This is a genomic window from Lactobacillus sp. W8172 (assembly GCF_016102055.1).
In the GTDB taxonomy this organism is placed as follows: domain Bacteria; phylum Bacillota; class Bacilli; order Lactobacillales; family Lactobacillaceae; genus Lactobacillus; species Lactobacillus apis_A.
Window position 1 is genome coordinate 1 of the sequence record NZ_JACFPG010000004.1, and the last position, 57,671, is coordinate 57,671.

Consider the following 57,671-nt stretch of genomic DNA (forward strand, 5'->3'; position numbering starts at 1 on the left):
CTTTTTTAATATTCCGGCTTAGCTCAGTTGGTAGAGCGCTTGACTGTTAATCAAGATGTCGTCAGTTCGAGTCTGACAGCCGGAGCAAAGTACAAGAAAAGAGGATCTTTATCGATCCTCTTTTTTGTTGTATTCATATTTATCGGATATTTGGCTGAATGTTCTTTTCCATGAACTTCGCAATCAGTTTTTTGACGCCCTCTTTTTGTTTAATCCCTTTCTTTACTGCAATAAAGTACTTAACGGTAATAATGTTTTTATTTAAGGGTAAAAGATTAATTGGTGTTTGGTTCATACGCTTGATTATACTTGCGGCTGAAATAGTCAAGCCAACTCCTTTAATGGCTAAGTTGGTTGCGGTTAGAATACTATTAGTTTCTAATACGATATTTGGTTTAACATGAAATTTTTGAAATACACCATTAACTTGGTGACGAATAGCGGAATTTGAAGAACTGACAACAAAAGGTTCCTTGATAATTGTTTTGATATCATATTCATCTGGTTCAAGGATAAAGCGCCCTTTTTTAAAGTACTTTGATTTAGGTGAAATAATGATGTAGTAGTTTTCTCCACCATTAACATAAAAGTCCAGCCCACTGCTTAGTGATTCGGGTGTTTGACCAATATAGCAATCTACTTGTTCAGCTAGAAGCTGAGCTTCACTTTTTCTAGGATAAGTCTCCGTTAATTGAATTTTGATGTTAGGATTTTGGGCAAGAAATTCAGGTAAGAGTTCAGGCAGTAAAAAGGTGCCGAGGCTTTCCAGTATTCCTATTCGAACAATTTCTTTGTTAGGATAGGTATAAGGCGTTAGTTTATCTTCTAGCTTTTGGTTATTAGTAATAGCTGTTTCAAGGTACTTATAATAAATTACGCCAGCCTTGGTTAAAGTATAGGGTACAACGTCTCTATTTAGTATTTTAGTGCCCAGCTTGCGCTCAATCCGTTTAATTAGTTGCGTCAAATAAGGCTGAGAAATATAGAGCTCACGTGCTGCACGTGTAAAATTACTTTCCTTTAATAAAACGTCAAGATAATGGATTAAAATTTCTGGATCTTTCATATTCTTCCTCCGATAACATTTTTATTATAGCTTACTTGCTATAAAAGTATTTCAACTAAAAATGGAAAACTAGTAAAATTTAGTTATTAAAGATGTAAATAAGGAGGAATCACTCGAAATGAAACCAGGTACATATGCTGTAGAAGCTAAGGGACACGGCTCAAGTTTTATGCCAATGAAGGTTACACTTTCACAAAATCGGATTGAAGAAATAACAGTCGACTCAAGTGGTGAAACAAAAGGTGTAGCAGACGAAGTTTTTAAACGTTTACCAGAACAAATTATCAATAATCAAACTTTAAACGTAGATGCTGTCAGTGGTGCCACAATTTCAAGTCATGGCGTTGTTGATGGCGTCAGTCAAGCAATCAAAGAGGCCGGCGGCGATCCAGAAGAGTGGGCTAATCGTCCTAAGCCTAGTGCAGATGCAGGACAAGATGAGGAATATAATACCGATGTTGTTGTAATTGGTGCTGGTGGTGCTGGTTTAACTGCAGCAGCACGAACAATTCAAAATAATAAAAAAGTTGTTGTGCTTGAAAAGTATCCTCAAATTGGTGGTAATACTACAAGAGCTGGTGGTCCACTTAATGCGGCTGAGCCAGAATGGCAAAATCAATTTAAAGCTCTTTCTGGTGAAAAAGAAAGTCTTGAAAAGCTTGCTCAAACACCTATTGACGAAATTGATCCTGAATATCAGGAAGATTTTAAGAAGCTGCAACAACAAATTAATGAATATGTTGAATCTGGCGCCGACTATTTGTTTGATTCAGTTTTACTACATGAAATTCAAACTTATTTAGGTGGTAAAAGAACAGACTTAAATGGCAATGAAATTCATGGTAACTATGCTTTAGTTACTGAACTTGTTAACAATGTACTTGATTCAGTTAAGTGGCTAACAGATTTAGGTGTTAAATTTGACCGTTCGGACGTAACAATGCCAGTTGGGGCACTATGGCGTCGTGGTCACAAGCCTGTTGAGCCAATGGGTTATGCCTTTATTCATGTTTTAGGTGATTGGATTGAAGACCATGGTGCTACAGTTTTAACTGAAACAAGGGCAACACATTTAATCATTGAAAATGGCAAAGTTACTGGTGTCGTTGCACAAGGCAGTAATGGCAATAAGATCACTATTCATGCGCAGAAGGTTATTTTGACTTCTGGTGGTTTTGGCGCAAATACCAAAATGGTGCAAAAGTACAATACATACTGGGAACACATTGATGATGATATCGCGACAACTAACTCGCCAGCAATTACCGGTGATGGTATCGCCTTAGGTAAAGAAGCAGGTGCAGACTTAGTTGGTATGGGCTTTATTCAATTGATGCCAGTTTCAGATCCTAAGACAGGTGAATTGTTTACTGGAATTCAAACACCACCAGAAAACTTTATTATGGTTAACCAAAAAGGTGAACGTTTTGTGAACGAGTTTGCAGAACGTGATACCCTTGCCAAAGCCGCAATTGCTAATGGAACTCTATTTTACTTAATTGCAGACGATAAAATTAAAAAGACAGCCTACAATACCACAGAAGAATCACTCGAAGCTCAAGTTAAGGCAGGAACTCTTCTAAAAGCTGATACATTAGAAGAATTAGCTGAAAAAGCTGGCATGAATCCAGATACATTAGTTAATACTATTAAGAAATATAATTCATATGTTGATGCCGGAAATGATCCAGAATTTGGTAAAAGTGCATTCAACCTTAAGTGTGAAGTTGCACCATTTTATGCAACACCACGTAAACCAGCAATTCATCACACAATGGGTGGTTTAAAGATTAATCCAAAGGCACAAGTACTTGGTGAAAAAGATCAAGTGATTCCTGGCTTGTATGCGGCCGGTGAAGTTGCCGGTGGATTGCACGCTGGTAACCGTCTTGGCGGTAACTCCTTGGCTGATATTTTTACCTTTGGTCGTATTGCTGCTGATACAGCATGCAGTGAAATTGAAGACACTGATGCCGTAAGTGGTGCGTCACAACATTAATCACATTGTAATTTTTGCATGAACGAAAAATACTAGTTAATCTAAATAGATTAGCTAGTATTTTTTTGTTCTAGACAATGTAGCCTTTTTCTAAACCCAAAAAGATAGTCACAATTAATATGTCGGCACAGCCACCTAAGCTATAGTTCTTTTCCGAACATTACTGGTTTAATTTGTGCTGAGCCCAAAAATTTGTGTTCTGTTTACTTTTTAAAACTTGAACCTAGTAGAAGATTAACCTTCGTAGGTACCAACTTCTTTTAAGTTGCCTAAAACACTTTTACCGTGAGGTGATTGGCCAATTGCAACAGTTAAGTCTTGACCAGCTAAATTGCCGTGGTGTTCACCTTCAGCCCAGTGTGGGTTACCAGTTACATCGTAAACGACGCCGTCAATTGCAACGTATGCTGGATTACCATTTTTACCATCAAATTTTGCCAATGATTCTTTTGTAAATTTCTCCATCAGAAAAACTCCTTTTCTAGAACTAAAATAATTTAGTAAATTACTATATGATAGTCCTTAAAAACAATTAAGTCTATTTCTTTGCTTTGCTATTTTGATAGTCATAGCGCCAACCGGCAATGTCCCATGGGGTAAAAGTTGGGTCCAATTGGCGGTGATAGGCTTCCTCGAAGGCTTTAACTTTTTGTTGATAGTCCTGAGCAAGCATTTTTTTGGAATTTTCATTAGCACTTAATTTAACATCTGGGTAAATTGTTGGTAAAACATGAACAATATACTTAGTTTGATAAAAGTTAGGATGATCTTTTTCTAATTTATCTTTTTCTTGAATTTCAACAAAAGTTGAAACAATTGGGACGTTTTGTTGAGCAGCAAAATAATACGCACCACGTTGAAGTTTACGCGGCTTGCGGTAGTTCCACCACATTTCTTGCTCAGGGAAGATTAAAACCCAATTATTTTTTGCTAACTCATCATGAAGGTGCTTGGGAAATTCAGTACCAATGTAGCTTGGGCTTTTGATCAGTGGAATAGTGCCAACGTAATTCATCAGGTAACTTAAGATGCCAGGAAGTTTAAGGTTGGTGTCCTCGATTGCAATTGCCAGGTGATGGTGAGTTTTATTAGCTAAGTGCTTAATCGGAAGAGAGTCAATCTGATTGAAATGGTTAGCTGTGATAATTGCTCCACCGTCAGGTAGATTATTGAGATTTTCCAGACCGATGAAAGTAGTGTCGGAAGTTAAAACCTTAGTTAAAGTATTGAACAAAAGGTGTCCCAATTTGTCGTTAGTTTTACCTTTAAAAGTGCTTTGTTCAGCCCAAAAGTTATTAACTAGATTTTTACGTTCATCCAATGATAAAACCGGATCACCAACTTCTACTTTGGCACTCCAATCACCTTTGGCAACAGCTTTTTCAATGTTCTTAATTACTCTTACTCGATCGTCGCCGATAATCATAAGCTAACTGATCCTCGCTTTTTAACCTGTGCCCAGTTGTTCGGGTCCTTAACTGTTTTGTCTTCCTTAGCCAACATGTGGTCAAGCTTGCCACGGTCTTGCTCGCGCTGCTCTTCAGTGTAATTATCAAGTTCTGCTTTCAACTCAGAATAAAACTTGGTTTCTTTTGCACTGTCCCAGAAGTATTTTTCGTATTGAACATTGGTAAAACGCCATGGTTTAAAGAAGAGGTTGTAGTGAATTAAGCTTGGATTAGCAAGTGGAGCGGTATTTTCGTTTGGCATCGCATCCCATTTAGAATCAAGGTGCAGAATACGCTCGTCGCCCATTTCGTTGAGGTAGTCTTGATCTGGTGCAATACAATCGAAATGGTATGTTTCAAGTAAATCCATAAAGTGCTCAATGAATTTTTCATCACGAAATGCCTTACAATTAAGAACTAGCATTCCAGAATTAATGTATTTTTTAGGATCAAGTGCCAGAACGTCTTTAATGTAAGCGATCATTTTAGGAACAAACTGGATGGATGTATCAGTGCATGCCCCAAAAAGGTGATTGCCTAATTCTGTGTCATATAACTTGCCAATATCATCGTTGACAATGGTATCGCTATCGATATAAATGGCCTTGTCGTATTGTGGAAATAGGTCTGGAATAAAGAGCCGGTAAAAAATGGACATGGTGAAGAAATCAGCTCGTAAATAGTTTTCGCTTCTATTTTGAATAGGCGCAACAATCTCATCATTAATTTTGAAAAATTCGATATGGACGTTGTCTGAACCTAGATCAGTCAAGTCTTGCTTATGTTCAGCAGTAAGATCCTGGCTTAAGAAGTAAACCGTATAGTCCTTTTGATGATCTGCATGTTTTACTAATGAATTTAGTGAAACAGCGGCATATTTAGTGAAGTCATCGCTAATTGCGTAAAAAACTGGAATTGTCATTTATATTTTCTCCATTTTAAAAATTTAGTCTTTATCTTTAACCAAGTTATCTTTGGTGCCAAGGTACTCTGTCAAAATGTCATCGTATTCATGCAATTTCAGCACGTCGTGAACCTGTTCAACTTGCCACGGCTTGACTGTTTGGGTGTGAAAAACGGGCCAAAAGCGGAAACTGGTTGTAAAATGCTGAATTACTGTATCAGGTTGCAATTTGTATTGCTCGTTATAGCGCCGTGGTGCAAGCTTTTTTTCACTTGCAAAACGATTAAGTGCAGTCTGGTCTGGCATTAAAACAGTTCTGGTTTGCAAGAGGTGTCTAATCTTAGCAAACAAGTTGGTTTTTCTAATTTCTGGCAAATTAAGCAGAAGAACTCCTGAGTTAACATAATCAAAAACGCGGTGTTGGTGCAGATTATGGAAAAAGAAACGTCCCCAGTAATCAAGTACGCCAACAAATTCAGTGTCTGTTAGGTCTTGATGGTAAAATTCAGCAAGGCTTTGTCTGACGATTACATCAGCGTCAAGATAGAGAATTTTGTCTGGTAGTTGTGGTATTTCATCTGCATAGAGGCGCAACATTGCATAAGGAGTGAAATGCGTGCTCATGTTTGCTACCAATGGTTCTCTGACAAACAGGCCAGTACAATCCATTAATTTTAAAGTACTATTTGGATTCTGCTTAACTAAGAGTGATTGCAAATAGTCTGCCGCATGCTTACTGAACGGACTGAACTTCTTTTTAAAGCTTTGGGTGTACATTGTCAGAATGTAAATATGGAGTTCTTCTGAACCGCTATTTTTTAATAAAGAAAGAATAGCAATAAGAATGCCATTTTCGGCGTTGTGGTCGCCGCAAAAAAGAATATTCATGTTGAACTCCTTAAACTAAATTTTTGTGATACGTGCAGTATTCGTAGTTACTTTTTTCTGCACGTTTTTGCATCGCAGAAAAGATCTGCTCGTGCAGTTTTTGTTGCTGCGCTTTTTTATCAAGATGAGTATCTGGGTAAAAAGGACCGTCAATAAAAACAGTGATTTTGGGTTTAGAGCCGTGTTTAGGCTTTGAATAGGTCGTTGTCATGCAAAAGCTAGGAGCATTTGCAGCAATCGGGAAGTGCATACTAGTAGAAGAGAATGGCCTGATTTTGGTGTAGTAGGGCCAAACATGAGCTTCGGGGTAAATGACTACGACCTTGCCGGCTTTGATAACAGTTGAAACAGCACGAATCAATTTACCTGATTGTTCAAGGTTCTCACCGATAGGCAGGCCGAAATAAGGCAAAACGAGTTTTCCTAATACTGGGATGCCCCAATTTGCTTGAGCTCCAATTGCGTAATAGCGTTTAGCATCAATAATACTTAGAGGCAAAACCGCATCACCAAACGCTTGGGTGTGGTTGCCATAAAGAAAAAAGCCTTGCCTGCCAGCTTTTGCTAATTTCTCCTTGCCTTCAATACGAGCATTGAGGATTAGGCGGATGTAAACAAAGCTAACTAGATGTGCGAGCGGACGCACAATGACCGACCAGATTTTACCGATGCGAGAAGTAGGAAAAATTGAATAGTCATTAGGCAATTGATAACTCTGATTATGGCTATCGACTAAATCATCAGTTTCGTGTTGGTAGTAGTATGTATGCTTACCCATGAAACCCTTCTTTCAATAACAATATTAAACAATTTTATCATGAAACTTGAAAGAATAAAAAGATGTTAATATTTTTTCCATTTTATAAAAAGTTATCTCTATGTTTAATTAAAATACAACTATCTAATAACTTTTATTATTTAGTAGATGATAAAGACATGTTGCTGAAATTTTAAAATAAATAGTTTGAAAGTAGTAAGTGATTTCTATTTAGTAGACAGAATATAAGTGTATCAAAGTCATAATATGTAATAACAAAAAGCAGGGAACAAATGAAATATACAATCGACGACTTTGCGCATTTGATTGATTATACTAACTTATGTGCTGATGCAACTAATGAAGTACAATCTAAGTTTTGTACGAGGAGTTACAAGGGGAACGAAATTGGCTCCTGTTACCAAATTTAATGATAGAGTTAATGCAGTCATTGATCGTTAACCAGTTGTTCTTACAAATAAAAAGGCATTACTTAAATGAGTAATGCCTTTTATGACTTATTTTGAATTAGTTAGCGTTATAGTAATTCGCCCAATCAGAACTTGTTCCAGCTACTTCGATAAAGACTAAACCAACGGTAGAGCTGGTTCCGCTCCAATTATAGTTTAACCCCAGAGCGCCAAAAGCTTTTTTATCAAATAGACCTAAAATTTTGCTTTCATAATACGGGTCATTTTTTAAGCTATTAAAAATTTCTGTAGCAACATGTTCAGGATTGCGGTCTTTGATATTAAAAACTGCTGGCGCCCCAAGATAATTACCATAGTATTTATAGTTATCTACTGCTTGAACAGCGTTCATTCCATTACTTGCTAAAGTTGGCAGGTAATGGGCTACATCTCCATTGTTAATATCTTCTGAATACAAAAACATATTATCAGTAGAAGAAGATACTTTTGCAATAAATGTATCTAATTCGTGGTTAGATTTGTATGGAGCATATCCGTTGGAACTTCTATAATTTTGAATTTTTTGCCACAAAGCTGTTTGAATTTCTGAAAGCTCACTATCTGAAAAATATACCAATTCACGGCTTTTATTTTTGATATTCGATAGCATGTAGTCAATTTCAGCTTGCGTTGGCCTATCACGTCTGCTTTCAGTATCTTCAAGTTTATTATTGTCCTTATCATTGCTATTCCCTGGTGTAGTAGGTGTAGTTTCTCCAAGAACAATTGCGTCACTTGCACTAATGTACTTATTACCCTTTAGAGCGTAGAATTGACTACCATTAATTAAAGTTTTGCCTTGTACCCGTTCAACTAGACCCTTTTTTAAAATTGTCCCTGTTGCTTTACCGTTTGCGTCGTATAACGGAGCTGCTTTTGTTAACTGAACTAAAAAGGCTGAACTAGCTGGGTTACCACTAGTTTTTAACACATTGGCCTTTTTAATATAGCGTCCTTTACCTACGTTATAGTATTTTTTCCCTTTAATTGTCACTAAGCTATACGCATTAAGAACTCGTCCACTTTTCAGGCTTTTCACACGTTTCCGAACGCCTCGCTTAGTATATACATACGCATTATTTTTAAGCTGTACTTTTGTAGTAGCTGCATTTACTTTTTGCACTAAAACTATCGGGCTACTCTTGCCACTCAAACTAGCAGAGCCAAATCCTAGTAGGGTAATACCTGCAAAGCTGACTAGCATTTTTTTATTTACTTTTTTCATTTTTAACACCTGTTAGATAATAACTTATACACCCATATCCAATATGCTTATAATACCCTGTATAGTTCGGAAGCACAATTGTATCAAGTACCGTGGAGACAGTAATTCATTTGTCATTGATGTCCAACGCTAATTTTTAGACATAAAAAAGTCTTACTTTAACCAAAACAAGTTAAAGTAAGACTTCTTTTTATATAATCTTGATTGATCCTACTGCGCTTTGGACCGTTAAGTAATCTTTGCCCGTACCTTCATGATAAAAATGGTGCAGCTTTCGGTGGCCACGATAATTAATCGAACCCATCACATTTGAGAGATCATACTCCGTTTCTTGATCAGCAGCAGTAGCTTTTAATGAGCCAGCGGCTAGTTCAAAGTGATTGTTTCCGTGTAATTGCTCTATTTTAACCGATCCAGCAGAAAGTGTTGCATTCAAGTTTGTCTTACAGTGTGAAATGCTTAAACTGCCAGCGTTAAGATTGACTTTAGCACGGTCTTTTACGGTAATTTCTGTTAACTGTAATGATCCAGCAGATAAGTATAAGTCAAGTTGTTGCATACTGAAACCAGCTAAGCTAATATCACTTACATTATTTCCAATTTTGACAGAATCAAGTGAAGTCCCATTAGGAATAGTAATAATTAACTTAGGGATGTCTGACAGATGGATATTTTTCTGCTTTCTATTTTCATCTTTTTCTTTAATAAGTAGTGTTTGGTCTTCAACACTAAAACTGATTCGACTTTGATCTTTATCATAAACTGTTGCCTGATAGTCTGTACCTGCATGGATATTAACACTAAAAAGATAAAGGTCAGCCTTAATATTGATGAATGAGGGTAAATCAATATGGTAAGATTTAAAATTGTTATTTTGAGAATTGTTCCCGTGTTTAAACCAGTTGCTCATAAGTGAATACCTCTATTTAATATTAATTTAATTAATCATAGCACTGAAAGTAGTGGTTGAGCAATATAAAAAAGCCTTGTACGAGTATGAAAAACTAGTACAAGACTTTGATTTGGCGAAAAAATGCTCTTAGTTGATTTTTATTTCGCCATCTGAGCAGACTACTTTAAGAAGTGGAGTACCTTTGATGGATTCGCTAAAGTGCTTTCTGTAACTATGGCCATGATAGTTGATATTTTCATCATCATCGTCGTATGAGGCAATTGAAAGAAGGCAACTGGTTTTAGAAATTTGGCTTGCCTGAAAATCACCATCATTTAAGTTAAATAAACAGTCGTCAAGAATTTTTGAGTTGTTGATGTTAGCATCGCCATCATTAAGTGAAGCATTTGTCTTAAGGTGACAATTTGTGACAGTTAGGTCTCCAGAATTTAAGTTAAGGATGCTTTTGGAAAGAGATGAATCGGTAAGCGTCAGGTCACCGTCATCGAGATAGAAGCTAGCATTTTTGACATTAACATGATTAACAGTAGCGTCGCCATATTGAAGCTGTAAATCAATTTTGGTAATTGTCAGATCACGTAGACTAAAGTTGCCTTCTGAACAAGAGCCATCAATATTTTCTAGGGTTTTATTTTTTGGAACAGTGATTGTTATGCGATAACCATCATCATGTGAACCATTGTCAGTGATAATTAATTGATGGTCTGTGACTTCTATCCCGACTTTTTTAGGGTCGTGGCCGACAACCGTGACTTGAAATTTTTCGCCGCGAGCAATTTGTACATCTGGTTGATCGACGTTGAGTTTAATGCTAGAAAAAGGCTTGATCTGAGTGATTTTAGTAGCAGTCTTTACTTTATTGGCACTTTGCTTGCCATGATTGAAGAAATTGTTAGCACGCTCAATCATGGAAGACCTTTTACCTGAACCGACAAGGTCGGCCTCTTGCTCACCATGATTTACCTTGCCAATAATGAGTAAGGCAAGTCCTAATGTAAGAATAGTAATACCTATTATGTGGATTTTTTTCATTATAAAGGGCTCCTTATAAAATTTAATGGATTAAAATACTTCCATCTGTGCTATCAATGCGGCTAGCAGGTTTATTTTCTTAGTGTCTGCACCATGACTGCCGCTAATTGTAATTTGAACTTTTCTCCCGTTGCAATTCTGATATCAGGGCGATAACATTTTAGCTGAATTTGATCAAACTCATTCACGTTAAAAGTGTGACTCTGGTTCCTACTTTGCCGGTGCTGTGGACGAGCTGGTGTAGGCTGAGGTGAATGACTGGTTCCTACTTTGCTTACGCTAAATAAAAATAGCCCAATGATGATAAGTAACCCGCCAATTTTATAAAGTTTCTTCATTTTTAATTCTCTTTATGATTTTTATTGGTCTGAAAATAGTTTTTCTTTAAAACATTTTTCCCTAAATTACGCATTGCTGTTGTACATTTGGCAATAAGAAAATCGACTGACTTGACAAGCCACGGTAAAAGTAAAAGAACAATCCCGATTGCGATCAGTGCTTTCCCTAAATAAAGGCTACCAGCGGCCCAGCTACCCGTGAACAGGAGAGCAATGGCCTTAACTAGGAGAAAACCTTGTTTAAGGAAGAATGTGAAGACGATAACTGCTAAGGTTACTAAAAAAGCTAAACAAACGGCAAGGAAGGCAAAAATCAATAAAATTAGGGGGATACCGATAGGGGCGGCACAAATTCCTAGCAGGATATACCAAATTGCTTTTAAATTTGACCGAGGCGTCGTTGCTTTAACTGAAGCAGAATCGCTATTAGTTGAATAGTCGGCTAGTATTTTAATTGATAACTGTTTTGGTGTGCCTAGTTCTTGTTCAATGGTCGAGCGCCTGACAAAATCGCCATCCAGTAAAAATTCACGATAAAATTCGAGCACGTCTTGACGCTCTTTTTCTGGTAAGCCACTTAGGTCTTGTTCCAGCTCAAAAATATAATCATCAATTACTTTGGTCATTTTGTCCTCCTAACACTTGATCAACATTTGTACTAAAACCCTGCCACTCATCTTGGATTGTTTGGAGTAATTCAATGCCATCATCAGTGATGTGGTAGTAGCGCCTGTTACGCCCTTGGTATGGTTCATCGTAAGTTGTTAAGTAATTATTTTTCTTTAAGCGCCGTAATACCGGATAAATGGTTGACTCGGAGATCTCGAAAACTTTTTGAACGTTTTGTGTCAAAGCGTAGCCATACAAGTCATTTTGCTTTAAAAAAGCTAAAACAGCACCATCCAATAAACGTGTTGGTATTTGGATTGCCATGCTTTGCTCCCTCCTTATATTATATGCTATATAATATTCTAATTTAGTCTTAATTCGTAGGCAAGCATAAATTACCGCAGTACTATAAAAAGACTGAAAACAAAAAGACGACTAAGTCAATTAGTCGTCTGATACTTGTTTGATTCAAAAAGAAAATAAAAAAAGCACCGACTACTTGCAGTGCCATTTCCATTATGGTGGGTGGCCAGGGGCTCGAACCCTGGACCCACGGATTAAGAGTCCGTTGCTCTACCAACTGAGCTAGCCACCCATGTCTTACCGACAGTTAAATATAATAGCAACTATTTCATACTTTGACAAGGGGTTTAGCAAAAATAATTATGAATTTTGCTCTAATTGACCTATTTTTCCGTATGCAATAACTGAGTGTCTTAATTTGCTGAAATGCGTAAGCTAAAAAATTGACTAGCACTTGGCAAAGGTAATAAGATAATGCAGCTGCTAAAAGCAGCAATAAGTCAGGACTATTGCCGCAAACTACACACAAATAAAGGTAAGTATGTAATTAAAAACTAAGTTTAACTATAGCCCAATTACTATTTGGCTGGATATTTGACCGTGTTAAAAGGTGTGGCATAGTCCGTTTATTAGAAAACAAAAAAGCAACAATTCTGTGCAATTGTTGCTTTTTCCTTTATGATGGGTGGCCAGGGGCTCGAACCCTGGACCCACGGATTAAGAGTCCGTTGCTCTACCAACTGAGCTAGCCACCCAAATGCTGTCTTGTACAGCCGACGGGAACTATTATGCTATTAAATTGGTTAAAATGCAAGACTTTTTATTAAGTTTTTGTGACTTTTTTGGCTAATAAGGGAAAAAACAGTATAATGGTAAGCAAAGGAGGCTTTCGATGCCAAAGAAAATTCTCGTTGTCGATGACGAAAAACCAATATCAGATATTATTAAGTTTAATCTGACCAAGGAGGGCTTCGACGTCGACACTGCCTATGATGGAGAAGAAGCCATTAAAAAAGTAGATGAATACGATCCGGATTTAATGATTTTGGATTTAATGCTGCCTAAAAAGGATGGCTTAGATGTTGCACGTGAAGTTCGGCAAACTCATGATTTACCAATTATCATGGTTACGGCCAAAGACACGGAGATCGATAAGGTGCTGGGCTTAGAAATGGGTGCTGATGACTATGTTACCAAACCATTTTCTAACCGCGAACTTGTTGCTCGAGTTAAGGCTAATTTGCGGCGCCGCAATATCGCTGAAAAAGTAGAAAGTACTAATGAAGATACTTCTACTAAAAATATTACAATTGGTAACTTGGTGATTATGCCAGATGCTTATATAGTAGAAAAAGAGGGTAAGAAAATTGAACTTACCCACCGTGAATTCGAGTTACTCTACTATTTAGCTCAGCATATGGACCAAGTAATGACACGTGAGCACTTGTTACAAACAGTTTGGGGCTACGACTATTTTGGTGATGTCCGCACTGTTGATGTAACTGTTCACCGTCTACGTGAAAAAATAGAAGATAACCCAATCCAACCGCAGATTTTAGTGACTCGTCGTGGTGTTGGCTACTATGTAAAACAGCCTACTGAGGAATAATGAAGAAAGCCCGCAGAACTACTTTATGCGCGGCTTTCTTTTTATATTTAGCTTTTATGAATATGAAAAAATTAAAAAATAAGTTTAAACATCTAACGATTTCGATTAATACTACTTTAGCCGCTGTCTTTATGGCGATGATCATTGCTACGATTGAAGTAATTGGTGCCTATTTTACAAGGCAATTGGAACAAAATAGTATTGAAAACTTTCAATCTTCAATTCAGGTGCTGCCAATTGTCAGTAATCAGTTGTCTACGCAGCTGTTAAAAGATGATAAGCACACTGACAGTAAACTTAACCGGATTGTTAGTGATTATAGTAACGGAATTGGTACCATTAGTGAAATTATTGTAGTCGACAATAAAGACATTATTCGTGCTGTTTCTAATATCAATGATAAAAACCGGATAGGGCAGCGTGTAAATAATACTTTGGTCAAACAAGTAACTTCAACTGGCAGGCAAGCAACTAAGGTAGTTAGTGATCACGGTGACTACATGATTCAAGTGACGCCGCTTAATGCGGGGAATGGCTCCGCTAACACTGTTGGCGCAATTTATGTCCGTGCTTCAATGCAGGGCGTCTTTAATGATCTCCGGAATATTTCTTTGATGTTCCTAGTAACATCGTTAATTGCCGCGGTAATGGGCGCTATTTTATCGCTGGTCGTTTCGCATGCGATTACGAAGCCAATCGAAGAAATGCAGAGTCAAGCTCTTAATATCGCTGATGGTGATTATTCGAGCCAGGTTAAAATCTATTCAAATGATGAGTTGGGCCAATTGGGTCAGGCTTTTAATACGTTATCGGTCCGAATTGAACGATCGCAAGAAGAATCCGAAAGTGAGCAGCGACGATTAGATAGCGTTTTGTCCCACATGAGTGATGGCGTGCTAGCAACTGATCGTCACGGCAACGTTAATGTCGTTAACCAAATGGCACTTAGCTTTTTGAACACAACTGAAGCAGAAATTATTAATAAACCTATCGCTTCCGTTCTAGGATTAGATGAAACTTCGCAAGATTTAATTGCCAGTCAAAAAGGTGAGGTTATTACTATTAATAAAGGAACGCGTGACGAGGTAATTCTGCATGCGAGTTTCTCCCTTATTAAGCGAGTAACGGGCTTTGTTTCAGGTAGCGTTTGTGTTTTACACGATATTACGGAACAGCAAAAAAATGAAAATTCACAAAAGCAATTTGTTTCCAATGTTTCGCATGAGTTGCGCACGCCGCTAACTAGTTTACATGCTTACATTGAAACATTAAATGAGGGCGCATGGAAAGATCCTGACATTGCACCGCAATTTTTACAGGTTACCCAAGAAGAAACTGAACGCATGATTCGGATGATTAATGAGCTGCTAAGTCTGTCACGAATGGACCGTGGTGTTTCGAAGATTGACGTGGAATGGGTTAACTTCAATGATTTTGTGGCTCATATTTTAGATCGTTTTGATATGATCGTGAAAACAGATGCAAAAGAAGGTAAGAAAAAATATACCATTAAACGGAAACTGGGCTCACAGGCTCTATGGGTTGAAATTGATACTGATAAATTTGCGCAGGTCATCGATAATATTATGAACAACGCAATTAAGTATTCGCCTGATGGAGGTGTAATTACTGTTAAATTAAGACAGGAGCAACAAAAAATCGTTCTCAGTATCAGTGACCAAGGCCTGGGAATTCCGCGAGAGAATCTAGGTAAAATTTTTGATCGCTTTTATCGGGTTGATAAGGCAAGATCACGTGAGCAAGGCGGAACAGGTCTTGGCCTTGCCATTGCTAAAGAAATTGTTAATGAGCATCATGGTAAAATCTGGGCTAACAGTAGTGAAGGTAAGGGCTCAACTTTCTACATTTCATTGCCATATGAACCAATGAGTGAGGGGGATGATTGGGATGAAGTCTAAATTCAAAATCGGTGATCTATTGTTGTCACTGGGAACGGTCATTGTCTTTGTGCTCTCGATTGTTTTGTGGACCTTCATTATGACAAACGACCAATATTTTAGTCGCATCGATCAGACCAACAGTGTTACACAACATACACATAACCAGCGCGGTCAAGCATTTAACAATTTGTATGTACCAACAAGCTCATATGGCTTTGAAAATGGGCAGCCGTATCGCTTATATGATGCCAAAAAGAACTTGCCATTGGAATTTGCCAAAGAACTAAAAAGCGTTAAATACTGGGGAATTAAAACAATCAGTTCGGATCAAAAGTCTTACGAAAAGATGCTCAATAATTCGGTCTATTTGCAATTAACTTTTCCTAACGAAATTAGCGTTAATTTGTTTACTAAGAGAAAACTAACAAATAAGGATAAAAAGTTTCGACGCGCTTTTGTTTCGGCAAGTAATGATTCCCTTTATCTGGGTAATGATAAAACAACAACGATCTATCGTATTAATTTAGCTAACGCTGATTTTAGTCTTCTGCGTGAATATGCCGATAATATCAAAGGCAAAAAGCCAGTTAAATTCGTGCGCACGAAAGATAGCTACGAAACTTTTTACACAAAACAAGAAAATTGGCGTGTATACAGCTACTTAACGACTAAGCAGACCGACTCTTATTTTGTTTCGCGTTTGCTAGGTACAACAAATGTCACTTCACGGGCTAGCAAAAAGGACTGGACAACTTATTCACTTAACTACTACACGAAGTTACGTGTGCCAAGTGCAGCAAGTGAACGTAATGATTTACTTTATACCCGTTATGAAAAGCAAAAGGAAATGACGGTCAACGATCGCTTGCTAAATAGTATTGAGCTAGTACATAAACTGGGCTTGAGTGAACAGGATTTAAGATATTTTGACTCTTCAAATGAAATTACTTGCTACAGTAACTATATTGAAGGGATGCCAGTTTTTATGGGGCAGCATGATCCGCAAATTAGTACAAAATTGACGCAGGATACTGTAGAAGTTGCTTTTAACAATCTAGATTTGCAAATACCGATTCCGTTCGATGGTCAAACGCGGACACTGGAGCCAACGGATGAAGTTGTTCAGCAACTCGTAAATAACGGCTTAAAGAAAGCGGAAATTCAGCGCGTTATTGTCGCTTTTAGGGTAGAAAAAGACAGCAGCCACGACAACTTGGTTAACTTGATCCCTGTCTACTTCGTCAAAGCTTATGATCAGTGGAAGAGTGTCGAGGAATGGAAGCAGACAGATATCACTAGCTTAGCAAGACAGGAGGCAAAGAAGTAAGATGGACAGAAAAAGAATTGAATGGCTCTTCTTCATTGTTTTCTTATTAATCGATTTGTATCTCGGAATTGAGATTTGGCGTTCACCAATTAGCTTGAGTACCACAGCCGGTAATGCTTCTACTAGTATTCGTGCGGAAATGCGTGCAGATGGGATAGATATTCCAGTTCATCTCTCGCATAAGCAACAATCAGGCTACTATTTAGCTGCTAAAAACCGTGATCATCTTTCACATACAGCAAATAGTTTGCCACAAGTATCGACCCACTACTCTAAGAGCGATAATTCGTTAACGGGTACGCCGAAGACAGCGGTGCTTTTAAATGGTAGCCATAAAAAGATTTTGGAGCAGCTAGAACAATTTAAAAATGATCCGGCTAATGTTCCCTATGGCAAGGACTTTACTTATGATGCCAGCATGTCGGGCGAAGGCGCATATTGTTACATTCAAAAAACCAGCTATGGGCAAATTTATGACAGTGATGCCCAATTAACTATTAACGTCCACAATGGTCAAATCACTAACTATACAATTTCTTATATGGGACCAGTTAGTTCCGTTCGCGAACCGCAGCTGATTATTAGTGCATGGCACGCAGTTAAAGCAATGTATACGGACCGTGAAATTGCCAATAATTCACGTGTAATTCAAGTTAAACTGGGTTATTCCAAGTTAACTGAGGTTCGGGGTAGTACCATTTTGTTGCCAACTTGGTTAATTCTAGTAGAAAACAAAACGACTAAAAATGTCACGGTTAAACGTGTCAATGCGTTTACAGCACAGATTTTACAAAGTGGATCGTATAATGTGCAGAAAAATTAGAAAGGAAAAAGCGTGTGCGCGTTTCTGTTTTAGCTAGCGGCTCAACAGGCAATACCAGTCTGATTGAAACACCGCAGCATAAAGTTTTAATGGATGCAGGTTTGTCAGGAAAAAAGATTGCGTCATTACTGGCAGATGTTGGAGTTGATATCAAAGAAATCGATATGGTTTTTTTGAGTCACGATCATTCAGACCATAGTAAAGGGTTAGGTGTCTTAATGAGACGCTATCCCCAAATTGCTGCTTTTTCTAATAGTGGAACTTGGTCATATTTGACTGAGTCACAAAAAATTGGTCAAATTCCGGTCGAACAAATAAATGTTATTGAGCCGGGGCAAACAAAGACGTTTGGCGACCTTGATGTAACTGCATTTGCAACTAGTCATGATGCCGCTGAACCACAGTATTATGTTTTCACTAGTGGTGGCAAAAGAATGGCTTTTTTAACAGATACGGGTTATGTTTCTAGTAAGGTGAAGGACGTCATTTCCGACGCTGATGCATATATGATGGAATTCAATTACGATGATATGATGCTACGTAATGGACCATATTCTTGGAATTTAAAGCAACGCATTTTATCTGATGTTGGTCACTTATCGAATGAGGATGCTGCCATGGCACTTTTAGATGTTGTTTCAAGCAAGACACAGCGTATTTACATGGCACACCGCAGTCAACATAACAACACGGCCAAGCTAGCATATGATGCTGCTAAGCAGGTTTTAATAAATGGCGATGCTCCTTTGCCGTCCGATGTGCAGCTCATCATGACTGACGCGGATAAACCGACGAATTTAGAACAAATTTAAGGTTATTGAATAACAATTTTCAGTATACTAGATTAAATACTTAAAGGAGATTAAAAAATGGACAATCGAAACCCTAGACATAGACAAAATGGTTTAGTTAAGACGGCTATCGTTGGCGTTGTTGCGGGACTAATTGGTGGTGGAGCTTCATACTTTGCCATTGATCAGATGAATAATGCTAATTTAAATAGCAATGATGCACAAACAAGTATTACTTCTAGTAGTTCAAAGACTTCAAAAAATAGTGCTAAAACAAGTGGCACAATGACTCCTGCATATAATGATGTTAAAGGAGCTGTTGTTTCTGTCATTAACTTAAAGCGCCAATCAAGTAGTAGTAGTAACTCAATTTTTGATATTTTTGGCGATGATCAAGATGACGGTAAAAAAGAGCGTGGCAAGCTCCAAACCTATAGTGAAGGTTCCGGCGTTATTTACATGAAAACGGGGAATAAAGGCTATATCGTCACTAACAACCACGTTGTTTCAGGTAGTGACAAGGTAAAGGTAATGCTGTCTAATGGTAAAACAGTAGACGCGCGAATTGTTGGAACTGACGCAACAACTGACTTGGCAGTTTTAGCAATCGATGCCGGCTACGTCACCCAGACAGCTGAATTTGGTGATTCTAAGACCCTGCAGGCTGGACAAACTGTTATTGCAGTTGGATCACCGCTGGGTAGTGAATACGCCTCAACGGTTACGCAGGGGATCATTTCAGCGCCTGCACGTAGCATTACGACGTCTTCTGCTAACCAACAAACGGTTATCCAAACTGACGCTGCTATCAATCCAGGTAATTCAGGTGGTGCACTAGTTAACTCTGCTGGGCAAGTGATTGGGATTAACTCAATGAAACTTTCTCAATCAAGTGATGGTACTTCAGTTGAAGGAATGGGATTTGCAATTCCTTCTAACGAAGTAGTCAATATTGTTAACCAACTTGTTAAAAAGGGTAAGATCGTTAGACCACAACTTGGCGTTAAGGTCATTGCTTTGCAAGGAATACCTTCAAGTTACCGCAAACACCTCAATATTAAGTCCAATTTAAAGGACGGAATATATGTCGCAACTGTGAACAAGAATAGCTCTGCCGCACATGCAGGAATTAAAATTGGCGATGTAATAATTAAGGTTGACAACAAAACAGTCTCAGATGTCGCATCGTTACACACCATTTTGTATAATCACAAAATTGGTGATGCGGTGACTTTAACCGTTAACCGTGGTGGAAAAGAAATTAATTTACGTGCAAAACTTGAATCTAATTAGTTTTGAGAATATTCATTAATTAAAGATAAGAAAGGCTATATCAAGCGATTTTAATTGCTGGCATAGCTTTTTTATTAACAAAATAATTGCGGAACAAAAAATAGTTCGACTTTTTAGGCTGTCAAGGAAAAACTATTTTGAAATAACTTGTTGATAACTGTGGAAAACTTTGTGGATTGTGCATAAATATGGGGTAGTAGTTGTAAGATCACTGTGCATAACCTGTGACTTGTGTGTAAACAATAACACTAAGTAGTTAAAACAAACAACTGTTCAAACCGGTGCAACAACGATTAGAGCCTAAAGTTTGTGAATAATAATTATCAAAAGGCAAAATGTGGGTAAATTTGACAAACCAGGCCAAATTTTTTTAAGTAGCACTAGGTATCGGTCCCTTTTGCAAGAGGGGCACAAAATATAGAAAAAGTTTATTCACAGGTGTGGAAAAACTAGGTGGAAACAATGCGAATTAGGGGATAAAATAGGAATCATGAATATTAAGATTGTATGCGTAGGCAAATTAAAGGAAAAATATTTCAAGGACGCAATTGCGGAATATCAAAAAAGACTGAGTCGCTTTGCAAAAATAGAAATTGTGCAAGTCCCAGACGAGAAGGCACCTGAGAAGCTCAGTGAGGCACAGCAGGAGCAAGTCAAGGAGCTTGAGGGTGACAGAATTTTAAGCAAAATAAAGGAGCGTGAGTACGTTTATGTAACTGCAATTAAGGGTAAGGAACGTACTAGTGAGGAGTTTGCAAAAGAACTGAGTGACTTGGCTCTCTACGGTCATTCGGACGTAACTTTTGTAATTGGTGGCAGTCTTGGAACAAGTCAGGCTGTGAATAAGCGTGCAGATGATTTGATTAGCTTTGGCAAACTAACTCTGCCACATCAGCTGATGCGTGTTGTGCTGATTGAACAAATTTATCGCGGGTTTATGATTAATAATGGCAGTCCTTATCATAAGTAGTGTTAATTGAGTTGGGGGAAAACTGCCACGTTAAAAGGGAACAAATTATTTTGTTCCCTTTTTATTTGTTTAATTAATAAAGTTCTGCTTTAATGACGGTGAATGAATTTATTCGGTTGAAAGGAGTAAATGATGAAAAAAGCAGTCCAAGTAACAAACGAGCGCTATCGCTTAAATTATCACATTTCAACGCCTGCAGGTTGGTTGAATGATCCAAATGGCTTTTCTTATTTTAAGGGCTACTATCATATTTTTTATCAATATCATCCTTACTCAGCTGAATGGGGACCAATGCACTGGGGACACTGTCGCAGTAAGGACTTAGTGCATTGGGAAGAATTACCAATTGCCCTTTCTCCTGACAGCGAGCCAGACTGTGATGGCTGCTATTCAGGTAGTGCAATTGAAAAAGACGATCGTCTCTTTCTTATTTATACCGGAAATCGCTACTGTGACAATAAGCACGAGCAATTCTGTCAAACGCAAAATGTGGCCTTTAGTGAAGACGGTGTGCATTTTAAAAAGTATGACCATAACCCGGTTATTGAGTCTGCTCCTGTTGATAACTCGGAACACTTTCGTGACCCTAAAGTGTGGCGCCATAACGACAAATTTTATTTGGTAATAGGAAGTCAAAGTAAAGAAGGACTGGGACGAGTCTTGACCTACCAGTCAAATGACTTATACCACTGGCAATATTTAGGGCCAATCGCTGAAGCCATAAATGTTGCTGAAGAAGGTTATATGTGGGAGTGCCCTGACCTCTTTTCTTTAAATGGTAAGGATATTTTGCTTTGCTCACCACAAGGCATCGAGTCAGCCAGTAAAAAGTACTTAAATTGCCACCAAACAGGTTATTTTGTTGGCCAGATGGATTATCAAAATAATCGTTTTGAACATGGCAGCTTTACCGAACTAGATCATGGACATGATTTTTATGCTGCACAAACAATGCGCACGCCAGATAACAGGCAAATTCTATTTGGCTGGATGGACATGTGGCATTCAAACTTTCCCGAGCAGGCAGACGGGTGGTCAGGAGCATTAACTTTGCCGCGTGAACTGAAGTTAAAAGATAATCGCTTGCTGATGACACCGGTGGAAGAACTAATAGCATTGCGGCAGAAAAAAGAAGTGGACCAGAAACTTGCTGTGGAAAATGAACAGATCAATGTTTCTGACGCCCAACATGTAGAACTACTGTTAAACTTTTCATTAGAAAATTGGCAAGGTAAGCAGATAGTATTTACTTTGAAAGAAAGCATGGGCAACATCTTAACGCTAACTTTTAATAGTGCTACAAATGAAGTCGTTATAAAGCGCAGCGATAAAAAGCCAAATGATGCTAAGCGCTTTGGCCAGGTGAATACAAGTGATGAACTTAAACTCCGCATTTTTATCGATACAAGCTCGGTTGAGTTCTTTATAAATGATGGGGAATTAGTCTTTTCAGAACGCTACTATACTGAGCATGAACCAAGGATAGTTTTAACTGCAGATAAGCCAGTTATGACTCAAATAACTGCGTATAATTTAAGCAAATAGTATTAAGCTTATTGGTCTAAAAATTGAATCAACAATATTGATGATTATTTACTAAAGCTTGGTGTCGATACTCAATCGGCATCAGGCCTTTTAGTGTAGCCTTAATTCAGGTGCAATTTCTCAGGGCAGCATGATGGAATATTGTTGCGTTTAAAAAATAAGTAGCCAAGAACTATTTACAAACAGCAGATTCTTCTATAGTATTATTTTTATTTAATAAATATTTAATTTTATTAGGAAGGCAACACGATGACGTTATCAGGACTGATTAAAGTCAATAATAAGCGCGCTCTTTGTGTGATTTTGCTGTACTTCGTATACGCTGTTACTGGAACGCTTGATCTATATATTTATCAATACGCCATCAACAACTTGGGAAGTGGTAACCTAGGCGGCTTTATTTACTGGCAGGTAATTGAACTAATTCCTACTATTTCTGGCTTTTTTATTTTGCCAATCGCTACTTATTTATTTAATAAACAAATTCAAGAATATGTAGATGAAATAAGAACCAAAATGGTTAAGCACTTTTATGTAACCAACAATTTGACTACCGCGGAGATGCAAAACCAGTTACAAAGTAACCTTGATTTACTAACCAGTAAATATGCACTACCTTGGATTGAGATTTTGAGTAATCTATTCATTATTTTAATGTCGGTGGGAGCACTCTTTGACCTTAACTGGATTTTTGCCATAGTGACGGCTTTCTTCATTGTTCTTGACTTATATTTGCCTAAGGTTATGGCAAAGCGAACTGCTAAAGCAAATATGCAAGTCTCCCAACAAAACGGAAAACTTTTGACCGTAATCGGCGATTGGATTGCTGGTTTAAATGAATTGCGACGGTATAATTCGTGGTCAATGCTAAACAGGGAGCTGAGCAAATATTCAGACAAATTAGAGAAGTCTAAGGTGAAACGGACCGAAGTAGAAATGTACTCTAGTGCAATAAATGGTGTTGGCAATACAGTTGGTCAAATCTCAATTGCTTTTCTGGCGGGTGTTTTGTTTTTTGCTGGGTATATCAAAATTGGTGCAGTGCTGTCGTCTACAGCCTTTGCATACAATGTTTTTTCTGCAGTTATGGCCATCACGGCTGCTACAGTCAAAATTAGATCCACGCAGAGCGTCAATCATCAGACTAAGCAATTGACCGAAAAAGTGCAGAGCAAACCCGTTTCAAACAGTTCGATTAATAAAATTGAAATCCACGATTTGGCGCTGAAATATGGGTCAAAAAAGGAGCTTCAATATCCTGACTTTGTTATCAACAAGGGTGAAAAAGTTTTGCTAACGGGTGATAGCGGCACCGGTAAGTCCAGCTTGTTTAAAGCAATTTTAGGTGAAATTAAACCGTATCACGGTGAAATTATTTTTAAAACGGAAGAAGGCAAGCAATTTTCACCTGCTCCAAATGAAATTGGCTATTTAGCACAAGATCCTAAAGTATTTCCTGGTACGATTGCTGACAATATTACGATGTTCAAAAAACAACTTTTAGATCAGGTACCAGACGTTCTTAACAAAGTTCAATTAACGACAGATGTGGCCCGTTTTCCGTTAGGAATCAATACTGAAGTTGACTTAGATCAAGGCAACCTTTCTGGTGGTCAACGGCAAAAAATTATTTTGGCAAGGGAAGAAATCTTTAAAAATGACATTGTTCTGTTAGATGAGGCTACGAGTGCAATTGATAGTGCTGCTACAGAAAAAATCATGCACGAGCTGACTACTTCTGACAAAACGATTGTAGTAATTGCTCATAATTTGAACGATAAAGTTAAGGCAATGTTTGATAAAGAAATTAAATTAGTAAGCAACAAAGAGAAAAAAGATGAACTTTAAAACATTTTATCGGACGAATCGCTTACGGGTGTGGGTAATTGCCTTTTCAAGTCTAATGCAGCCCTTTGTCTTAATTGCTGCTGCTTACCTTAATATGTTGGAAATTAACACTTTACGAGACCATAACAAAAAGGCTTGGCTAATAATCGTGCTTGCCTCATTACTGGGCTACCTGCTCTCCAACTTTTTTGATATGGTGTCCAACTATCTACTAGCTATTCATATTAGGGAATTTAATCAGCAATTAAGGGGCAAGATTCTTAGACATCTTTATGATGAAAAAAGAACGTATCAAGTCGCTGAAGTTGAGAATCAACTGACAAATGATTTGAACATGGTAAATGATCAGTACTTTAACTTGCTACCAACTATCTGTAATTTTCTTGGCTATATTATTTTTTCCGTAATTGCATTGTTGACGATTAATTGGACGCTGTTAGTGATAACCCTACTAACAGTCTTATGCTCAATATTTTTGCCTAAACTAATTGATAAGCCAATTCAAAAGGCAATGGAGAATGTGTCGCTTAAAAATAGTCAATATTTAGATTTGATTGAAAAATGGCTCAGTGGAATTACCGAATTGCAACGTTATGCAGCGGGCGAACACTTAATGAAGGTGATGCATGTAGGTGCAAAAAAGTTGGAGGAGGCAAAACTAAACCAAACTGCGAAACAGCAAGTCTTATCAATTATTACTGGGAGTATTTCACAAATAATGATTTTTGCCTTATTTGTATGGACAGGGGTGCTAATTAAAGGCCATATGGCTCCTTTCGGTGCAATTGCTGTTATCGGTAATTTTAGTACTTATATGTCTATTGGGATTGAATATTTGCCATTTTATTTAGGCTTAATTAAGGGCACTAGTTCATTAAGAGACAAGATTACCGCGGAAACTTTACCTGTACGAGAGCATAGTGAAACTGAAGTTCATGAAAGTCCCTACGCCTTCAGGACAAAGGACTTGGCAGTGAAATTTCAAAATGGTGAAACCCTAAAATTTCCAGATATTGAGGTCAAGTATGGTGAGAAGATTTTACTTACTGGTGATAGTGGAGCGGGTAAATCAACTTTATTTAAATTGATTCTAAACTTTCTTGCGCCTAGCTCAGGACAACTTGAGTTTATGAATCAAGCAGGTGAAATTATTGAGCCTGATCTTACTAAGATCGGTTATATTGCACAGGATCCTATTTTGTTCCCAAGTACTGTTAAAAGTAATATTACAATGTTTAACGATCAGCTGGATGGTCTGGCTGAAATAGTAGGTCAAAATATGGGTCTCACTGATACATCATCTTTTGCACAAGGTCTTAATACTGAAATTAATCTGCAAAAGCTGAATATTTCCGGTGGGCAAAGACAAAAAATCATTTTGGCACGTGCACAGGTCCATGATAGTAATATTTTATTAATTGACGAGGGAACCAGCGCGATTGATCAAACAGCAACACTGGAGATCTTGCAACAACTATTGCAGAAGCCTAATACCGTTGTTTTCATTGCACATAACTTCAATGAACGCATGAATAGCATGTTTGATCGAGAAATTCATTTGAGTAAATAAAAATAGTTCCAAAAAGTATTAACTTGATGGAACTATTTTTTGTTACTTTAAGGTAAGCAGTGCAAGGTTGACTAATATTAAGATGACACCACTCCATAGCCAATCACTGGTTTTAAGTGGCACGGCAACAATCACCGAGCGTTTCGCACCTTCGACGTAGCCATGAGATTCCATTCCTTGCGCCAGATTTTCAGCTGAATTCAGCGCTACCAAGATGGCTTTGAAGTATAAAACAGGTGACCAAAAACTGAGGTAAACTCCGCGCATCATTCCAGCAATGCGAATTTGCTTAACTGCTCGCTTCATTTGGGGGATGATATTTAATGCGGCCAAGACGCCATAAGCAAACTTACTTGGTAAATGAAAATTCTGTTCAAGAGAACGGGCTAATTCTTCTGCAGTTGTTTTGATCGATACGCAACAGATTGTTAGTGTGTAGACATAAATACGGCTAGACAGACTGAGTGCATTTTCGAGGTTAGGCTGCGGGGCAAACCAGTAAAGAGTTGCAAAAATGGTGAATGCTGCAATTAATGGCGTAAGCAGGGTAAACAATAGACTTTTAAATTTGATTTTTTGCGTAAGTAAATAGACAACAGCAAAAATAATTACCAATAAGTTGGTTGTTAAACTAGTTTTAAGCGATAACTCAATTGAAATGATCAGTGCTAAAAGAAATTTGAAACTAGGATTCATCTTTTACCTCACTTATTACTGTACGTTAAATAATGATTACTAAAAACTAAATGGTAGTCACACCAGTCGGCAAGATTAGTCAATTCATGACTGATAATAAGCAACGTTTGGTGCCGCTGTTTCTGACTCTCATGCAACAAATGCATGACTTTTTGTGCCGATTCATGATCTAAGCCACTCAATGGCTCATCAATCAGTAACACTTTTTGGCTAGAAATTAACATTAATAAAATCTGCAACTTCTTTTGTTGACCGCCTGAAAGAGAATAGACAACTTGATCTTTGGTTTGACTTAAGTCGAGATAATCCAGCATCTCGGCTATTTTTCCTGCTGTAAAGTAGCTGTCTTTTGCTTGCTTCAGACTGAGCTTGATTTCGTCTTCAACCGAAACGGCAATAAATTGGTCGGTTGCGGTTTGAAAAATTTGCCCAACTTCCAGTAAGTATTTTCTTGTCGTCTGGTTACGGATTTCACGCTTGTCGTAGGTAATACTTCCTCTGTACGGGAGCATTTTAGTCAGAACATTAAATAATGAAGTCTTGCCAACACCGTTGGCACCGGTAATTAGTGTTGTTTTGCCAGCAATAATGTTTAGATGGTCTTGCTTTAACAGAATACGATTTTGCTCAACTTGAGCATTAGTTAAAACAAAACATGGTGTTTCACTTTCGGGAAGCGCAAAAGTATAAGGGTGATTCTGTTGACTATCATGCAATAGTTCATTTTTATTTGCTTCATCTAGCAGCGTGACATTATCACGTTTAAATTGAAACAAGTAGTCACAAATGTTTTCATAGCCGGACAAAACATGGTCAGTTAAAATAATCGTTTTTCCTTTATCCCTTAAATGCGCCAATTTAGTAATTAAAAATTGACGCGCTTCAGGATCGCAGCTGGCAAACGGCTCATCAAATAAAAACAAATCAACATCCATTGCGACTAAGACAGCTAGTGCAACTCGCTGTTGTTCACCACCCGATAGTGTCGTGATTTTCTGATCCAGTAACTGTTCAATTTGCGTAAACTTGGTTGCATCATTGAGCCGCTCTAGATATTGATCACGACTTAGGTGTAGATTTTCGAGAGCAAAAATTATTTCTTCTCGTGGTGTTGCCATAGTAAACTGCTCACCGGCATTTTGAAACATCATCGCGGAACGTAATCCATCTAGTTCAACTGTTCCGCTAACTTTACCAGCATATTTAGGATAAAGGCCGGCTAAAATTTTTAATAAAGTGGACTTACCACAGCCAGTAGGCCCAATGAGTAGCGAAAATTTGCCGGTTGGAATTTCGAGTGTAATGTTATTAAGTATTTTCTGTTGCTCGTCATATGAAAATGAGAGCTGGTTTGTTCTAATCAATTTTTCTTACCAAGATAAATAAAAAGCCATTGAACAATGATGTTCAACGGCGCAAAATAATTAGTTTCCCTTCGCTGGCATTGTCCAAAGCAGGTTCAATGGGTATGTTCTCAGCCTAACGGCACCCCTTTAGTATATTCATGCTCATTATACAAAAAGAACCTAGTACTTGTCTAGATTGCATCAAGAAGTGAAAAAAGCATACGGGTTTTTGTTAAAAATGATAGCTCAAGTCCAACTTAGGGCTAAAAATTACGATATAATAAAATTATGAAAAAAAGGTACTAATAGGCGGGTGATAACTATGGCAACTGTAAAACAGGAACAGTATTTAACAAGTGTAGTTGATGCAACTACTTCTGATTCCAATGAAATAAGATTGAGTCCAGGCAGTAATGACTTTGACTTATTTACAATTAACCTCGAAAATCATAACGGCGGTGTCCATCGTTATCAAACAACAGGACTAACGATTCTTTATGAAGCTATTGGGACTACAAAAACCAAAATTAATGGTCAGGCGTTCACGATCTCTGCTGGTAATATTATTCTTTTGCAAAAAAAGAGTGAATATGAAGTGGAAAAGCAGGGCAAAAAAGATTTGCTAGTTAAAATAGAACTTAGTCAAAGGTTGTCCGAACAATTTACTTTAAAAAAGAAACAGTACTTTAGTGAGCAAGAAAAAGCTGTAATTGATCACATCAGTAAGCTAATGACAACAAACAGACTATTAAATCTAAACTGTTCAGCAATGTCGCACTCTGTACAAATAATGAAAAAGATTATTGATGAATATCTTAATCAGGATCTTTTTGTTGAAAACATGGTGCTTGCCGAGCTTAGTATCTTATTTGTAGCAGCACTTAGAAACAAGGACTTTGAAAAGGCGCCGACTGCAGCACCTAAATTTGCACAAACAGCCTTGGAACAATACATTGATGAGAACTTTGCCGATGTTACTTTGAATGAAGCAGCCAAACATTTTGGGTTGAATCCGAATTATTTTTCGACCTTGGTTAAGCAGAAGACTGGTAAAAGTTTTGTCGAACACGTCGACGAGAGACGAATGCAAGAGGCGCGCAGCTTACTTGCCCGTCCTGATATTTCAGTCAAGGAAGTTATTACTAGAGTAGGCTATAATGGAAAATCATTCTTTTATAAAAAGTTTGGTGAGTACTATCATGAAACGCCTGTTCAAATGCGGGCTGAACTGTTTAGACAGGCCAATATTAATTTGAAATAAAATGAACAAAAAATGCACCACTATTAAGGGATGCATTTTTTAATAACTAAAATTACATTTTTTCTAACCGCTCAATTCGGTCTTTTGTAGGTGGATGACTATCAAATAAATGCGTAGCACCCCTTTTATGAAGTGGGTTTTCGATGTACATTCCCGCGCTACTTGGATCTGCTTGTTTCATTGGATCAGAACCGTCAATTTTTTTCAAAGCAGATATTAATCCCTGCGGATTACGTGTCAATTCGACTGAGGAAGCATCTGCTAAGTATTCGCGATTACGCGATAATGCCATTTGCGCAAGACTAGCACAAAGTGGTCCCAAAATAAGAACAAAGACAATCGCAACAATTTTAAAAACCATTACAATAGCGTTGTTACTATCATTGTCACTATCACGATCATCATCAATCCACCAGATATAGCGGCTGGCAATACCAGATAAATATGAAATAACGCCTACTAAAACAGCTGCAATGGTTGAAACTAAAATATCATAGTTTCTAATGTGAGAAATTTCGTGTCCTAAAACGCCCTCGAGTTCTTCACGATTCATCATGTCGAGGAGTCCCTGTGTAACTGCCACTGCTGAATGCTCAGGGTCCCGCCCTGTTGCAAAGGCGTTTGGACTAGCATCATTAATAATGAAAACGCGCGGCATCGGGACTTTACCAACAAGAGCCATGTCTTGAACAACATGCCATAACTCGGGATTGTCATCTTCATGAACTTCTTGGGCATGATTTAAGCTCATTACCAAATTAGCTGGATTAGGCAAAACTATTAGCAGGTAGATTGCACAAGCAACAAGGGCAATAATTAGCCCTAAGATTGGATTGTCCGCAAAAAGATAGCCGAATCCAACGCCAGCAAGAGCTAAAATGAGCGTAAACACCACCATGATGCCAGCTGTTTTTCGTTTATTACGAGCAATTTGTTGAAATAACATGAGATTAGTATCTAAAATTTAACCTTAGGAACTTCTTTTTCAGCTTCGGCTGTCTGCAAGTAATCAACTTTTTTGAAGCCGTGGATTCCAGCAACAATATTTGAAGGGAAGGTTAATAGTTTTTGATCGTAAAGAGCAGCAGATGAGTTGTAAAGCTGTCTTGAATAAGCGATTTTGTTTTCAGTGTTAGTTAATTCTTCTTGCAATTTAGCAAAGTTTTGGTTTGCTTTTAAGTCAGGATAGTTTTCTGATAAAGCAAAAATAGTTTTTAAGCTATCTGAAAGTTGATTCGATACCTTTAAAGTTTCAGCGTGATCATCATTAGGAATGTTAGTTAATTGATTACGCAGTTGAACTACCTTTTCAAGCGTCTCACTTTCATGCTTAGCATAACCTTTGGTGGTTTCAACTAAGTTAGGAATTAAGTCGTTACGACGCTTTAGCTGAACATCAATTTGACTCCAAGCTTCGTCAGTATATACTTTGGCTTTTTGCAAGCCATTGTAGATAGCGATATAAATTGCCAATATTAATACGACAATAATTACGGCTATCCAAATTGTTAAGGTAAGATTAGACATTGTTTTTCCTCCTAGAATAATATTAGTTAATTATAACTGATAACTGGGCACTTGAATATAAAAAAAGGCTTTACACAGCGTTTACTGGTAAAACCTAATAAATAATTAACTTTTAAACTATAAGCAGTATCCAACCAATTAAAGTCAAAATAAGCAAACCGGCGAACTGCATCACAATCCATTTTTTGAAAAATTCACCGCGTGAAACTGAGGCATTTTGTGTAAAGGTTTTGAGTACTAGCATGTTAGCCATTGAGCCAATTGGTGAGCCAAAGCCACCGATATTAGAGCCTAGAAACAGCGCCTTGGCGTGAGTGGTAAACTTGCCGACTAAGATAGTTGCAGGTACGTTACTGATGACTTGGCTTGAGAGGATGGAAGTAAAGTAGGTAGAAGTTTCAGAATTCACCGTTGCGTGAATCAAACTAACGACGATTGGAATCTGTTGGATATCACTAATGAAAATAAAAAAGCAGGTAAAAGTTAGTAATAGCGCGTAATCCACTTTTAGTAAAATTTTGGGATTAATTAGTAGAGCCAAGATAATCGCAACAATCATTGGAATTACTACATTGATAACTTTAAAGACACCCAAAAAGAACAGAGCGAAAACTGCGGTAGTGATAACAGTTGGTCGTACACTAATATCAATTTGTTTAATATCTTGAACTGGAATCTTGGTGCGCGGAATAAAGTGAAAGATAATGAATGCAATCACCAAAGCAGAAAGTAGTAATGGCAATGACCAAGAGAAAAACTCAATGGCATTAACAGAGTACTTGCTGACAAGAAAAATGTTGTGTGGATTACCCCATGGCGTAAACGCGGCGCCGATATTTGCGCCCATGCCAATTAACGTAACCGGCAAAATTTGTGGCAAATCGCATCTTTTGGCAATATTTAAATATAGTGGAATCAAGGTAAGAGCAGTTATGTCATTGCCTAAGAACATTCCAGAGATGATTGCTAATAAGGTGAACAAGATATTCAGTTTCTGCATGTTATCAGCAATACTAGTCAATTTATAGGCTAAAACATCAAGAACATGCAAGTAAGCATAGATTTGAATGATAGTTAGCATTGCAGCTACAGAAAAAATTGTATGTAAATTAATGTCTTCGAGACGCGGTCTAGCGAAAAAAAGGCTTATCAGTGTCACCACTGCAGTAATTTGCAAAATGCGGTCACTAAAAACTTTTTTTAAGACGGTCATAAAATGTCCCCTTTCACACATTACAATCATCCAAAGTCAATAAGTCTATTTTGAGCTTTTTTTTCTGTGTTCGCAATATATATTTTTGGCTAGCAAAAAGGCTGCAAGATTAATAAACATAATTTTTGACTTCACAACTTACTATACCCTATACTTAGGGAAACAGACAAAGATTAGGGGGTAATTTTATTATGAGTAATTCAGAAACTGTTAAAGTAAATATCAAACCTGAAGCTGCAGATAAGATTAAGGGCCAAGTTAAAGATGGCCAAGTAGTTTTGTTATCATTGAATGATGGTTCTAATAAGTATTCTGACGTTGGTGGTACATGCACCGTTGGTTCAAGTTTTCAATTTGTGATTTTGGATCAAAAAGACCCTGACTTTTCAATTGAAGTTGAGAACAATGCAGGCCTTGACTTATATACTAGTCCTGCTGAAATGCAATATCTAGGTAACGACTTAGTTGTTGATGAAAAGAATGCGGCAATGAGTCTCGCTGACGATGGCGGCGTGATTGACGGTGCTGTCACAGTTAATGAATATAATAAGTAAAAATAATGGCAACTAATACGCTAAAACTTTTTAATTAAACGCAAAGCAGTCTATGATGTGAAACCTAAAATTAGGACGCTTTATTAGCTGCTAACAGAGGACTAACTTCCGACATGTAATCGGAGTTAGTCCTTTTAGGTTGCTTTTGATTCTTTTCTGATTACATTTTCCAGTTCATTGAGATTTTTAAACTGCTTTTCAAACCCATAAAACATTTCTCGCTTGCTATAATCTCTTTAGACCTTCTAATCCGATAGTGCCGACTGAGTTCAGTCGCATCAACTTTATAATTAGCCAAAACTAATAGATTTCAGTTTTTCCTGGTTTAGCTAATTTAGCCATAGAAATAACCCTCCAAATTTGTCCTAAATTTGGAGGGCCACTTTAAACAATGGTTAATGTCCTTTTTTACTTAGTTAATATTCAAAATTTTGCTTATGCTAAAACATGATACAACAAAATAAACTACCTACTATGTAATTACATACTTGCATCTGTTAAATTAAAAAAATACATAATATACTTGTGACAACAGAATCAAGAGAAAAAGCATCAAGCTAACATAGTAGCCTAACACCTTTACTTATTTCTGTATTGAAAATTTAAAACTAGTTCTCCAATATCTTGTCTTTAAAATAAACTAAAAGTAGCATTACAGCCACTGTAACTATAGCTTCTATCGTCCGTGGAATTTCATCATCTAAGATAGCGATTAATAAAATATGATCAATGACTTGGTTATAAACCAGCGCACTACAACAAATCGTCATAAAAAATTTGACGTTAAGCTTAGTGAATATTTCAATCGCATGTAAGATACACACGGCAACCATTAATACTCCCCCAGCAATGTAAGCAATCGGATAGACGCGGTCTGCTGGCTCCTGTATAGCAACTGGTCCCAATGCACCAACTTCACTAAAAAACCATGCTAAGCCGTTCCAGATACCCCAAAGTTCTAAAACGACAGATAGAATTTTAACTACTCTCAAAGTTTTCTTATTTTTCAAATTTCTCATATTTTCCCTCCAGTTGTTAATAAGTGGATATTTTATGTATTCTTGTTGGTTTAAATGAACCCACGAAATTATCAATTAATCCATGCGGCGTAACAATATGCTGTCCACCATTCTTGTGTTTTTTAAGCGCAGACTTTGTTGCCCCCCACCAATAAGCAAGATAAACATATTTTGAGCAATATGAAGGACTCTTGTGATATAGATTTGAAGTTATCATATAACTTGGATTGTCTTTAAGGTACATGTGACGATATGCATAAGTAGCAGCCTTCTTTGCATATTTTGGATGGTTTTTAGCATGTAATTACATACTTGCACCTGTTAAATTAAAAAAATTCATAATATACTTGTGACCACAGAATCAAGCTAACATAGTAGCCTAACACCTTTACTTATTTCTGTATTGAAAATTTAAAACTAGTTCTCCAATATCTTGTCTTTAAAATAAACTAAAAGTAGCATTGCAGCTACTGTACCTAGAGCTATTATCATCCGTGGAATTTCACCATCTAAGATAGCGATTAATAAAATATGATCAATGATTTGGTTATAAACCAGCGCACTACAACAAATCGTCATAAAAAATTTGACGTTAAGCTTAGTGAATATTTCAATCGCATGTAAAATACACACGGTAACCAATAATACTCCACCAGCAATGTAAGCAATCGGATAGACGCGGTCTGCTGGCTCCTGTATAGCAACTGGTCCCAATGCACCAACTTCACTAAAAAACCATCCTAAGCCGTTCCAGATACCCCAAAGTTCTAAAACGACAGATAGAATTTTAACTACTCTCAAAGTTTTCTTATTTTTCAAATTTCTCATATTTTCCCTTCAGTTGTTAATAAGTGGATATTTTATGTATTCTTGTTGGTTTAAATGAACCCACGAAATTATCAGTTAATCCATGTGGTGTAACAATATGTTGTCCACCATTCTTGTATTTTTTAAGCGCAGACTTTGTTGCCCCCCACCAATAAGCAAGATAAACATATTTTGAGCAATATGAAGGACTCTTGTGATATAGATTTGAAGTTATCATATAACTTGGATTGTCTTTAAGGTACATGTGACGATATGCATAAGTAGCAGCCTTCTTTGCATATTTTGGATGGTTTTTCATACGATAAACTTCCTAGCATGTAATTACATACTTGCAAGACTCTCATCTGTTAAATTGAAAAATATATAATATGCTTGTGACCACAGAATCAAGAGAAAAAGCATCAAGCTACATAGTAGCCTAACACTTTACTTATCTCTGTACTGAAAATTTAAAATTAGTTCTCCAATATCTTGTCTTTAAAATAAACTAAAAGTAGCATTACAGCTACTGTAACTAGAGCATTTATCGTTCTTGGAATTTCATCATCTAAGATAGCGATTAATAAAATATGATCAATGACTTGGTTATAAACCAGCGCACTACAACAAATCGTCATAAAAAATTTGACGTTAAGCTTAGTGAATATTTCAATCGCATGTAATATACACACGGTAACCAATAATACTCCACCAGCAATGTAAGCAATCGGATAGACGCGGTCTGCTGGTTCCTGTATAGCAACTGGTCCCAATGCACCAACTTCACTATAAAACCACCAAAAGCCGTTCCAGATACCCCAAAGTTCTAAAATGACAGATAGAATTTTAACTACTCTCAAAGTTTTCTTATTTTTCAAATTTCTCATATTTTCCCTTCAGTTGTTAATAAGTGGATATTTTATGTATTCTTGTTGGTTTAAATGAACCGACGAACGTATCAGTTAATCCATGCGGCGTAACAATATACTGTCCACCATTCTTGTATTTTTTAAGCGCAGACTTTGTTGCCCCCCACCAATAAGCAAGATAAACATATTTTGAACAATATGAAGGACTCTTGTGGTATAGATTTGTAGTTATCATATAACTTGGATTGTCTTTAAGGTACATGTGACGATATGCATAAATAGCAGCCTTATTCGCATATTTGGGGTGTTTTTTTATACGATAAACTTCAACATACCTAGGGCCTCCAGTATGTCTCTTAAAAAATGTTGCTTTTTTTGTATGAGTAGCATGTTTGGAAATTTTTTTCCCAGGCATTTCCATTATATATTTTGAAGAACTCGCAATAGCAGCGTGTCCAATCGCCGTTGCCTTATCCATAGAATTAGAACCCCACACTACTAATATATCACCTGCTTGCATATTATATGAGGAACTACCTGTTGCACGAAGTAAAGCTGAACTAGTAATTCCACTATCTTCAGGAGAAACTTCATAATTATCTTGAGCAATAAAGGATTGGAATGTTAAAGTTGAATCTTCTTTAACAGCGTTTAAATAAGCAGGGAAGACAGAACTTTTACATAAACTCACAAAATCCTTATAGGACATATTTTCGTCAGTAATAATACCCTTACTTTTACCTGTATTGTAAGCCTTTTTAAATTCATCAGAGCTTCTAGCAGAACTTGCCTTTACATCTACTGCATTAGCAACTTCGGAGTTATATATAATTATTACATCACTATGCATATGATATACAACTTCTAAAAACAATACAAGTGTTATTTTAAGAGAACTTGCTTATTGTTGGTAGTTTCTTTACATATAAAAAACGCATTAACTATGTAATTGTAATTGCTTTGTGACAAAATTCTTGTTTTACAGTTGCTTTTAACACTGTCACCAGATTTTTGATAAGAGGAAAATTCGTGGTATAGAACCTGCTTATCACCCTTGTACGGCACATTCTCAAATCATCTACAGTCAATTTTTACTTAATTTGGTGTTGTTACTGCATTTTTATTAATATATCCAACGGTTGGATTACTCTTAGGACTAATTCAATAGTACTTTTTACCGTTACGAGTAAAAGTCTTGTGGAAATATGTATTGCTAAGCTTTTTATCAGTAATGTTTGTTGAATCAGAGAAATCGTTAGATTCTGTTGCGGTTGTTGGGAATGGCCTTTCTCTTTAATTGGCTGCTCAGTTTGTTCTTGTAGTTGCTGAGCTTGACTTGTTAATGATTCTTTGGCAGATTTACAATAACTGAAATTGCAGAGACAGTTGCAGCTGGCATAGATAAGGCAATAAAAGCGGATAATGTCAGAATCTTTTTCTAAAATTTTGATTTGTTCACTGGGTTCTCCTTACTTTAATGTGAACCCTAAAATTAGGATACTGTATTAGCTAGTAACTTTCGATGTTCAAACGGAGTTTTTAGTTTGATTCTGATTCTTTTCTGATGTAATACTCTATGTAGATTGTCTTTTTGTTTTTGTGAAAAAATAAATGGTAATAAGTTGCTTTTAAAGAAGCATCCTTGCCTGCTTGAGCCTTACGTGGTAAACTAAATGAGATTTTCGAAAATCTGAAAGGAAGTATAGTACTATGCGTAAAGGTGAAAATTACAACACTGGTTGTGAACCAAACCAAAGACCTAAGAACAAGAAAAACGGTAAGAAGCGTGTTGCTCACGTAGCAGCAGTTGTTGCTTTCTTGAACAAGGCCAAAGCAGACGAAAACAAATAGTCTGAAATAAAAACGATAGAGGCGGATCAATTGTGATCCGCTTTTTTTCTTACCATAATTTGGGGTAAAATTGACTTAAGAAGCAATTAGCCAAAAGGAGCAGTGGTAAAGTGAAATTTCAATGCAGTGCATGCGGATTGCGCATCAATTCAAGACACTTTAAACAAGCGGGGTTAATGAATCCACAATTGACCAGCATTTGTGATATCTGTATTCAAAGTGGAAAAGAACCAGCGGACTTTGCCAATATGGCGGTTGCTATCTTTGCCCAAGGACTGCTCTATACTTTTGTTGGCAAAAATGAAACAACGAAAGATGATGAAGAGGCCGCTTTTTTGGTCACCAAAAAAGATCAGCGAAAAAGTTATGAGGCCTTTATCCAAGATTACGATGGAAATGAGTTAGCGCAACAGCAGCTTAAACGAACTGACTTTAATCAAGCAATAATTGACAGTGAAACAGGAAAGAGCGATTTTCTTCCCAAGCTTGAATTAACCTTTGCCGAAAACCTTGAAAAAATGGGCTTGAGTGTTGATTTTAAACTTAATGAAGTCGACTATATTGATCGTGAGCGTATTCGGGCCAAGTACCATTACCGCTGTCAATACTGTGGCCGAAGGGGACGCAGTGTTGATCATAAGGACCCCGTTTCACTTTCACACAATAATGATCTCGATAATTTAATTCTTTCTTGTCAGGAATGTAATCGAATTAAGTCAAATATGCCTTATGAATTGTTTGTTAAGCTGAACAGCCAGATTCCCCAAGTCAACCAGAAGCTGGTAAAGTATGAAAATGCATTGGCAACACTTAAAGGAGAGTTTGAACAAAAAAGACGTGAATTAGCGGCAAAAATGCATCTTAAGGGTGTGATCAATGATCCAGAACTAAATCAGATGCGTAAGCAAAATAAAAAGTTGCAGGATGCAATTGATAGCCTGGATAGTGACTATAACGAGTTGCGTTCTTTACGTGAACAGCACTTTATGACAGGCTGGAAATTAGCCCAGGAAAAGGAAAAAGACGATATCATTTGATTTTAAAGGACTAAAATAAGTTGTAAGAGGAGGAATAAAATATGAAATTTCAAAAAGTAAGACGAACTAATCTACCAAAAATAGGCATTGGTGTAGCTTTGGCACTCTTAGGAATGACGAGTGGAAGCGGTCTTACCTCGCATGTTTTTGCGGCCGCTACTGCACCTGCTGCAAATGATAAAACCGATAGCACACAACTGGCTAACACAAATACTGCTAATACTCAGCTGGGTTTTTGGACAGGTACAGATGGAGATTGCACGTGGAAATATGATGTTCTTACTAATACATTGACTATTAGTGGTGCTAAAGGTGCACAGCTTTCCAGCACACCTTTTACTAAAGAGCTCAGTTTGGCGGGAAATATTAAACACATCTCTTTTGAAAATCCGGTACAGCTGGCACCTGATTCAAAAGAAAAATTTGCTCAATTAAGTTCACTACAAGATATCAAAGGCCTAGACAAAGTTGATACTAGTAAAGTAACTAATATGTCAAAGCTCTTTTTAAGCGATTCGAACTTAACGGATCTTGATGTCAGCCACTTTGACACTAGCCAGGTAACTGATATGAGCCAAATGTTTTTTGGTCTAGGAGCGCCCGAACTAGATGTCAGTCACTTTGATACCAAAAATGTAGTAAACATGAACAGCATGTTTGAATCCGCAAAGGCCAACCAGTTGGATTTGAAGAATTTCAATACATCCAAAGTAACCGATATGGGAAATATGTTTAACAATACTGTTGTTAATCAATTGGACTTAGACCACTTTGATACCAGTAACGTAACTAACATGGCCAAAATGTTTGCGGATGCCAAGGTTACACAACTTAATCTTAAAAATTTCAACACACAGAAAGTGACAGATATGAGTGGGATGTTTGCAAATGACAGCCTAACTGATTTAGACTTGAGTAATTTTGATACTCACAATGTTACTAAAATGAACGGCATGTTTGAGAAGCTTAAAAAAGTAACTAGTCTTGATTTAAGCCATTTCGATACCAAAAATGTAACAACAATGGCGTATATGTTTGCTGACGCATCTGATTTAGTAAAGGTAAATACCACTGGCTGGGATACACGTAACTTAACAGACACTCAGTATATGTTTAAAAATATGAATAGCCTAACAGATTTCGACTTGGGCAATTTGAATACCAGTAAGGTTGAGGATATGACAGGCATGTTTTCCGGCTTTAACCATCTTGATCAACTGGACTTAAGTAAATTGGACACCCGCAATGTCATTTATATGGTTGGTATGTTTGAAAAAGTCGCAAATGTTAAGAAAATTGATGTTAGTCACTTTGATGTTCGCAAAGTTACGCGCACTTTCAATATGTTCAGAAACTGTACAGCTTTAGCTGAAATAAACTTGAAGGGATGGAACCCCAAGAGTTTGACGGATATGGGCAACATGTTTAGAAACGATAAAAATTTAGTTAATGTCGATTTGGGCAAGCTGAACACTAAAAATCTTTACAGTACGATTGACCTATTCAGAAATGATACCAAATTGGAAACTGTAGACTTACATGGTTGGAAAACGAGTAAAGTTGTTGAAACTGCTAGAATGTTTATGGATTGTCCTAATCTAACATACGTTAACTTACGTGGATGGAAAATGTCCAAGCTAGATGATTCAACGCAAATGTTCTATCATGATAAAAAGCTGACTGGCGTGGATCTTAGTCATTTTAATATTCATAATAGTCAAATTTTGCTAAAAGCTGGTAATCCTAATGGCTTTGCAGTCAAGTTAGGACACTACAAGTTGCGCAAGAGTTCGGGAGTGGGTAAAGGCTTTAAGCATATTCAAGCTGTTGGCAAAGGAACAATTAGAAACCCTAAGGGCAAAGAGTATACTGCAAAGCAGCTACAAAAACTTTATAGTCATTCTGCCAAGAAGAGCCCTAAAGAAACCTACGTCATGTATAATGGCAAAAAGCCGCAACTGCCAAAATCATTTCATTTTTAATTTTTAGCAAAATAAAAGGATTAGCTCAGCTTTGAACTAATCCTTTTTAGTTTGTCTTTCTAGCAAACTTTAACTAAAATCTTCGAAGTATAAAGTTTTTATCTGTGTTTTAGTGGTTTCTAATAGCCAAAGTGCTTCGTCTACCTGTGCCAATGTTGTTTTAGTTGACCTTAAAACAACAGCTGCGTTGACTAAAGCATAGTCATAACAAAGTGCAAGCCCAGCATGGCGGCTACTGCCAGTAATATTTTGCTGCTCAGAATCAAAGGCTTTCTGTAGCTGTGCTTTATCGTTGTCAGTTGCTATTTTTTGTTTCTGTTCAGCTTCTAATGGAGTATTTAAAGGCGAAAGTTTTATACCGTCATAAAAGTTCACATCGCTAGCTTTAACGAAACTGTTAACGGAAATTATTTTTTCAGTCGTAGATAAAGTACTCTCATTGGTCTTTTCATCATCTGTAGGACTGCTTAATTGCGTTCCGTCATTATTGTTGAGATCTTTTCTGTTAAAGCTGCGGCTTAGAAGATGGTAATACAATTCAGCTTTGTTTTCAGCCTTATTCCAAATATAGAATAAGCTATCAACATTGAAAACAGACAGCTCTGCAGTATTAAAACTAACCCCAATAGGATTGCCTGTGACATCATACATCTTAACATTTGTATAAGTTTTTGATTTGACGAAACTACAGACTTGAGCAAGGTAATCGGAAGTAGGTAAGTAGTTTCTCAAACTGATATAATTTTCATATATGTATTCGTTAGGATGATCATGCAGGCGGAAAATATAGCCTTCAAAATCTTCGGCCCAAGGCCTAACAGCTAAATCAACTTTTATTTTCTGGCCCTTTTTTAAAATACGTTTTGTTTTCTGATTTTTGATAGTTTGAGTTGCTGTCGTTTCTAAGACTGTGGCTGTTGTGACACCATTATAAATCAGGGGATAACCATCAAGACTTGTCACATTATTGGCTTTGATATAACGGTTTTGTCCGATTGCATAATAATTTTTGCCCTTAATTTTAGTGAGTGGAAGATAGAAATAATGCTCATTGTCATCTGATTTATAATACTTACTATAATAGTATTTTGGCTTTGATTTGGCCTCTTTAACTGTGCCTTGATACGTAACAATGGCTCGTTTAGGTAAAGTATAACTGCTCTTATTACCGGCTTTAGTGTATACGGCTGATTTTTGATTTAAAACCAATTTGCCTTTTTTGCTGTTTTTACCGTTGACTTCTTTGATATCAGCCATACTAATGTAGCAATCACTACCAATATTATAGAATTTTTGACCATTAATTATTTTGGTGCCGTAGTATTGCATAACATCTGCATTAAATCTTGGAATATACTTATAGCCATTGACATCATCGTCAGCATAAGGCAGATATTTGTTCTTATTTTTAATTTTATGACCATATTTATTATAGAGATGGGCATCGTAGATTAACGTGATTTTCCCCTTTGCGGCCACTTTACTGCTTTTAGCAGCGGCAACTATTTGCGTTTGGCTAAAATTAGTTAGAAATGGAGTGGTAACTAAAATCAAAGCAGTCATAGCCAATTCAATCTTTTTTGTTAGTTTCATGATTTATCTCCTTACTAATCCTTTCTATTAAATTTATTATAACTTAATATAGAGGTAGAATAATACCTGTCTTACAGTAAAAGAATAACAGTCTGGCAAAGTTTAACTTAAGTTTTAAATTATTAATTAGTTTTAAATAAAATACCCTTATAATTAGAGTAAGAGAAAAGAGGCGTCAAGATGAAATTACCCAATTTAGTCAAAAAGACAGGGATAGGCATTGCAGCAATGGCATTAGGTTTAGTCGTAACGGTGCAAACCAATTTAACTGTAGCTGCTGCAACAGAAGCTCCTACTGTTGTCCCAATTAGTGCGACAGACTTGCCATCTGATGCCGGTCTTTGGACTGGCACTGATGGTGGCTGCACATGGAAATATGACATTATTAGCAGAACCCTGCGGATTAGTGGTCCGCAAAAGAGCAGTCAATTATCAAGCACACCGTTTTTAAAGCAGTTTAACTGGTCTGGCAATATTGAGCATATTGTATTTGAAACGCCGGTTAAAATGGCTCCGAATTCGGCAGAAAAGTTTGCCGGTCTTGAGCATTTGGAGGATATTACGGGCCTCGATAAAGTTGATACTAGTCAGGTGACAAATATGTCTTTGCTTTTTGTCAATGACAAAGCCCTAACTAAAGCTGATGTTAGTCACTTTGATACCAGTCAAGTGACTAGCATGGAACGAATGTTTGACAGCACAGCATTAACAGAAGTAGATTTGAGCAGTTTTAATACAAGTAAAGTCACAAATATGAGTGGTATGTTTAGAAACAGCCTGATAAAACATCTTAATCTGAAAAGTTTTGATACCAGCCAAGTGACCGATATGGGAGAGATGTTTGCGGATAGCGAGGTGGTAGAACTTGATCTAGCTAATTTTGATACCAGTAATGTCACTAACATGGCTGGTATGTTTGCTGAAGTAAAAGTTCCTGAACTAAATCTTAAGCACTTTAACACTAGTAAAGTTAAAAATATGTCTAGAATGTTTTTCAGTACCGAAAATCTGTCAAGTCTTGATCTGAGTAGTTTTGATATCAGTCAAGTGACTGATATGGAGAGAATGTTTTCGGGTAGTGCCATCAATCATCTGGATTTAGCTAATTGGAACACCAAAAACGTCACTAGCATGAAAAGTATGTTTCAAGGGTGTTCTGACTTAACTAAACTTGACTTAAGTGGTTTTAATACTGGTAATGTTACAGATATGTCGGGAATGTTTGCAAAATTCGCTCATTTAGATCAGCTAAATTTCAGTCACTTTGATACTAGTAAAGTTAAAGATATGGAAAAAATGTTCGCTCACAATCCGACTGTTACTAGTTTGGATTTAAGTAGTTTTGATACCAGTAGCGTTACTAATATGATCTCGCTGTTTTCTGGAGACAGCTCTTTGACCAAACTCAATTTAACGGGTTGGAACACCAAGAACGTACGCTGGATGAATTCAATGTTCAGTGGCGACAGCAGTCTAAAAGACATTGAATTGAGACACTTTAATACTACCAACGTTACTGATATGCTTAGAATGTTTAAGGGCGCAAAAAGTCTTGAGCAGCTTGACCTGCATACTTGGGATACACGCCAAGTTACCAGAGTTAGCCAAATGTTTATGGACTGTGATAATCTTGTTTTTGTTGATCTGCGTGGCTGGCGGTTACCAAAAATGTATGATTCAACGGAAATGTTTGCTAATGATCAAAAACTCGCTGGAGTTGATTTAAGTCATTTTAATATTCATAATAGTCAGATTTTGAAGAATGCTGGTAATCCAAAAGGCTTTGTTGTCAAGCTCGGGCATTATCGCTTACGTAAGAGTTCAGGAGTAGGTCAAGGATTTAAACATATTCAAGCTGTTGGCAAAGGTACAATTACTAAGCCTAAGGGCAAAAAGTATACTGCAAAGCAGCTACTTAAACTGTATAACCATTCGGCTAAAAAGAGCCCTAAAGAAACTTATGTCATGTATAATGGCAAAAAGCCCCAGCTGCCTAAAGGGTTCAAGCTTAAATAGATAAGACAAAAAAGGCTAGTTCGTTTTTTAATTACGAATTAGTCTTTTTGTTTATGTTAAAAAATTAATCACCCGGCGGAGTAGACATAGTTGTCAGCTGCTTTTTAGCTGTTTTAACATACCAGACAGCCTCATCTACCTGTGTGACAGTTGCCTTATCAGACCTTAACATAGCAGAAGCGTTTCTTAAGGCACAATCATAATTAGACATAAGATCATGATAAGCGCTATTTTGTGCTAGATCTTTTCCTTCATTAAAAAGTGTGAGCAGTTCCTGTTTGTCAGCTCCTGTCGCAATCTTTTGCCCATTTTCAGCCTGTGCCAATTGTATTCAGGGCTTTAATCTTTAACCCGCTGATGTATTTAACATCGCTAACCTTGATAAAGTTATTGCCATAGCTTAATTTTTGGTTATTTGTGCGGTGTACTGAATTTGGATCTTGTATTGGATCTGGTTGGCTGTCATCAACAACATTATCATCACTGTAATTTAAGCAATGATAAAATAACTCAGCCTTATTTTCCCCAGGTACCCAGAGGTACATTAAGCCATCAACTGTTAGGTTGCTATATGCTGGCTTCATGATGCGCTTGCCAATTGCTTTACCAGAAGTATCATAAAGTTCAACGCTGTTGTCTGTGACTGGCATGACGTAAGTATAAACTAAGTCGCGATAATCAATGACAGGTAAGTCTCTTTGAAGTTTAATTTCGGTAGCATCTACATATTCATCTGGATGACCATGCAGTCTGTAAAGATAGTTGTCAAAGCCGTCACTTAGGTAAGGAATAACAGCTAAATCAAGCTTAATCTTCTGTCCTTTTTTTAATTTACGTTTTGCTTCGGAATAGTTGACCGTTATGCTGTTGGTGTTTTTAAGGACAGTAGCCGTTGAAGTACCGTTATAACGAACAAGGTGCCCATTGATATAGCCAACGTTGGCGGCATTGATGTAACGATTATGACCTAAGGAATAAAAATATTTTCCTTTTATTTTGTAGGTAGGTATGGATTGGGGTTGTAAGTATCTGGCGACATCCCTCAGGTAGTAAAAATATTTTGGTGTTTTGGTAGCAGCCTTAGCTTTACCCTGATATTTGACAACTGAATTAGTTCTTAGTTTTTTTCCAGTTGCTTTGCCAGCCTTGGTATAAACTAGTGCATCACGTTTAATTGTCAATGTACCTTGTGCGACATTGCGTCCCTTGACTTTTAAAACGTTTGCTTCATTAACGTAATAGTTATGTCCAAGGTCGTAAAATTTTTGACCGTTGATTTTTTTGGTACCGTAGTAGGGCTGGCTGCTTCTGTGATCGCCCAAATCATCGCTTTTCATGTCTGTAATCAAGTAACCTGTAGGACTGACAGCAAAATCACTAGGAACGCGATAGCTGTGATTGACATTCAATTTTATTTTATTGCCTGCTTGATTATAAACATAATCGTTTTTAAACAGCGTAATTTTTCCTTTGGATTTTCGAGCAGCTTCTACTGTTTGAAAATTGGTTATATGCGTCAATATTGGACTAGCAGCTAATAATAAGGCTGTTAGTCCAATACAAATTTTCTTAAAAAGTTTCATATTATGACCTCACAAAGATGAGCTTATAGTTTAATATTATTGTAACCCAAAAAGAAATTCAAATTTACTTTATCTAGGAAATTTAATGGATTTTGTCTAACATTCATCATTTTCTTATAACTAAGAAAGTTATATTTTACAATGTTTTTGGGTTGAGACGGCTTATAATTAAGTGAATGAAAAGGGAGGTCATGATAAGTGAATCATAGCCATTCAAAACAAATTTTAGGGTGTTGGTGTTAGTAGTAGTCTAGTTTTTTGTGGCCTGAACTTAATGGTAGATACTGTTAAACCAGTTTTCTCTGTGACTAATAAACCTGCTACTACCGATAAGGTGGATAATGGGATTCAATAATTACCAGGTATTCGGTCAGGCAAAGATGGTGATTGCAACTGGGAGTATGATATTGTTACCAGAACTCTGCCAAAAAGAGTCCTAAAGAAACCTACGTCATGTATAATGGCAAAAAACCAGTGATGCCTAAATCATTGAAGTTTAAATAAATTCTATTAGAGGACGTTTCAAGATAAAGGATCAATAGCTGATTCATAATGTAGAGTATTAATTAAAGCAATAATGGGATTAGTTCACTTAGCGTGTGAATTAATCCCGTTTTTTAATAAAACAATCTTTCGTAAATTTCTAGTTCTAAAATACTTGTATAATTGGAAGTAGTAGAAGGTTGAAACTAAATAGAGGGAAATATAATGAAGCAAGAATCATTGTTTGCAAATAATGGTGAAAATGAGCCATTGGCTAACCGCGTACGTCCCCAAAATCTAGATCAATTTGTAGGACAGGAACAGCTTTTGGGACCAGGAAAAATATTGCGGGAAATCATTGATAATAATCAAGTTTCTTCAATGATTTTTTGGGGTCCACCGGGAGTTGGGAAAACAACTTTAGCAGAAATTATTGCTAGGCAAAGTCAGGCCAGCTTTTTCAATTTTAGTGCGGTTGATAACAGTATTACCAAGATTCGTAAAATTATGAAGCAAGCTGAGCAAGAACACGAAATGGGACAAAAGACACTAGTCTTTGTTGATGAGATTCATCGCTTTAATAAAGCACAACAAGATGCATTTTTACCCTACGTTGAGCGTGGCAGTATTACTTTGATTGGAGCTACGACTGAAAATCCTTCGTTTGAAGTAAACTCGGCTTTGCTATCACGCTGTAAAGTGTTTGTTTTAAAGCCTCTAGAAGTTACTGACATTATTAAGTTATTGAAAAATGCGCTGGCCAATCCTAATGGTTTTGGCAAGCTGTCAGTTAAAATTAGCGACCAAGAAGTTAAAGCAATTGCTAAGTTTGCTAACGGTGACGCGAGAACAGCTTTGAACACACTGGAAATGGCGGTTTTAAACGGTCATAAAACTGGTAATACGGTCAGTGTAACCATGGATAGCTTGTCGCAGTTAATCACGCAAAAGTCAGTCTTGTATGATAAAGACGGTGAGGAGCACTACAACATTATTTCAGCGCTTCACAAGTCAATGCGTAACAGCGATGTAGACGCGGCAATTTATTGGCTGTCGCGGATGCTTGAAGGCGGAGAAGATCCACTATATATTGCTCGCAGATTGGTGCGCTTTGCCAGTGAAGATATCGGCTTGGCGGACACTAATGCATTAAATGTAGCTATCAATGTTTTTCAGGCTTGTCAGTTTTTAGGGATGCCTGAATGTGATGTGCATTTGACGGAAGCGGTGATTTATCTGGCGCTTGCGCCAAAGTCAAATGCGGTTTATAAAGCTAGATTAGCTGCTGAAGATGATGTCAAAAAGACGATTGATGAACCAGTGCCATTACAGATTCGTAATGCACCAACCAAGTTAATGAAGGACCTAGGTTATGGCAAAGATTACCAACTGGCTCATTATGCTAAAGATAAGTTAACGACAATGAAAACTATGCCGCCGAGTTTAGAAGGTCATGAATATTATTTGCCAACTTCGCAAGGTCATGAAGACCGCTTTAAAAAGAGGCTGGAGCAGATTAAAGAATGGCACAAAGAACACGATGATTAAGGCGAGGCTAAGAGGGTATATAAAAAGGTATTAGATCAGGAATCTAATACCTTTTTTGTTACAACTAATAACATTTATACTTTTAATTAGTGGATATTTATAGGTTCTTCAGTAGGTTTACCCGGAAGTTTCTTAATATTAATCAGCTTTTTCTTTAGCTTGGAATGATACAAGTAAGAGCCATTGTTTGATAAAAAGACGACGCCTGACTCTTTGCCATCTGTATCTTTCAAGGTGAAAGTGCTGTTACTTACACGTTTATAAGTACCTCTTTCAAATTTATGCCCGTCTACGTATATGGCATATTTGGGTTTCGTGCCACACGAAATTTCTACATGAGGATTTAAAGCATTTCCTGGCGTTGCAGTATTAGTAAAACCACCATAAATGGTAGGCGGTTTTCTAGTGGTATAGAGCAAAAAGCCTAATGTTACGATAAGTAAAAGTGCGAGAACGCAGGTGCTGATTTTGTAGCCGTTTTTCTTCATGAGTTTTCTCCTGTTGATGAGGTAAAATAAACTGGTTTAACCAGCTAATATAAAAGACGGGTTATGTTATCTATATATAATAATAGAAATAGATTTTTGTCAAACGTAATTAAGCAAGATATAGAGCCGTGATAATGTAATTGTTTCTAAATAAACTACCTTTGTATATATTATGTGAAGTTTGAACAATGTCACCGTTAGGGTAGTGTTGAATTTGATTGGTAGAAACACCAAGAAGAGTTTTGACTGTAACTTCTAGTCCGGCTTCTTCGCGAAATTCACGTTTGCAGGCATCTTCAGCCGATTCGCCAAACTCTAAAGCTTCACCTGGTAAACCCTAACGCTTAAAATCACTACGTTTTTGCAATAATATTTCATTGTTAGAATTGACTAACACGCTATAGGGATTTTTTACAAAGTATAATTAAAAAATAAAAAGATGCTCCATTTTTGGAACATCTTTTTATTTAAAGTTAGTTGTTTTGAAAATTACTCAAGAACTTCGCTGTTTTCTCGTTTTGTGGATGATTAAATAGTTGGTCTGGGTTACCTTGCTCGGCAATTACTCCGTCACTGATGAAAAACATTTTATCAGAAATTTCTTTAGCAAATGCCATTTCGTGCGTTACGATAATCATCGTTAAACCGGTTGTTGCTAAGTTTTTCATAACGCTTAAAACTTCACCGACCATTTCAGGATCAAGAGCACTTGTGGGCTCATCGAATAATAAAATTTCGGGATCCATCGAAATAGCACGAGCAATGGCAACACGTTGCTGCTGTCCACCAGAAAGTTGACTTGGGCGGGCGTTGATATATTGTTCCATCCCAACTTTTTCTAAGTTGGCAAGGGCGATTTTACGTGCTTCGTCCTTGGAACGCTTTAAGACGAGTTCTTGGCCAACCATGCAATTAGCTAAAACATTTTTGTTTTCGAAAAGATCGAATTGTTGGAAAACCATCCCAACTTTAGCACGGTAAATATTACGATTATAGTTTTGCTCAAGGACATTTTCACCGTGGAAGTGAATTTCACCAGCTGTGGGCTCTTCCAGTAAATTAATGCAGCGTAAAGTGGTTGACTTACCACCACCTGACGGGCCAATAATAGTTGCGATTTCGCCTTTTTTAATATCAAGTGAAATATCGCGTAACACCTGGTGTTGTCCAAAAGTTTTTTGCAAATGCTGTAAGCTTAAAATAGTTTCATTTGATTCAGTCATTATTTTTTGGCCTCCATATCCTGAGCTGTGCCTACTTGAACTTGATTAGCCATTAAGTTGTAGTTTTTATTTCCTTGCAAGTGCTTTTCAATCAGATTAAAGATTCTGGTAATTGTAAAGGTTAAAATCAGGTAGATAGCTGAAATTGTCAGGTAAGTTGGGAAGAACTTAAAGGTCTGACTGGCAATTGTTGTACCGACAAAGAAAAGCTCAGAGACTGAAATGATACTCAAAACAGAAGTGTCCTTAATATTAACGATGAACTCGTTAGTAATTGAAGGTAAACAGTTCTTAATAGCTTGAGGCAAAATAATATGCCACATTCTTTGGTTATGGGTCATTCCTAATGCGCTGGCAGCTTCAAATTGTCCTTCTGGGGTAGAAATAATTCCACCACGAATAATTTCTGCCAAGTATGCGCCTGTGTTAATCGAAACAATTACTAGTGCAGCAAGTGTACGATCGATATTGATGTGCCAGAATTGAGCAATTCCATAATAAATTACGGCTGCTTGTACCATCATTGGGGTACCGCGGAAAACTTCAATATAAACGGATAGAAGCCAGTTAATAAACTTCGAAAACCATCTTTTACCTCTGCTAGTTGGGGTAGGGATAGTCCTAATAATACCAACGAAAAGACCGATGAAGAAACCGGCAATCGTACCAACTGAAGCAAGAAGAAGGGTCATACCAATACCACTTAAAATCATGCCCCCAAATTGTTTCCAAACACTGACGAGCCAAGGATCTTGTTTACCTTTCTTGCTAGTTTCATCAGTTTTTGGTTGTTGTGAAATGGCGGTAGTCATTAGCTTGGTTCTTTCAGAGTTTGGAATAGTAGCTAAGACTTGGTTAACTTGCTTGAGTAAATCTCTGTTTGGCTTGGCGATGCCGATTGCAGTAGTTGAATCTTCTTCAGAAATGCGGAAACCGGCCATTTTACTAATTGGAATTGCCTTGATGTCAGGGTCAACCATTTTAAATGAGGTTGACTCGGTATCTTCGGCAATATAGCCATCAATGGTACCAGAAATTAAGCTTTGACGCATTGCAGCAAAGTCACGCATTGCGGGTTGTCTCTTGGCACCTTTAAGTTGCTTAATTAGTGCATAGTGCGAAGTACCTTGCTGAGCAGTTAACTTAGCACCTTTAAAATCGTTTAGCGTTTTAGCGTTGGCGTATTTACTGTTGACTTTTGTAATAACAACAAAAGTACTGTTTCGATATGGTTTAGTAAAATTAATCGCTTTTGCACGCTCAGCAGTTGGACTCATTCCGGCAATAATCAGGTCAGCTTTGCCACTGGTTAAAGCTGGAAGTAAACCATCCCACTCAGTCTTAACTACAACAACCTTACGATGCAATTGTTTACCAATTATTTTTGCAATTTTAACATCATAGCCGTTGGCATATGTGCGTGAGCCTTCAATTGGCACCGCACCATTTTTGTCTGTAGTTTGAGTCCAATTATATGGTTGGTAGTTGGCCTCCATTGCTACCTTTAGTTCACCATCATCTTTTTTGGCATTAACTTGTGTAATACCAAAATTGCTTGTAATGATGAAACTAAGCATCACCGTGATTAGAGCGGTAATCCACTTATTTCTTGACTTCATTTTGAAAACCTCCGAGAAATTTGTTTCAAATAAAGCCAATACAATAAAAAGCGTAAATAAAAACCTCGCTGTTTACAAAACAACGAGGTTATAATTGATCATATTTTAGACAAATCATATAGCGCTCCCCAGTATTAACTAGGACAGTCTGCAAGATCTTCTCCTGCAGCCCAACAAAAGTGTTAAAGCGAATAGCACTTTTGTTTCGGCGATAACTCTTACACTAATCTTCATTGTGTTCGTTCACTCAGATTAGTTTCGTAATTACCGCAACCTCTATTGCATTGGAAATTATTTAACTTAATCAACAGGATAGGCTAAAAAGATTAACTTGTCAACAGCTATAAATCAAATGTGTACTATTACCAGTTTTTATATTTAAAATTAGCACTTATTGCCAGCCATTATTAGCACGATAATCATTTTTCTTCATTCGCGAAACATATGGATTGCCGGCAACAAAAAAACGTAATGGCTTATTTGCCCATTCCAATTCAGATTGGTTGACACCGATGCGGGCACTCTTAGCAATTTCTTGCGGCTTTTTCTGATGTTGATCATTTAAATCGATTGCAAAGGGTGAATCACTTAAAAAATGTAGATCCCAATTTTTATCATGAATGCCAAAAGCTTGCATCATCTTAGCGGGTCCATTTGTTAATAAAATGCCGTTTTTACCCGAGCGATTACCAATCATTTGTTCAACTCCCCAAGCAGGTTCAATTGCTCTGATTAAGACACCTTGTGGTTCATCTTTTGCCTGAGTTGCAACATCAAAAAAGAAGTATTGTCGTTGAGCATAAATATAGATTGTTCCGCCACGGGCATAAAGCCCTTCGTTGGCAGGACTACGATGACCACCATAAGAATGTGCTGCACGATCCTTTTTTCCTAAGTATGCTTCTGCTTCGACAATATAACCGCCAAGAGTGCGTTTGCCATCATTATAAGTTAATGGCCGACCAAGTAGATCGGCACTAATTTCTTCAGTTGAGTGATTAGTAAAGTAAGTTGAATAATCCATTTTTTCCTTGAGTAGTACACTAGATAAAATTAGTTCGAATTTACGAAAAAGAGCAGCCTGCAGGCTATCGCATTTTAGTAGATCGATTATGGCTACGAGGTATAAGCAAGACAGATGCCAGACTCGATGTTTGGGTTAAGGAACTTGCACCCAGTAAAGAGCTTCGCAAGTGGGTTTAATCATGATGATAATAAATTTATGCAATTTAAGCAAAGGCATCTGGCAGAACTTGAAGCAAATTCAACCATGGCCGAGTTTGTGTCCCTAGTGAAACAGCAGTTGCCGAAACAAGACGTGTTGTTTTTATACGGTGCTAAAAATAAAGAGCATAACCAGGCGGTTGTGCTCAAAGAAAAAATTATTTCTCAATTATAGTTAACGACCATGCTTTTTAAGCCGTAAAAAGTGAAACGCAATTGTGATAATTAAGACACCAAAAACAATGATCGCAAAAACAGTGTTTGGTAATTCATAGTGAAGTGGTGGTAATGAAATAAGCAGTTTTAAGGCGATAATTGCAATCAGGACGTAGGCCATTGGCTGCAATTCAGGAATAATATCCATTAATTTGATAATTATTTCGGCGACGCCCCGCATACATAAAATTCCAATCATGCCACCAATTAAAACAACAACTGGATTACTCGAGACGGCTAGTGCGGCCAAAACTGAATCAATTGAAAAGACGATATCCATTGCCTCAATTGAAATAACTGTTCGCCAGAAGAGTGATAAAAAGTGTTTACCCTTTTTGGGAGAATGCTGTGCAATCTTTTCGCCTTCGGCTTTTTCTTCAGCTTGCGCTTTTTGTGGATGACGCTGATCGTAGAAAAACTTAAAGGCTAGGTAAAACAGGTATAAACTGCCCGCTAACTTAATTTCCCAAAAGTTAATTAGGTAAGTGCCAATTCCGATTACAATAAAGCGAAAAATATAGGCTCCCCACATACCATAGAATAGCGATTTTTCTTGCTCTTTCTTGGTGGGTAATACCTTAGTCTGTGCGGCTAAAACAACTGCATTATCAACTGAAAGCAGACATTCCATTAAAATAAGTGTCAGAATGATTAGCCAGTCCTTGCCACTGGTTAAAACATGCAGCCAATTGCTAGCACTAAAAAATGGAGCATACATTTTAATAATTGACATTTAAAAAACTCTTTTCTAAGTGCTCAAACTGAATAAACAATTAGTTCGCGCATTAAACAATTGCTAGTATTTTACCACAAGGCAAGAGAAGTGCTCCTAATAAGTGAAATAAATTATAGACTTAGATTTGCTGGAAAACATCCAGTGCATCACCGATGATGGCGGAAATGCCTGCAGCAGGAATAGCCGTTTTATTGATTGCCCAAACCTTTGCGTCCGGCTGATGGTAAGAAAGAAGCTGAGCGAAAGGATAGACTACAAAGCTGGTGCCGCAAATTATTATTAGATCTGACATGCTCATAGCATTAATTGACTTAGAAAGGTTTGTTTGGTCGATTTGCTCACCGTATAAGACAATACCGGGACGAATGATGCCGCCACAATTTTTATGGCGGAAAGAGTTAGCATATTCTTGATATGAAACAGGCTGACGACATTTTGTACAGTAAATATCATATAAACTACCATGAAATTCTGTTACATGGTGATTATTTGCCTTATGGTCAAGGTGATCAACATTTTGTGTGATTAGGTCGCCTTTTTCATTACAAAGTTCGGCAATTTTTTGATGAATTTTATTAGGTTGGGCATCAGGAAAATACATATTATTCATGACAAACTGATAGAAAAATTCAGGTCGCTGGTAGAGTGTTTCCTCACTTAAAATGGTCTCAGGGCTTTCATTAACTCCATCATAAATCCCGTTTTTTGAGCGGTAGTCGGGAATCCCTGAGTGGGTAGAAACACCAGCACCTGTTAAAAAAGTAATGTGTTGTGCCAGGTTAAGATCATTCTTAAGTTCTGTTATTTGGGTTGAATCAATCATGTTTATGTCCTTTCTAAAAATGTGTTCCCATCTACTATACTGCTTTTAGCTGCGAAGATTAACTTCTTAATGAACAAAAGCTTAGGGGAATTGACTATACACTTATCGATTAATTAATATTTTGTAATTTATTTGTAATTAATAAGTGGTTAATATTGAAATGTTTTTGTAATAAATGTAAAATAAAATTATGTAATTTATTATTTGATTTTAATTTGGAGGCAAAAAGTGAAGCATAAATTTTTGAAAAACCTTCTGTGTTCAGTAGCCGTTTTCTCTTCTTTTACAATATTGGGTCATTCAATTGAAGTAAAAGCAGCTAGTGCGGAGCAGCCAGTAGAAACTAATCAGGTCAAAGAACCCGATGTAACTTATGTGCCTGCAGGACGTTTAGCAAAAGATGGCTATGTGTTCGTACTTTCATCAAAGGCCATTGTATATCCTGAATGCCCTAATTCTTCTAAGTATGATGTTCAACCATACAATAAGGATTGGGTTAAAAAAATGGCGGAAAAGAAGACCAAGTTCAAGATTACAGAATTTGGTTTGGGAAAGGTAGAAATTATGGGCCACCTTGTTGACCAAAGTGGAAAGCAGCAAGGCTGGATTAGCTTAGTCAATGGAAACTTCTATCACGTAGATGCTAAGAAAAAAGCTTTAAAGAAATTGATTAAGGCTGAAACAAAGGCTATGTATCAAAAATCTGACGGAAAAAAGGTTTCATTGAAACAAGCTGAAGCTGAGGCTAAGAAACTTCATGGTCATAACAGAAAAATTGCTCTGAAATCAATTAAGGAGTTAAAAGCCTGGCTTAATTACGATGGCGATTATCCGTACACTTATCTTCCCGCACTAACAATTGATAAATAGGCTAGAAGCTGGATTTATTAGTGCAATTTTTAAAGCATGTAGCTTCAGTTCGGTTATTAATTTAAGACATAGTAAAAGCCCCTAGGTGGAATTTTCCAAGCTAGGGGCTTTTCTTTTTTACTATGTTAATTATAGAAGTTGAATATGATGTTCTTCACACTCTTTGAGCATTTCGCTTGGCCAAACACTTGCCTGAACCTCACCAATATGGGCTTTACCAAGTAAGAGCATACATAAACGAGATTGACCAATTCCGCCACCAATGGTGTAAGGTAATTCACCTTTAAGTAGTTGACGATGGAAAGGCAATTTTTCGCGGTCAAGGCAGTCAGCTTTTTCCAGTTGCTCGTGGAGACTTTCAGGACTGACTCTGATGCCCATTGAAGAAACTTCAAGTTTTTGACCTAGAGGCTCATACCAGAAAATCAAGTCACCGTTTAATGCCCAGTCATCGTAGTCAGGAGCACGGCCATCGTGTGGTTGACCACTACGCTTTAACTTATCACCGATTTTCATAATGAAAACAGCTTTTTCTTTTTTCGCAATCTTGTCTTCACGTTCCTCAGGACTTAAGTCGGGCCAGGTATCTTCAAGTTCTTGTGTAGTAACAAAGTGAACATCTTCTGGGAGTCGGTAGGTAGAAGCAGGATAGCGTTCGGCACATTCAGTTTCTACTTGCTTAATTGCTGAAAAGATTTTTCTAACCGTTTCTTTTAATGTGTCTTCGGTCCGTTCTTCTTTGGCGATGATCTTTTCCCAATCCCACTGATCAACGTAAATTGAGTGGAAGTTGTCCAAATCTTCATCGCGACGGATAGCATTCATGTTGGTAAAAAGACCTTCATGAATACCAAAACCGTATTTTTTTAACGCCATGCGCTTCCATTTGGCAAGTGAATGGACAATTTCAACTGTATCATCTTTAGGTAGATCTTTTGCATCAAAGGCAACTGGTCGTTCAACCCCGTTTAAGTTATCGTTCAATCCGGTATCTTTTTCAACAAAAAGCGGTGCCGACATTCTTTGTAAGTGTAATTTTTGCCCTAAGACTTCTTGGAATCGTTCGCGGATGAAGACAATTGCGGCTTCTGTATCACGAATAGTTAGAGTTGGTTGGTATTTTTCTGGCAAAATTAAGGACATGGTGTTTACCTCCAAAAAATATTAAAGCAAAGAAAAAGCCCTTCGCCTTATTCTAATAGAACAAGGACGAAAGGCTTTTTTCCGCGGTACCACCTAGATTGTCCGAAATTCGGACCAACTCATGAAGCACAATCATGCTTCACCAGCGTGGTAACGTACTGGAGACGGCGCCACCTACTTTGAAATCATTTCAGTGTGCAGCTCAAAGTGTTTTTCGATAATTCAGGGTCTGCTAGTTTCGCACTATCACTAGTTCACTTAAAGAGATAAATTATTTACTCGTCTTTTTCATCGCATTTAATTTAATATTATTTAATAATTATTTTAATTAAAATGCAAGCAAAAATTAATATTATTTCAAAAATTGTTTTAGCAAACCAAAAAGCCGTGTTCTGTTATAATGGGTAAGTATATTTACTGAGAGGAATTTTTATGGCAAGTTTTTATCTTATTATGGATGCCATACTGCTTGGTTATACTTGTTATAGCTGGTATTGGCAGGCCAACATTAACTTGAGGGGACATTACCGTTCCTCTTCAATTATCTGGGCGATAATTTTCATTTGGATTGGTTTTACTTGGCAGCTGCTTGAAAAAGGCGATCCGGGAATAGCCATCTTTTTAGCCATCATTTTATTGATGAGCATCATTGATGGTTTTACTGGTTTTGCTTCTAAAAGAGTAGTAGTTTCCGGTTACTTTCGTCGCACGGTGCCGTATTCAGAAATAGCTTTGGTAACTTTAATCAAAGTGCCCAACCCAAAGAAGAATGCCGTTATTTGCATAATTACAACCCAGAAAAATCGGCAATATTATTTACAGTTTTCTACTGGCGTGGCCCAGATTGTAGAAACAATTAAAAGTTACGCACACAATAGTATTAGAATTGAAATTCAAGACATTCTATAAATGTGTTAAACGCAAGTTAAAACCCAATTCCTAATGTAAAGGAATTGGGTTTTTCTTTGTTTATAAAATAGGTGATAGCATTCTTGAAAAACTTTGCAAAGTCCGCAACCAGCGTCCTTGCTGCTCAATCATTTCTGGAGTAAGCAAAGTAGAGTCTTGCATATCCTGCTCGAATGACTTCGCCACTTCTTCAGTGAAGTTCTTATCATAAAAGACAGCTACGTCCTCAAAGTTCAGGTCGTAGGAACGATAGTCCTGATTCATTGAGCCAACTGTTGAAAAATCATCGTCGACAACAATCGTTTTGGCATGAATAAAGCCCTTGTCATAAATATAAATTTTAACGCCATAGCGGGAAAGCTCGTTTGCATACCACTGCGTTGCCCGATAAATGAAGGGATGATCTGGCTTGCATGGAATCATGATGCGCAAGTCAACTCCTGACATGGCAATTGTTTGCAAAGTAGCAAACATCGCATCATCTGGAATTAAGTAAGGTGTTTGGAGCCACAGGCGTTTTTTCGCCTGGAACATTAGTTTAATGATCCCGTTACGCATATTAGCGTTATCACGATCGGGACCGTCAGAAATAATTTGGGTTGCTACATCACCAGGATGAATCTCATTTTCATCTAGATCAGGGAAGAGCAGGGTGTTAAAGGTGATTAATTGGGCTTCATCTTGAATTGAGGCGTTCCAATCCATAACAAAACGCTCTTGCAAAAGTAATGATGCGGAACCAACAATACGAACTTGGCTGTCACGCCAGTAGCCAAATTTCTTTTTGCGGCCAAGGTATTGGTCACCGACATTAAAGCCACCGGTCCATGAAGTCTTTCCATCGACAATCACAATTTTACGATGCAGGTGATAGTTAATTCGATACCGCGTAATCATGTTTCTGGAAGTAACAAAGGGAAGAACCTCCCCACCGGCTTTATTTAATTGGTCGAACCAGGCCTTAGTGGCACCGAGAGAACCCCATGCATCGTAAAGTAGCTTTACTTTGATGCCTTCTTTGGCTTTTTTAATCAATAAATTAAGCATTTTATTGCCGATATCATCATTGTAAAAAGTATAGAACTCAACGTTGATTGTTTGTTGAGCATTTTCAATGTCACTTATCATGTCATGAAACATTTGCTCGCCGTCAGTATATAACTTGACGTGATTGTTCTTACTTAATGGTGACTCACTGTTGCGGTCGAAAAAGTGCACAACCATTTTGGCCTTGTTAGAGGTGTCAGAAGCACTGATTTTTTTCGGTGCCTTGGTAATAGATTTCTGCACATTACGCAAACCAATATGGTGTTGTTTGTTGATGGCAAAAATATTTTCCTGTGAAATTCCGCGGCCAAAAAAGCCGTAAAGTGTAATTCCAATCACAGGAAATACTAGTAAAATAA

General features: G+C 37.3%; 54 protein-coding genes, 3 tRNA genes, 2 pseudogenes, 2 riboswitches and 1 other annotated feature (1 of these 62 running past the window's edge). Of the genes and pseudogenes, 23 read left to right on the forward strand and 36 right to left on the reverse strand.

The window, feature by feature from the left end; genetic code table 11:
* Positions 1-12 precede the first annotated feature (12 nt).
* Positions 13-85: transfer RNA gene (locus H3R21_RS05710), tRNA-Asn, on the forward strand.
* Between the two features lie 54 nt (positions 86-139).
* Here the strand turns inward: H3R21_RS05710 and H3R21_RS05715 are convergent.
* Positions 140-1,066 (reverse strand): LysR family transcriptional regulator, encoded by a 927-nt coding sequence (locus H3R21_RS05715; RefSeq protein ID WP_046305805.1) that lies wholly within the window; start codon positions 1,064-1,066, stop codon positions 140-142.
* Between the two features lie 118 nt (positions 1,067-1,184).
* Here H3R21_RS05715 and H3R21_RS05720 point away from each other — a divergent pair, with 118 nt between their 5' ends.
* Positions 1,185-3,065 (forward strand): flavocytochrome c, encoded by a 1,881-nt coding sequence (locus H3R21_RS05720; protein ID WP_198183692.1) that lies wholly within the window; start codon positions 1,185-1,187, stop codon positions 3,063-3,065.
* A 234-nt stretch (positions 3,066-3,299) separates the two neighbouring features.
* Here the strand turns inward: H3R21_RS05720 and H3R21_RS05725 are convergent, their stop codons facing one another.
* The 5 genes from H3R21_RS05725 to H3R21_RS05745 all read right to left on the reverse strand — a co-directional run bounded on the left by H3R21_RS05725 (position 3,300) and on the right by H3R21_RS05745 (position 7,083).
* Entirely contained in the window at positions 3,300-3,530 is a 231-nt protein-coding gene (locus H3R21_RS05725) for a cytochrome b5 domain-containing protein (RefSeq protein ID WP_046305809.1), read from the reverse strand.
* A 73-nt stretch (positions 3,531-3,603) separates the two neighbouring features.
* Positions 3,604-4,491 (reverse strand): lysophospholipid acyltransferase family protein, encoded by an 888-nt coding sequence (locus H3R21_RS05730; protein ID WP_198183694.1) that lies wholly within the window; start codon positions 4,489-4,491, stop codon positions 3,604-3,606.
* Positions 4,488-5,435, reverse strand: coding sequence for a glycosyltransferase family 8 protein (locus tag H3R21_RS05735; RefSeq protein ID WP_198183696.1), 948 nt, complete (start codon positions 5,433-5,435; stop codon positions 4,488-4,490). The genes H3R21_RS05730 and H3R21_RS05735 overlap by 4 nt, the downstream gene beginning before the upstream one ends.
* A 24-nt stretch (positions 5,436-5,459) precedes the next feature.
* Positions 5,460-6,305: a glycosyltransferase family 8 protein gene (locus H3R21_RS05740; RefSeq protein ID WP_198183698.1), complete on the reverse strand. Its 846-nt coding sequence runs from the start codon at positions 6,303-6,305 to the stop codon at positions 5,460-5,462.
* A 10-nt stretch (positions 6,306-6,315) separates the two neighbouring features.
* Positions 6,316-7,083, reverse strand: coding sequence for a 1-acyl-sn-glycerol-3-phosphate acyltransferase (locus H3R21_RS05745; RefSeq protein ID WP_198183700.1), 768 nt, complete (start codon positions 7,081-7,083; stop codon positions 6,316-6,318).
* A 272-nt stretch (positions 7,084-7,355) separates the two neighbouring features.
* Between H3R21_RS05745 and H3R21_RS05750 the strand changes: the two genes are divergently transcribed.
* Positions 7,356-7,493, forward strand: a complete 138-nt coding sequence (locus H3R21_RS05750) for a hypothetical protein (protein ID WP_198183702.1) — start codon at positions 7,356-7,358, stop codon at positions 7,491-7,493.
* Between the two features lie 97 nt (positions 7,494-7,590).
* On the opposite strand, the gene H3R21_RS05755 is transcribed toward H3R21_RS05750, so the two are convergent.
* The 8 genes from H3R21_RS05755 to H3R21_RS05790 all read right to left on the reverse strand — a co-directional run bounded on the left by H3R21_RS05755 (position 7,591) and on the right by H3R21_RS05790 (position 12,707).
* On the reverse strand, positions 7,591-8,757 hold the full coding sequence (locus H3R21_RS05755; protein WP_198183704.1) for an SLAP domain-containing protein: 1,167 nt from the start codon (positions 8,755-8,757) through the stop codon (positions 7,591-7,593).
* A 190-nt stretch (positions 8,758-8,947) separates the two neighbouring features.
* Positions 8,948-9,667, reverse strand: coding sequence for a DUF4097 family beta strand repeat-containing protein (locus H3R21_RS05760; protein ID WP_198183706.1), 720 nt, complete (start codon positions 9,665-9,667; stop codon positions 8,948-8,950).
* A 129-nt stretch (positions 9,668-9,796) separates the two neighbouring features.
* Entirely contained in the window at positions 9,797-10,702 is a 906-nt protein-coding gene (locus tag H3R21_RS05765) for a DUF4097 family beta strand repeat-containing protein (protein ID WP_198183708.1), read from the reverse strand.
* A gap of 71 nt (positions 10,703-10,773) precedes the next feature.
* Positions 10,774-11,040 carry a hypothetical protein gene (locus H3R21_RS05770; protein ID WP_198183710.1) on the reverse strand — a complete coding sequence of 89 codons (267 nt, stop codon included), beginning with the start codon at positions 11,038-11,040 and terminating at the stop codon, positions 10,774-10,776.
* A gap of 2 nt (positions 11,041-11,042) precedes the next feature.
* A complete protein-coding gene (locus H3R21_RS05775) occupies positions 11,043-11,666 on the reverse strand; it encodes a DUF1700 domain-containing protein (RefSeq protein ID WP_052726725.1) in 624 nt (207 codons plus the stop codon).
* A complete protein-coding gene (locus H3R21_RS05780) occupies positions 11,650-11,973 on the reverse strand; it encodes a PadR family transcriptional regulator (protein ID WP_046305825.1) in 324 nt (107 codons plus the stop codon). The genes H3R21_RS05775 and H3R21_RS05780 overlap by 17 nt, the downstream gene beginning before the upstream one ends.
* 195 nt (positions 11,974-12,168) lie before the next feature.
* Positions 12,169-12,244 (reverse strand) — tRNA-Lys (locus H3R21_RS05785).
* A 390-nt stretch (positions 12,245-12,634) separates the two neighbouring features.
* Positions 12,635-12,707 (reverse strand) — tRNA-Lys (locus H3R21_RS05790).
* Between the two features lie 137 nt (positions 12,708-12,844).
* Between H3R21_RS05790 and yycF the strand changes: the two genes are divergently transcribed.
* The 10 genes from yycF to H3R21_RS05840 all read left to right on the forward strand — a co-directional run bounded on the left by yycF (position 12,845) and on the right by H3R21_RS05840 (position 25,629).
* Positions 12,845-13,561 carry a response regulator YycF gene (gene yycF / locus H3R21_RS05795; RefSeq protein ID WP_046305826.1) on the forward strand — a complete coding sequence of 239 codons (717 nt, stop codon included), beginning with the start codon at positions 12,845-12,847 and terminating at the stop codon, positions 13,559-13,561.
* Between the two features lie 62 nt (positions 13,562-13,623).
* Entirely contained in the window at positions 13,624-15,480 is a 1,857-nt protein-coding gene (gene walK / locus H3R21_RS05800; RefSeq protein ID WP_046306184.1) for a cell wall metabolism sensor histidine kinase WalK, read from the forward strand.
* Positions 15,470-16,789 carry a hypothetical protein gene (locus tag H3R21_RS05805; protein ID WP_232352344.1) on the forward strand — a complete coding sequence of 440 codons (1,320 nt, stop codon included), beginning with the start codon at positions 15,470-15,472 and terminating at the stop codon, positions 16,787-16,789. The genes walK and H3R21_RS05805 overlap by 11 nt, the downstream gene beginning before the upstream one ends.
* 1 nt (position 16,790) lies before the next feature.
* Positions 16,791-17,612: a two-component system regulatory protein YycI gene (locus H3R21_RS05810; protein WP_198183714.1), complete on the forward strand. Its 822-nt coding sequence runs from the start codon at positions 16,791-16,793 to the stop codon at positions 17,610-17,612.
* Between the two features lie 14 nt (positions 17,613-17,626).
* Positions 17,627-18,424: an MBL fold metallo-hydrolase gene (locus H3R21_RS05815; protein WP_198183716.1), complete on the forward strand. Its 798-nt coding sequence runs from the start codon at positions 17,627-17,629 to the stop codon at positions 18,422-18,424.
* Between the two features lie 57 nt (positions 18,425-18,481).
* Complete coding sequence (locus tag H3R21_RS05820; RefSeq protein ID WP_198183718.1) at positions 18,482-19,696, forward strand: S1C family serine protease; 1,215 nt, start codon at positions 18,482-18,484, stop codon at positions 19,694-19,696.
* A gap of 490 nt (positions 19,697-20,186) precedes the next feature.
* On the forward strand, positions 20,187-20,666 hold the full coding sequence (gene rlmH, locus H3R21_RS05825; RefSeq protein WP_198183720.1) for a 23S rRNA (pseudouridine(1915)-N(3))-methyltransferase RlmH: 480 nt from the start codon (positions 20,187-20,189) through the stop codon (positions 20,664-20,666).
* Positions 20,667-20,798: 132 nt separating this feature from the next.
* Positions 20,799-22,211: a sucrose-6-phosphate hydrolase gene (locus H3R21_RS05830; RefSeq protein WP_198183722.1), complete on the forward strand. Its 1,413-nt coding sequence runs from the start codon at positions 20,799-20,801 to the stop codon at positions 22,209-22,211.
* Positions 22,212-22,460: 249 nt separating this feature from the next.
* Positions 22,461-24,059: an ABC transporter ATP-binding protein gene (locus tag H3R21_RS05835; RefSeq protein ID WP_198183724.1), complete on the forward strand. Its 1,599-nt coding sequence runs from the start codon at positions 22,461-22,463 to the stop codon at positions 24,057-24,059.
* The gene (locus tag H3R21_RS05840) at positions 24,049-25,629 is read left to right on the forward strand and encodes an ABC transporter ATP-binding protein (RefSeq protein ID WP_198183726.1); all 1,581 of its coding nucleotides are present in this window, start codon (positions 24,049-24,051) and stop codon (positions 25,627-25,629) included. The genes H3R21_RS05835 and H3R21_RS05840 overlap by 11 nt, the downstream gene beginning before the upstream one ends.
* A 42-nt stretch (positions 25,630-25,671) precedes the next feature.
* Here H3R21_RS05840 and H3R21_RS05845 read toward each other — a convergent pair whose 3' ends face one another.
* The gene (locus H3R21_RS05845) at positions 25,672-26,325 is read right to left on the reverse strand and encodes an energy-coupling factor transporter transmembrane protein EcfT (protein WP_198183729.1); all 654 of its coding nucleotides are present in this window, start codon (positions 26,323-26,325) and stop codon (positions 25,672-25,674) included.
* 8 nt (positions 26,326-26,333) lie between these two features.
* Positions 26,334-27,689 (reverse strand): ATP-binding cassette domain-containing protein, encoded by a 1,356-nt coding sequence (locus H3R21_RS05850; protein ID WP_198183731.1) that lies wholly within the window; start codon positions 27,687-27,689, stop codon positions 26,334-26,336.
* A gap of 47 nt (positions 27,690-27,736) precedes the next feature.
* A riboswitch (TPP riboswitch) is annotated at positions 27,737-27,828 on the reverse strand.
* Positions 27,829-27,993: 165 nt separating this feature from the next.
* On the opposite strand from H3R21_RS05850, the gene H3R21_RS05855 reads away from it, so the two are divergent.
* Positions 27,994-28,932, forward strand: a complete 939-nt coding sequence (locus H3R21_RS05855; protein ID WP_198183733.1) for an AraC family transcriptional regulator — start codon at positions 27,994-27,996, stop codon at positions 28,930-28,932.
* 52 nt (positions 28,933-28,984) lie between these two features.
* On the opposite strand, the gene htpX is transcribed toward H3R21_RS05855, so the two are convergent.
* The 3 genes from htpX to H3R21_RS05870 form a co-directional block, all read right to left on the reverse strand.
* The gene (gene htpX, locus H3R21_RS05860) at positions 28,985-29,878 is read right to left on the reverse strand and encodes a zinc metalloprotease HtpX (protein WP_198183734.1); all 894 of its coding nucleotides are present in this window, start codon (positions 29,876-29,878) and stop codon (positions 28,985-28,987) included.
* An 11-nt stretch (positions 29,879-29,889) separates the two neighbouring features.
* Positions 29,890-30,459, reverse strand: coding sequence for a LemA family protein (locus H3R21_RS05865; RefSeq protein WP_198183736.1), 570 nt, complete (start codon positions 30,457-30,459; stop codon positions 29,890-29,892).
* Between the two features lie 112 nt (positions 30,460-30,571).
* Entirely contained in the window at positions 30,572-31,672 is a 1,101-nt protein-coding gene (locus H3R21_RS05870) for an SLC13 family permease (RefSeq protein WP_198183738.1), read from the reverse strand.
* 191 nt (positions 31,673-31,863) lie between these two features.
* On the opposite strand from H3R21_RS05870, the gene H3R21_RS05875 reads away from it, so the two are divergent.
* Complete coding sequence (locus H3R21_RS05875) at positions 31,864-32,226, forward strand: iron-sulfur cluster biosynthesis family protein (RefSeq protein ID WP_198183741.1); 363 nt, start codon at positions 31,864-31,866, stop codon at positions 32,224-32,226.
* 608 nt (positions 32,227-32,834) lie between these two features.
* On the opposite strand, the gene H3R21_RS05880 is transcribed toward H3R21_RS05875, so the two are convergent.
* The 5 genes from H3R21_RS05880 to H3R21_RS07485 all read right to left on the reverse strand — a co-directional run bounded on the left by H3R21_RS05880 (position 32,835) and on the right by H3R21_RS07485 (position 35,771).
* Positions 32,835-33,245 (reverse strand): hypothetical protein, encoded by a 411-nt coding sequence (locus H3R21_RS05880; protein ID WP_198183743.1) that lies wholly within the window; start codon positions 33,243-33,245, stop codon positions 32,835-32,837.
* A gap of 417 nt (positions 33,246-33,662) precedes the next feature.
* Positions 33,663-34,073: a hypothetical protein gene (locus H3R21_RS05885; RefSeq protein ID WP_198183745.1), complete on the reverse strand. Its 411-nt coding sequence runs from the start codon at positions 34,071-34,073 to the stop codon at positions 33,663-33,665.
* Positions 34,074-34,089: 16 nt separating this feature from the next.
* On the reverse strand, positions 34,090-34,371 hold the full coding sequence (locus H3R21_RS05890; protein ID WP_198183747.1) for a hypothetical protein: 282 nt from the start codon (positions 34,369-34,371) through the stop codon (positions 34,090-34,092).
* Positions 34,372-34,528: 157 nt separating this feature from the next.
* Positions 34,529-34,939, reverse strand: a complete 411-nt coding sequence (locus H3R21_RS05895; protein ID WP_198183749.1) for a hypothetical protein — start codon at positions 34,937-34,939, stop codon at positions 34,529-34,531.
* A 16-nt stretch (positions 34,940-34,955) separates the two neighbouring features.
* Positions 34,956-35,771 (reverse strand): hypothetical protein, encoded by an 816-nt coding sequence (locus tag H3R21_RS07485; RefSeq protein WP_232352345.1) that lies wholly within the window; start codon positions 35,769-35,771, stop codon positions 34,956-34,958.
* An 860-nt stretch (positions 35,772-36,631) separates the two neighbouring features.
* Here H3R21_RS07485 and H3R21_RS05905 point away from each other — a divergent pair.
* From H3R21_RS05905 to H3R21_RS05915, 3 genes are all read left to right on the forward strand, one after another.
* A complete protein-coding gene (locus H3R21_RS05905) occupies positions 36,632-36,772 on the forward strand; it encodes a hypothetical protein (RefSeq protein ID WP_090094091.1) in 141 nt (46 codons plus the stop codon).
* 110 nt (positions 36,773-36,882) lie between these two features.
* Entirely contained in the window at positions 36,883-37,809 is a 927-nt protein-coding gene (locus H3R21_RS05910) for an HNH endonuclease signature motif containing protein (protein ID WP_198183752.1), read from the forward strand.
* A 41-nt stretch (positions 37,810-37,850) separates the two neighbouring features.
* A complete protein-coding gene (locus tag H3R21_RS05915) occupies positions 37,851-39,791 on the forward strand; it encodes a BspA family leucine-rich repeat surface protein (protein WP_198183754.1) in 1,941 nt (646 codons plus the stop codon).
* Positions 39,792-39,860: 69 nt separating this feature from the next.
* Here H3R21_RS05915 and H3R21_RS05920 read toward each other — a convergent pair whose 3' ends face one another.
* Positions 39,861-41,384, reverse strand: a complete 1,524-nt coding sequence (locus H3R21_RS05920) for an SLAP domain-containing protein (RefSeq protein WP_198183756.1) — start codon at positions 41,382-41,384, stop codon at positions 39,861-39,863.
* A 180-nt stretch (positions 41,385-41,564) separates the two neighbouring features.
* Here H3R21_RS05920 and H3R21_RS05925 point away from each other — a divergent pair, with 180 nt between their 5' ends.
* Positions 41,565-43,400, forward strand: a complete 1,836-nt coding sequence (locus H3R21_RS05925; RefSeq protein WP_198183758.1) for a BspA family leucine-rich repeat surface protein — start codon at positions 41,565-41,567, stop codon at positions 43,398-43,400.
* A 64-nt stretch (positions 43,401-43,464) separates the two neighbouring features.
* Here H3R21_RS05925 and H3R21_RS05930 read toward each other — a convergent pair whose 3' ends face one another.
* Both H3R21_RS05930 and H3R21_RS05935 read right to left on the reverse strand, forming a co-directional pair.
* Complete coding sequence (locus H3R21_RS05930) at positions 43,465-43,725, reverse strand: hypothetical protein (protein ID WP_198183760.1); 261 nt, start codon at positions 43,723-43,725, stop codon at positions 43,465-43,467.
* A complete protein-coding gene (locus tag H3R21_RS05935) occupies positions 43,712-44,983 on the reverse strand; it encodes an SLAP domain-containing protein (RefSeq protein WP_198183762.1) in 1,272 nt (423 codons plus the stop codon). Before H3R21_RS05935 ends, H3R21_RS05930 begins: the two co-directional genes overlap by 14 nt.
* Before the next feature lie 708 nt (positions 44,984-45,691).
* On the opposite strand from H3R21_RS05935, the gene H3R21_RS05940 reads away from it, so the two are divergent.
* A complete protein-coding gene (locus H3R21_RS05940; protein ID WP_198183764.1) occupies positions 45,692-47,014 on the forward strand; it encodes a replication-associated recombination protein A in 1,323 nt (440 codons plus the stop codon).
* 86 nt (positions 47,015-47,100) lie between these two features.
* Here H3R21_RS05940 and H3R21_RS05945 read toward each other — a convergent pair whose 3' ends face one another.
* From H3R21_RS05945 to H3R21_RS05965, 5 genes and pseudogenes are all read right to left on the reverse strand, one after another.
* On the reverse strand, positions 47,101-47,502 hold the full coding sequence (locus tag H3R21_RS05945) for a hypothetical protein (RefSeq protein WP_198183766.1): 402 nt from the start codon (positions 47,500-47,502) through the stop codon (positions 47,101-47,103).
* A gap of 109 nt (positions 47,503-47,611) precedes the next feature.
* Positions 47,612-47,824, reverse strand: a pseudogene (locus H3R21_RS07490) (NUDIX domain-containing protein); the annotation flags it as partial.
* 151 nt (positions 47,825-47,975) lie between these two features.
* Complete coding sequence (locus tag H3R21_RS05955; RefSeq protein ID WP_198183768.1) at positions 47,976-48,725, reverse strand: amino acid ABC transporter ATP-binding protein; 750 nt, start codon at positions 48,723-48,725, stop codon at positions 47,976-47,978.
* Complete coding sequence (locus H3R21_RS05960) at positions 48,725-50,344, reverse strand: ABC transporter substrate-binding protein/permease (RefSeq protein ID WP_198183770.1); 1,620 nt, start codon at positions 50,342-50,344, stop codon at positions 48,725-48,727. Before H3R21_RS05960 ends, H3R21_RS05955 begins: the two co-directional genes overlap by 1 nt.
* A 111-nt stretch (positions 50,345-50,455) precedes the next feature.
* A riboswitch (Lysine riboswitch) is annotated at positions 50,456-50,631 on the reverse strand.
* 104 nt (positions 50,632-50,735) lie between these two features.
* A complete protein-coding gene (locus H3R21_RS05965; RefSeq protein ID WP_198183772.1) occupies positions 50,736-51,368 on the reverse strand; it encodes a DNA-3-methyladenine glycosylase in 633 nt (210 codons plus the stop codon).
* Positions 51,369-51,391: 23 nt separating this feature from the next.
* Here H3R21_RS05965 and H3R21_RS05970 point away from each other — a divergent pair.
* Positions 51,392-51,743, forward strand: a pseudogene (locus tag H3R21_RS05970) (DUF488 domain-containing protein).
* Here H3R21_RS05970 and H3R21_RS05975 read toward each other — a convergent pair.
* Positions 51,744-52,517: a TerC family protein gene (locus tag H3R21_RS05975; RefSeq protein ID WP_198183774.1), complete on the reverse strand. Its 774-nt coding sequence runs from the start codon at positions 52,515-52,517 to the stop codon at positions 51,744-51,746.
* Between the two features lie 121 nt (positions 52,518-52,638).
* Positions 52,639-53,343 (reverse strand): NAD-dependent protein deacylase, encoded by a 705-nt coding sequence (locus tag H3R21_RS05980; RefSeq protein WP_198183776.1) that lies wholly within the window; start codon positions 53,341-53,343, stop codon positions 52,639-52,641.
* Between the two features lie 228 nt (positions 53,344-53,571).
* On the opposite strand from H3R21_RS05980, the gene H3R21_RS05985 reads away from it, so the two are divergent.
* Positions 53,572-54,213, forward strand: coding sequence for a hypothetical protein (locus tag H3R21_RS05985; RefSeq protein WP_198183778.1), 642 nt, complete (start codon positions 53,572-53,574; stop codon positions 54,211-54,213).
* A gap of 129 nt (positions 54,214-54,342) precedes the next feature.
* On the opposite strand, the gene asnA is transcribed toward H3R21_RS05985, so the two are convergent.
* Entirely contained in the window at positions 54,343-55,356 is a 1,014-nt protein-coding gene (gene asnA / locus H3R21_RS05990) for an aspartate--ammonia ligase (protein ID WP_198183780.1), read from the reverse strand.
* 59 nt (positions 55,357-55,415) lie between these two features.
* Positions 55,416-55,657: a binding site (T-box leader), on the reverse strand.
* Positions 55,658-55,788: 131 nt separating this feature from the next.
* Between asnA and H3R21_RS05995 the strand changes: the two genes are divergently transcribed.
* Positions 55,789-56,265, forward strand: a complete 477-nt coding sequence (locus H3R21_RS05995; RefSeq protein WP_198183782.1) for a hypothetical protein — start codon at positions 55,789-55,791, stop codon at positions 56,263-56,265.
* A gap of 60 nt (positions 56,266-56,325) precedes the next feature.
* On the opposite strand, the gene cls is transcribed toward H3R21_RS05995, so the two are convergent.
* Positions 56,326-57,671 carry the 3' portion of a cardiolipin synthase gene (gene cls, locus H3R21_RS06000; protein ID WP_046305884.1) on the reverse strand. 112 nt of this gene lie beyond the right edge of the window, so 1,346 of the gene's 1,458 nt are visible here — the last part of the coding sequence; the start codon falls outside the window, past its right edge; the stop codon is at positions 56,326-56,328.

What these genes read in the sequence shown, in the direction of transcription:
- H3R21_RS05955 (WP_198183768.1), bottom strand. Translation starts at nt 48,725, where the DNA reads ATGACTGAATCAAATGAAACTATTTTAAGCTTACAGCATTTGCAAAAA.
- H3R21_RS05945 (WP_198183766.1), bottom strand. Translation starts at nt 47,502, where the DNA reads ATGAAGAAAAACGGCTACAAAATCAGCACCTGCGTTCTCGCACTTTTA.
- H3R21_RS05915 (WP_198183754.1), top strand. Translation starts at nt 37,851, where the DNA reads ATGAAATTTCAAAAAGTAAGACGAACTAATCTACCAAAAATAGGCATT.
- H3R21_RS05835 (WP_198183724.1), top strand. Translation starts at nt 22,461, where the DNA reads ATGACGTTATCAGGACTGATTAAAGTCAATAATAAGCGCGCTCTTTGT.
- H3R21_RS05765 (WP_198183708.1), bottom strand. Translation starts at nt 10,702, where the DNA reads ATGAAAAAAATCCACATAATAGGTATTACTATTCTTACATTAGGACTT.
- H3R21_RS05775 (WP_052726725.1), bottom strand. Translation starts at nt 11,666, where the DNA reads ATGACCAAAGTAATTGATGATTATATTTTTGAGCTGGAACAAGACCTA.
- H3R21_RS05770 (WP_198183710.1), bottom strand. Translation starts at nt 11,040, where the DNA reads ATGAAGAAACTTTATAAAATTGGCGGGTTACTTATCATCATTGGGCTA.
- H3R21_RS05840 (WP_198183726.1), top strand. Translation starts at nt 24,049, where the DNA reads ATGAACTTTAAAACATTTTATCGGACGAATCGCTTACGGGTGTGGGTA.
- yycF (WP_046305826.1), top strand. Translation starts at nt 12,845, where the DNA reads ATGCCAAAGAAAATTCTCGTTGTCGATGACGAAAAACCAATATCAGAT.
- H3R21_RS05995 (WP_198183782.1), top strand. Translation starts at nt 55,789, where the DNA reads ATGGCAAGTTTTTATCTTATTATGGATGCCATACTGCTTGGTTATACT.
- H3R21_RS05855 (WP_198183733.1), top strand. Translation starts at nt 27,994, where the DNA reads ATGGCAACTGTAAAACAGGAACAGTATTTAACAAGTGTAGTTGATGCA.
- H3R21_RS05980 (WP_198183776.1), bottom strand. Translation starts at nt 53,343, where the DNA reads ATGATTGATTCAACCCAAATAACAGAACTTAAGAATGATCTTAACCTG.
- H3R21_RS05875 (WP_198183741.1), top strand. Translation starts at nt 31,864, where the DNA reads ATGAGTAATTCAGAAACTGTTAAAGTAAATATCAAACCTGAAGCTGCA.
- H3R21_RS05820 (WP_198183718.1), top strand. Translation starts at nt 18,482, where the DNA reads ATGGACAATCGAAACCCTAGACATAGACAAAATGGTTTAGTTAAGACG.
- H3R21_RS05810 (WP_198183714.1), top strand. Translation starts at nt 16,791, where the DNA reads ATGGACAGAAAAAGAATTGAATGGCTCTTCTTCATTGTTTTCTTATTA.
- H3R21_RS05870 (WP_198183738.1), bottom strand. Translation starts at nt 31,672, where the DNA reads ATGACCGTCTTAAAAAAAGTTTTTAGTGACCGCATTTTGCAAATTACT.
- asnA (WP_198183780.1), bottom strand. Translation starts at nt 55,356, where the DNA reads ATGTCCTTAATTTTGCCAGAAAAATACCAACCAACTCTAACTATTCGT.
- H3R21_RS05885 (WP_198183745.1), bottom strand. Translation starts at nt 34,073, where the DNA reads ATGAGAAATTTGAAAAATAAGAAAACTTTGAGAGTAGTTAAAATTCTA.
- H3R21_RS05965 (WP_198183772.1), bottom strand. Translation starts at nt 51,368, where the DNA reads ATGGATTATTCAACTTACTTTACTAATCACTCAACTGAAGAAATTAGT.
- H3R21_RS05745 (WP_198183700.1), bottom strand. Translation starts at nt 7,083, where the DNA reads ATGGGTAAGCATACATACTACTACCAACACGAAACTGATGATTTAGTC.
- H3R21_RS05730 (WP_198183694.1), bottom strand. Translation starts at nt 4,491, where the DNA reads ATGATTATCGGCGACGATCGAGTAAGAGTAATTAAGAACATTGAAAAA.
- rlmH (WP_198183720.1), top strand. Translation starts at nt 20,187, where the DNA reads ATGAATATTAAGATTGTATGCGTAGGCAAATTAAAGGAAAAATATTTC.
- H3R21_RS05960 (WP_198183770.1), bottom strand. Translation starts at nt 50,344, where the DNA reads ATGAAGTCAAGAAATAAGTGGATTACCGCTCTAATCACGGTGATGCTT.
- H3R21_RS05750 (WP_198183702.1), top strand. Translation starts at nt 7,356, where the DNA reads ATGAAATATACAATCGACGACTTTGCGCATTTGATTGATTATACTAAC.
- H3R21_RS05935 (WP_198183762.1), bottom strand. Translation starts at nt 44,983, where the DNA reads ATGAAACTTTTTAAGAAAATTTGTATTGGACTAACAGCCTTATTATTA.
- walK (WP_046306184.1), top strand. Translation starts at nt 13,624, where the DNA reads ATGAAAAAATTAAAAAATAAGTTTAAACATCTAACGATTTCGATTAAT.
- H3R21_RS05845 (WP_198183729.1), bottom strand. Translation starts at nt 26,325, where the DNA reads ATGAATCCTAGTTTCAAATTTCTTTTAGCACTGATCATTTCAATTGAG.
- H3R21_RS05975 (WP_198183774.1), bottom strand. Translation starts at nt 52,517, where the DNA reads ATGTCAATTATTAAAATGTATGCTCCATTTTTTAGTGCTAGCAATTGG.
- H3R21_RS05740 (WP_198183698.1), bottom strand. Translation starts at nt 6,305, where the DNA reads ATGAATATTCTTTTTTGCGGCGACCACAACGCCGAAAATGGCATTCTT.
- H3R21_RS05715 (WP_046305805.1), bottom strand. Translation starts at nt 1,066, where the DNA reads ATGAAAGATCCAGAAATTTTAATCCATTATCTTGACGTTTTATTAAAG.
- H3R21_RS05805 (WP_232352344.1), top strand. Translation starts at nt 15,470, where the DNA reads ATGAAGTCTAAATTCAAAATCGGTGATCTATTGTTGTCACTGGGAACG.
- H3R21_RS05725 (WP_046305809.1), bottom strand. Translation starts at nt 3,530, where the DNA reads ATGGAGAAATTTACAAAAGAATCATTGGCAAAATTTGATGGTAAAAAT.
- H3R21_RS05920 (WP_198183756.1), bottom strand. Translation starts at nt 41,384, where the DNA reads ATGAAACTAACAAAAAAGATTGAATTGGCTATGACTGCTTTGATTTTA.
- H3R21_RS05905 (WP_090094091.1), top strand. Translation starts at nt 36,632, where the DNA reads ATGCGTAAAGGTGAAAATTACAACACTGGTTGTGAACCAAACCAAAGA.
- htpX (WP_198183734.1), bottom strand. Translation starts at nt 29,878, where the DNA reads ATGTTATTTCAACAAATTGCTCGTAATAAACGAAAAACAGCTGGCATC.
- H3R21_RS05755 (WP_198183704.1), bottom strand. Translation starts at nt 8,757, where the DNA reads ATGAAAAAAGTAAATAAAAAAATGCTAGTCAGCTTTGCAGGTATTACC.
- H3R21_RS05780 (WP_046305825.1), bottom strand. Translation starts at nt 11,973, where the DNA reads ATGGCAATCCAAATACCAACACGTTTATTGGATGGTGCTGTTTTAGCT.
- H3R21_RS05865 (WP_198183736.1), bottom strand. Translation starts at nt 30,459, where the DNA reads ATGTCTAATCTTACCTTAACAATTTGGATAGCCGTAATTATTGTCGTA.
- H3R21_RS05940 (WP_198183764.1), top strand. Translation starts at nt 45,692, where the DNA reads ATGAAGCAAGAATCATTGTTTGCAAATAATGGTGAAAATGAGCCATTG.
- H3R21_RS05760 (WP_198183706.1), bottom strand. Translation starts at nt 9,667, where the DNA reads ATGAGCAACTGGTTTAAACACGGGAACAATTCTCAAAATAACAATTTT.
- H3R21_RS05830 (WP_198183722.1), top strand. Translation starts at nt 20,799, where the DNA reads ATGAAAAAAGCAGTCCAAGTAACAAACGAGCGCTATCGCTTAAATTAT.
- H3R21_RS05890 (WP_198183747.1), bottom strand. Translation starts at nt 34,371, where the DNA reads ATGAAAAACCATCCAAAATATGCAAAGAAGGCTGCTACTTATGCATAT.
- H3R21_RS05925 (WP_198183758.1), top strand. Translation starts at nt 41,565, where the DNA reads ATGAAATTACCCAATTTAGTCAAAAAGACAGGGATAGGCATTGCAGCA.
- H3R21_RS05895 (WP_198183749.1), bottom strand. Translation starts at nt 34,939, where the DNA reads ATGAGAAATTTGAAAAATAAGAAAACTTTGAGAGTAGTTAAAATTCTA.
- H3R21_RS05880 (WP_198183743.1), bottom strand. Translation starts at nt 33,245, where the DNA reads ATGAGAAATTTGAAAAATAAGAAAACTTTGAGAGTAGTTAAAATTCTA.
- H3R21_RS07485 (WP_232352345.1), bottom strand. Translation starts at nt 35,771, where the DNA reads ATGCATAGTGATGTAATAATTATATATAACTCCGAAGTTGCTAATGCA.
- H3R21_RS05735 (WP_198183696.1), bottom strand. Translation starts at nt 5,435, where the DNA reads ATGACAATTCCAGTTTTTTACGCAATTAGCGATGACTTCACTAAATAT.
- H3R21_RS05720 (WP_198183692.1), top strand. Translation starts at nt 1,185, where the DNA reads ATGAAACCAGGTACATATGCTGTAGAAGCTAAGGGACACGGCTCAAGT.